A 57,671-nucleotide genomic window follows, 5' to 3' on the forward strand; every position below is an offset into this window, starting at 1 on the left:
CCCTCCACGCAACTTTCGTCACCCTTCAGCCTGCCCACGCATGAGATCACTGGGCTTCGGGTCTTATCCTGTCGACTACACGCACGATTAATACGTCGTCCCATGCACGAATGCTACGGACTTGTCGCTTTCGCTTCGGCTTCCCTTACCGGTTAACTCGCCAACAGAATAAACTCTCTGGCCCGTTCTTCAAACCGTAAGTTGTGGACACCGGCAATACATCCCATACTACCGCCTCGCGACGGGTTCTTTCAACGTAAAGATCCTTTCATGCCACAACCACACCTATCACCTATCAGTTTTCAGGCACTTTTTAACCACCTTTCCAGGGTTACTTTTCAAGCTTTCGCTCACGCTACTATTGCGCTATCGGTTTCGAGGAGTATTTAGTTTTGGAGGTTGATGACCCCCAGGTTCATGCGAGAATTCCAACCCGCACTACTCGAGACACTTCCTCACCAAAACATCGGTATGCGTACGGGGCTATCACCCTCTGTGGCAAACCGTTCCAGAATTATTTTCCGCTTCGGATGTTTGGCTAAACGGAAGGCTCACAACACCACATGTCCCCGAAGGGATTCGGTTTGAACTATGTCGTTTTCGATCGCCTTTACTAACGACATCTCGTTTGATTTCTCTTCCTCCCCCTACTGAGATGTTTCAATTCGGGGGGGTTCCCAATCCTTACGGAATCGCTTCCGAAGAAGCAGGAGGTCCCATTAGGGTATCTCCGGATCATAGGTTCCCATGCGCCTACCCGGAGCTTATCGCAGCTTGGCACGCCCTTCATCGGCACTCGAAACCGAGCCATCCACTGACAGGTTTGTATCAGCTATGTCTTTTTGATTGTGTCCGTTAAAACTCATTTAACGTCCAATGTGCACACCTTTACACAGCCTCTAAGAGTCTTGTGGACTCTCGGCCCTTCCCCGGAAACTCACGTCTCCGGGTGCATTGGTAGCCTGGTTCTCAGACAATAGATGTCACGAAGGACACATCTGATTACCAGGCAATGGACTTAAGGGGATTTGAACCCCTGGCCTCGGCGTTGCAAACGCCGCGCTCTTCCAGCTGAGCTATAAGCCCATATCCTGTTGACACCAGCAATTTTACGTTCTATTTAATAACCGCATACCCAGTTCTTTAGGAGGTGATCCAGCCGCAGATTCCCCTACGGCTACCTTGTTACGACTTAACCCTCCTTGCGAAACCTAGATTCGACTGCGGCAAAAACCACAGGCTCATCCAAACCTCACTCGGATGGTTTGACGGGCGGTGTGTGCAAGGAGCAGGGACGCATTCACCGCGCTATGTTGAAACGCGATTACTACGGATTCCAGCTTCATGTGGGCGAGTTACAGCCCACAATCCGAACTTGGGACAGGTTTAAGAGATTGCCTTCACCTTTCGGTGTCGATACCCATTGTCCTGCCCATTGTAGCCCGCGTGTAGCCCGGATAATTCGGGGCATGCTGACCTACCGTTGCCCATTCCTTCCTCCTCTTTAGCAGAGGCGGTCCCAACAGTGTCCTCATCGTTCCGGAGAACAAGCTAGCAACTGTTGGCGTGGGTCTCGCTCGTTGCCTGACTAAACAGGATGCTTCACAGTACGAACTGACGACGGCCATGCACCTCCTCTCAGATCATCAAGCAGAGTCTTCAGCCCGGCTATCATATGTCTGTCCTATCCGGTGAGATTTCCGGCGTTGAGTCCAATTAAACCGCAGGCTCCACCCGTTGTGGTGCTCCCCCGCCAATTCCTTTAAGTTTCAGCCTTGCGACCGTACTTCCCAGGCGGCACGTTTCACGGTTTCCCTTCGGCACCCCAGTGACTCGTGGTCACCAGTACACCTAACGCGCATAGTTTACGGCTGGGACTACCCGGGTATCTAATCCGGTTCGCTCCCCCAGCTTTCGTCCCTCACTGTCGGAGCCGTTCTGGTGAGATGCCTTCGCCATAGGTGGTCCCCCGGGGATTACAGGATTTCACTCCTACCCCCGGAGTACCTCTCACCTCTCCCGGTCCCTAGACCCCCAGTATCTCTTAGACGCCCGCCGGTTAAGCCGGCGGATTTCCCAAGAGACTTAAGGGTCCAGCTACGGACGCTTTAAGCCCAATAAAAGTGGCCACCACTCGAGCCGCCGGTATTACCGCGGCGGCTGGCACCGGTCTTGCCCGGCCCTTTCTTCAGATGCGTTTTAAACACCTGGACAGCCCGCGTATACGGGCACTCGGGGTTCCCTTATCACAGTTTCCTGCATTGTAAAGTTTTCGCGCCTGCTGCGCCCCGTAGGGCCTGGAATCGTGTCTCAGATTCCATCTCCGGGCTCTTGCTCCCACAACCCGTATCGATTACAGGCTTGTTGGGCCGTTACCCCAACAACAACCTAATCGACCGCAGATCCATCCTAAGGCGCCGGAGCTTTCGACTAGAGAACATTCCAGTATCTCTAATCTATGGAGTATTATCCCCAGTTTCCCGGGGTTATTCTCCACCTTAGGGCAGGTTATCCACGTGTTACTGAGCAGTCCGCTGAGGGTCTAAACCCTCTCAACTCGCATGGCTTAATCGAACCCCGATAGCAGTGACCTCTGGCAGGATCAACCAGAATTAATTTCTTGAAGTAGGCAAACTGATACCTCAGTTTTGCTTTTCAAAGCACACTTATGTTCGACTTATTTTTTAAAGGATATTAGCGGTTACTAAATAGATTTCCGCATTGCCAGTGCCAACGTCAGAACCGACACTCCCATCCGAGTGGTTTCGGTTCCCCATCAAAATCTTGGACTTCAATATTAGCGGCAAGAGGTGATAAACCCTCGCATTTCCCTCCGAAGTCCCGAAGACAGACCTCTGCACCGACCCGAAACGGTTCGGGCATGTACAAAGATCATATTTCTATGGTATCTGTATGCCTGCAGAGCAAACAAAGGCAGTATAGCCCCCGATTGTCACAGTCATTCGACCTAACTAAGTGGTAACTACCACACTATAATGATTGTTATTTGCATCTAAAATCATTTAGGAGAAAAAAAGAAAATTCACATTATCAACTATACAAATCTAAGAACAAATTGAATCTGTTTTATCCATTAGAATGAAATTATTGACCAGATATTCAGAATTGTACAGGATTATTTTTTGTCTACAGAAAAATCATTGTCACCAATACAAAATCAAATCAATCATTGAATTAAAGGGACAAATGAAATATTGTTAATAATTGCTTGAAATTTAAAAATACAGGACAATTATTCATCGAATGCCTCTGCGCGCCATGTATCAATGTAAATATCTCCAAAAAATTCCTCCTGCCATATCATCAGTTTGCCTTCAAGCATCAAAAATAATAACGGGAGATAGACCACGCGGTAATCCTTATTCATCTCAGAACTCAGAGAGGAAAGTGTGACAGTTTTATCCCGTTTTGCCATCCTCTCAAAACAGGAATGTACAGATACTGTCAAATCCTGAAGATCTTCCTCATGGGCCACAGAAACAATATCCCCGGCATCAAATACCACATCCGGAAACGCCCGCTTTTTGCGGGTACGCCGACGTTCCATTTTTTCAGCAGTCTTCAGTTCCTTGATGAGTTCATATAATGTGACAGGACTCTTTCGTTTCCCTTTTCTGCCAATTCTCCGCTTAATCTCTCGTTCAAGCTTTTCAATTGGTTCAGATATATCATCAAATGAAAAATCGATCCCGGCATCAAAATCATCAGTCAGATCAAACGATTCTTCAATGAAATCAGGTTCATCATCTTCAGTTTCTTCAAGATACTCTGATTTCATTCTCAGAAGAAGAGAGGCAAAAAAAAGAGTTCTTCCAGAAATCCTCAGATCCAGAGCCTTCATCCGTTCAAGCTCACCCAGAAACCGATCCGTCACCTCGACAATATCAATGTTCCAGGGATCAATTTCCCCGGACTCAGCCATAGATACCAGAATCTCAACCGGCTCCTCATGCATTGCTTTTGACACCGGTCACATACGTTGATTTGTCTGGCCTTGCAGTAACGCCGATAATACGATCTGCCCGTTCAATTGTTGGTTTACGAAGTGAGACACAGATAGACTGTGCACCAGTTGATAATTCCTGGATCATTGTTGAAACACGTTCCACATTAGAACCATCCAGCATCATGTCAATTTCGTCCAGTGCATAAAACGGAGCGGGCATGTACTGCTGAATGGAAAATATAAACGAAAGTGTTGTCAGCGATTTCTCCCCTCCGGAAAGTGAATTAAGAAGGTGCACCTTTTTCCCCTGCGGTTGCACAGCGAACGTCATCCCCCCTGCAAACGGGTCATCCTCATTATCAAGAACAAGCTGACCGGAACCCCGTGTCAACTCTGCAAAAATTCTCCTGAAATTGGTATCAATTGCCGTATACGCTTCCATGAACGCATCATACTTCATCTTCGCATAATGGTCAATACGCTCAATCAGGAGAGTGCGTTCATTTGAGAGGACCTCTTTTTTCTCTGTCCGCTCGTGGACGCGTTTATCAACGCGATCATACTCTTCAATTGCAAGCATATTTACAGCACCAATTCTCTTCATAGCCCTTTCAGCAGAATCAATACCCCTCTCAATCTCCTGAAGAGTCATATCCGTCTCACGATCCCCAACCTCCTGTTTAAGAGACGCAATTTCCTGAAGAACAGCAATCTTTCGTTCATTCAATGAAGATATCTGTAATCTGATCTTTTCTATCTCGGTATCAATTTCAAGAATCCGGCGTTCCACGGCATGAAGATCATCAGACAGGCGATCATGCTCTTTCTGAAGACCACTAATCTCATCAGAAAATGATTGCTTTCTCTGTTCAAGCATATCTATTTCGCCGTTTTTCTCGGAAATCTCGAGGTTTGCATTATTATTTTCATCATCGATGAAAGCATTCCTCTTTTCAATACCTTCACGCTGACCAGTAAATTCATCGAGACGATTTCTAAAGTGCTGACGCTCAAGTTGCTTGTCGTGAATATCCGCCTCCTTATTCTTGAGCCGTCGCTCAAGATCAGAACATTCACGTGAAAGACGTTCCCGTTCCTCCGACAGAGCAGGAATATTCGTTGCATTCAGCCGGGTTTTCAATTCCTCAATATCGCGTGCAACCTGAGTGATCTGAGCATTTTTCTCCTCGATTTCCTGCTCAATTTCTGCCAGTCCACGTCCGCCCTCTTTTGATTCATCCGATGGATCCTGCTGTGAATGAATAATTCCATCGAGTTCTTCACTCAATGATGCGATTCTGTTTTGATATTCATCATACAGCATATGATAGCGGGCAAGTTCATCGTCCGCAGCACTGCGCTCACGCCGTGCGGATTCGGCCTCATCAGAATATCTGGAAACAGCCGCTTCAATATCATTATATTCGGATCGCAGACCAAGAAGCTCCCCTTCTAATTTTTGAATTTCCTCACCAACTGCAACGCCAAACCCTCCGGACCGCTGTTTCCTCGATCCACCGGTCATGGCACCACCCTTCTCCAGGAGTTCTCCCTCCAGAGTGACCATCCGATACGAACCAATCATCCGTCGCGCATTTTCAAGATGGTCGACAAGCACTGTCCCGGAAAATACCTGTCTGAATACAGGTTCAAACAGAGGATCAAAATCAAGAAGATTCTCAGCATAATCGATAACAGCAGACGATGACCTCTTCAGTGGCGGCAGCGACTGCCGCTTCAGTTTATTGAGGGGCAGAAAAGTCATCCTGCCCAAACGGTTTTCCTTCAGGAACGAAATGGCAGACGATGCAACAGCATCCGTTTCCACAACAACATAGTTAAGGCGCCCGCCAGCAGCGATATCAAGTGCAGTGGCATACTCGGGAGGCGCTTTACCCAGTTGTGCAACAGTGCCATATACGCCATCCATCCCAAGAATGGCTTCAAGAGCGCGGCCACCTGCACCCCCCGCCGCCTGTTGTTGCGCCTCCATGCGCATAATTTCCCGTTCTTTTGACTGAATATCTCTGCGCAGCCTTTCCTGTGCAGACCGGTTCTTCATCAGAAGAGCTTCTGTCCGTGCGATCCGTTCCTGAACAGCTGATTTCTGAGAATCAATTTTTTTAATAAGAGATTCGTATTGACTGCACTGGTTCTCTTTATCATACTGTTCACTTTTTATCTGCTCGACCCTTCTGTTCAGGCGCTCATTTTCTGATGTCCGGAACCGGCTCCGCTCAATCATCCGATCCCGTTCCCCTATCAGATCAGAACGTGCCTCCTTTAATTCACCAACAGAAGTCTGGTACGCAAACAACTGGTCGCGGGCATCTGAGACTTCTCCACTCTCTGCAGAAAGAGACGCTTCTATTTTTTCACGTTCCCCTTGCAAACGGGAAAGGTCCATATTAAGATTCGAGCGATCTATTGAAAGATCACGAATTTCATCAGAGCGTTCTTTTATACTCGTTTCAGCCCGTTTTGAATTTGTATAAATCGACTGAAGCGTCTCCAGATTTTCTTTCTTCTCAATATTATTGCGCTCAATAGACTCGGTCAGTGAACGTATGTTTCCTTTGGCAGACTCAATACTTTCAAGGATTTCTAAATATTCACGACCCGTCTTTCGGTTAATCTCTTCAGATATTTCAGAGATTTTCTTTTGTATCTCTTCAGCATCACCTATCGCAAGACCCCTGCGTTCCCCCGTCTGCCCCAACTCATTCTCATGACTACAGACAATCTCATTTAAAGAAACCAATTCACGATTACGTTCATTGAGAAGAGCAGCAGAGCGACAACCCCTGAGTTCATCCAGTTTCTCCTGCAATTCCCGATAACGAATTGCCTGTTCCCGTTCTGTCTCAAGTTCGCTCAGTCTGCGAATTAATTCGGTGAGAACCAGTTCTTCACGCTCAATCCTCTCACGGACAACCTCAAGTTCACCAAGGGCCTGATCTTTTTTCTTATCAAACTCTGAAACACCAGCGATTTCGTCAATGATCTTTCTCCGCTCATTGTCGGTCATCTCAGTGATACGCGTGACATCCCCCTGCATAACAACGTTGTATCCTTCTGCTTTTATCCCATATTTCGCAAGGAATTCAACGATTTCTCCCTGTTTGCAGAGCCGATCGTTCAGATAATTATAACTGTAATATCCATGTGCCGTCTTTTTGATTCGTCTGCGGATTTTTGTATCATCTGAAAAAGTAATTGCTACTTCAGCAGTATTTTTTCCGGTATTAACGTTAAGAAGATCCGTCAGTTTCTCAGCCCGAAGCCCCCGTGCACTCGACAGTGCAAGACAGAAAAGGATACTGTCAATTATATTGCTTTTACCTGAACCATTCGGTCCGGATATGACAGTAAAACCCTCAAAAAAGGGAATTTTGGTTTTTCGCCCAAATGACTTGAAATTATCAATTTCAAGTTCAGTTATATACAATTAAGAGACTCCCAACTATTTCTTCTTTATTTCGACAGTGTCATCTTCATCTGCATAGATGAGCGGCTTCTTTTCTTCTTTGCCACGATATTCACGATTTGCCTTTGTCTGATACATCTTTGCGGGACGGTTTCCGGCAACGATCAGATCATCATGATTCATTCGCGGCTCTTCAGCCAGCGTACCATCGGGCTGCATAATGGTTGCAGTACCCGTTTCCGGTTCTGCAGGCGCACGGGCAGGCTGCTTGTTTGCAGGTTGTGGAGATGCTTCAGGGCGTTTCACCATCTTTTCAGGTGCAGGGCGCGCACGGCGAATCTCAGGTTTTGGTTTTAGCTCTTCCTTCCCCTCAAGGACTTTCCCAAATTTTCTCACCTCGGCCTTGAGATCAAGAAGTTCCTCTGTCAGTCCCTTCACCATCCCTTCCAGTTCATTAATCCGTGTGTCCCGGGGTGCGACCTGATTATTACTGGCTGCAAGCTTTTTAATCATCTCTTCCAGTTCATCGACCCGGCGGGCAAAATCTTCTCTGATTCCGGGATCCATCCTGCCAGAACCATCTTCATTTTCTCTGAGCATCTCAATCTCCCTGTCCTTCTCTTCAATAATATGCTTAAGCCGGTTTATTTCCCGCTGATTCTGTGCCATCGAACCTCTCCCAAGTGAATCATTTCACAGATAATCTAATAATTCTTATGTTATGTCATGTATGAAAGTGTTTCCGGGAAATACGGCGGAAACGTGATGAATTCCCGGTGGAAGGACATCATCGTAACAACATATATACTCTTTTCAGTTCAACATTTCTCCATATGTCTTACCTGGCTGAATCTGATCCAGAGGTCTATGATATTATTGAAATGGAGCGGTCGCGTCAGATCAATGGTCTTGAACTGATTGCTTCAGAAAATGTAGTTTCAAGGCCGGTTCTCGAAGCTGTAGGCTCCATTATGACCAACAAGTATGCCGAAGGCTATCCGGGCAAACGGTATTATGGCGGTTGTATGTATCACGACATGGTTGAAGACCTTGCGCGCGACCGGCTCTGCAAACTGTATGGCGCTGAACATGCAAATGTTCAGGCAGTTTCCGGAAGCCAGGCAAACCAGGCTGTCTACTTCGCATACATGGAACACAACGATCTGATGATGAGTCAGGACCTTGCACAGGGCGGCCATCTATCTCACGGATCGCCGGTCAATATCACCGGAAAATGGTATTCTGTTTCACACTATGGTGTTGACACCGAATCAGAAACACTGGATTATGCTGCTATCGCAGAACAGGCACGTAAACAGAAGCCAAAGATGATAGTCTGTGGCGCAAGCGCATATCCGCGCACCATCGACTTCAAGGCATTCAAAGAAATCGCAGAAGAAGTTGGCGCATACTGCATGGCAGATATTGCACACATTGCAGGACTGATTGCAGGAGGAGAACATCCCACATCCGTTGGAGTGACTGATTTCACAACCACAACGACCCACAAAACACTACGTGGGCCTCGTGGCGGTGCAATTATGTGCAACGAAGAGGATGCAAAGGCTATTGACAAATCTGTCTTCCCCGGTATGCAGGGCGGCCCTCTGATGCACGTCATCGCCGGAAAGGCAGTCTGTTTCGGAGAGGCGCTAAAACCGGAGTTCAAGGACTATGCAAAACAGATTGTGAAAAATTCACGGGCGATGGCAGGAACTCTGATTGAAGAAGGACTGGATCTTGTTTCCGGCGGAACCGACAATCATCTGATACTTCTTGATCTGACAAACCTGGGCATTACCGGTCTCGAAGCGGAAAACGCACTTGGAGACGCAGGAATCACTGTCAATAAGAATACCATCCCGCGCGAAACACGCAGTCCGTTTGTTACAAGCGGTCTCCGGATAGGGACACCTGCTGTTACCTCACGCGGAATGAAGGAAGATGAAATGAAACAGATTGCACACTTCATCGGCCGTGTCCTGAAAGACAAGGACAACACCCAGCTCAAAGCAGAAATCAAAGCTGAAGTGAAAACACTCTCTTCCGGTTACTCCCTCTACCCTGATGCAGTATGCTGATTGATGGAAAAAAAGTTTCACAGGATCGTCTTGAGATCCTAAAACGTGAAATACAGGAATCAGGACTCTCACCAGGGCTTGCAACGGTGATCGTTGGTGAGGATCCTGCTTCACAGATGTATGTCCGGATGAAACACAAGGCGTGTGATGCAGTAGGCATCCGTTCTGTTGGTGTTGTCCTTCAGGCAGACGTAACAACAGAAGAAGTGATTAAACACGTTCAGTCGCTCAACGAAGATACGTCTGTAGACGGCATTCTTGTCCAGCTTCCCCTCCCCGATCACATTGATACAGAAGCGGTCATCGAAGCAGTGTCTCCCGAAAAAGACGTGGACGGATTTCATCCTGAAAATATCGGAGCACTCTTCTCAGGACGCCCTACGTTTGTGCCATGCACACCCGGCGGTATCATGACACTGCTCGATGTCTATGACATTGACCCAAAAGGAATGAATGCAGTGGTCATCGGCAGAAGTGTTGATGTTGGACGGCCAATGGCCGCCCTGCTCTTAAACGCTGACGCAACGGTCACCATCTGTCACTCAAAGACGAAGGATCTCCCGGAAGTGATAAAGCGGGCAGACCTTATTGTCAGTGCAATCGGCAGGGCGCACTTCATCACAAAAGAGATGGTTTCCCCGGGAGCAATCGTCATTGACGTCGGTATCAACCAGGACGAAAATGGGAAGCTCTGCGGCGATGTCGACTTTGATACTGTCAGCACCATTGCATCGGCAATCACCCCGGTTCCCGGCGGTGTTGGCCCGATGACCATCGCAACGCTGATGGAAAACACCTTTGAATCAGCCAAAAAACATTCATGCTGACCTGCAGAATCGGAAATATACACATCGGAACGAACAGCCCAGTGCGGCTTATGGCTGTCATGAATGCCAGCCCCGAATCCTTTTTTTCCAAATCGTTCGTTCCGCCCGAATCAATCGTGACCACTGCCCAGAGATTTGTTGATGACGGCGCAGACATCATTGATATCGGTGCACGCAGCACCGCACCCAATTCGCCTGTAATTCCCCTGTCCACCGAGACAAAACGGGTAACAGAGACCCTTCGCCAGATTGAGGGAATGGGGATCCCCATCTCACTTGACACCATGTATCCCGAGGTGCTGGATGCAGCACTCCGGTACGATATTGCAGCAATAAATGACATCCACGGACTCAGCAGCCCGGAATATGCCAAAATTGCCGCTGATTCCGGACTACCGGTGATCGCCATGGCATCTGTTGACGCCCCTGGCGACGTGAAGGGTGTGGAAGAGACGGCATTCGCCCTCTCCTTAGTCGTTTCGCGGGCAGCGCACTACGGCATAGAAGACCTGATCCTTGATCCGGCCATCGGCAAATGGACGGCGGAATGGGAACCGGAAGACGACTGGGAACTCTGTCGCCATTTTTCAGAATTTCTGGACTTTGACCGGCCCCTTCTTGCAGCGGTATCACGAAAGACATTTATCGGCGATTTGACCGGAAGAACCCGTCCGGAAGACAGACTTGCAGGGACTCTTGCGGTAACCTGTTCCCTCATGGACAGGGGGGCGTCACTCATCCGTGCACATGATGTCCGCGAGACCGCAGATATTATCCGTGTGCACCAGAAACTCAAATAGACGGAATCTGATCCCATGAATATACAATTTACCGTGACAGGTCTCAAAACAGGCATCATTGTACCGGGCGACGACATCACAGAGATCCTCCTGAAATCACTCCGGGATACTGGTCTTACACTACAGGACGGCGATGTGATGGTCATCGCGGAGAATGCTGTTGCAACCGCTGAAGGAGCGCTTGTAACGCTCTCAGAGAACACACCGTCACCAAAAGCCCTGCAATACGCAGATACCTATGGGATGAACCCGCATCTCGCAGAAGCAGTCATTCAGGAGAGTGACACGGTAATCGGCGGCATCCCGGGATTCCTCCTCTGCATGAAGAACGGAACGCTTCTCCCGAATGCAGGAATTGACGGCTCAAATGCCCCCGAGGGCACCGTGGTATGCCTGCCCCGCGACCCCAATAAAAGTGCTGAATCAATTCGCGACAGAATCCACGAAATGACCGGGTGCACACCCATCATCATCATCGCGGATTCACGGACCCATGCGATGCGTCTGGGATGCAGCGGTGTTGCCATCGGATGTGCCGGGACGCAGGCGGTGGTCGATGAGGTAGGGAAAGAAGACCTCTTCGGACGCGAACTTGAGGTAACCAAAAAAGCAGTTGCAGACAACCTTGCATCTGCTGCAGAACTGGTCATGGGCGAAGCAGGCGAATCAGTACCTGCCGCCATTATTCAGGGCTTATCTCTTCCGATGGAGGAAATATCCGGAATACCGGATATTGCAGCAGAAGAGTGTCTATTCATGGGCGCTGCGCTGAATGCCAACCCTGCCATGTTCAAGTGAGAGCTGAATCCCGATTTCCTGTAGAAAACAACGGGATCGCCCCATACCGTGGATCAGAATTTCAACCAGATCCTCTTTTTCATCTATGTCTGTTGACATAAAAAACGAATCAATGACCTCATAACTCAATCCGGCATCCTCTGCAATCCGTACATGGTCACAGAACGATGCACCGTAATAATCCACCCGGAATTCCTGTGGCTTTCTGACGTATAGAACATTTGTTCCTCCACCACGCCCGGGCACAATACCAACATCCGCAGTGCATGACAAAAGGCGCTGTATAGCATCCGGCGTAACCAGAGGGAGATCTGACATGATTATGAGAACAGGCATCTTCTGCCGGGAAAGATATGCATTCAGTGCCTCATTAAGATCCCGTGTGTCAATCTGTGTCGTGACATCACCATACTCAAACGGAACCGTAGAAAGAATACATGGTGAACATCCTGCCGTGTGGAGAACAGAAATGACATCCCCAAGCATGGCACGGGCAAATGACTCCCGTTCCTCCTGATCCATTACTCCGGAAAGACGGGTTTTTGGATTTATGGGTCTGAATGGAATAATTGCATGAATCTTTGGGGATTCAGACATAAAAAAACCTAAAAAATTATTCCTCACTGTCAAAGTAGAGACGACAGTGACAATATCCTTCATTCGCTATTTCATCTTCATGGAATATACAGGGACAGATAATTTCCTTATCCTTTTCCACATCACCGGTTCTCATCCGGCAGGGACAATACTGTTCACCAAATCGGACGGTATTTCGTGCAAGCCCTTTAATGACTGCCCCTAACTGCTTGTCATTCGGATTTACCTTCCATCCGCGTGATGCAGCATATTCCCGTGCCCATGCAAGAATCGTTTCCTGGAGTCTGGATTCATCATCCGAATCAATTTTATCTGCCATCTCATTCTCTCCTTTCACAATATTCAATCATAGAATCAAAGAGTTTTTTACCATCATCCGAACCAAGAATGGATTCAGCCGCCCGTTCCGGATGCGGCATCATCAACAATACATTTTGATCTTCACTCAGGACACCGGTGATATTCAGTGCTGAACCATTTGGATTGCTTTCCGGAGTACAGTTACCCAACTCATCACAGAATCGGAATGCCACTCTCCCTTCATCCAGAAGTTGCTGTGCAACACCCTCTCCTGCAACATATCTACCCTCTTTATGAGCAATAGGAATCCGGATAACTTCCCCTTCGGTGTATCGTGATGTAAACGGTGATGTAGTGTTTTCAACTTTCAGATGGACCCACTCACAGATAAACTTCGGATATTCGTTCGTTGTAAAGACACCGGGAACAAGCCCGCTTTCTGCTCCGATCTGAGCACCATTACAGATACCCAGCACAAGGCCCCCGGCCGCGGCATGCTGACGTACGTCCTGCATCACTGGTGTTCGTGTCGCAATAGCACCTGCACGGAGATAATCGCCATAGGAAAAGCCTCCGGGAATCACAATCGCATCATAGGAACGGGTGAATCCTTCCTTGTACCATACCAGATCGCAGTCTACACCGCATACATCCCTGATGACGTGCTGTGCGTCATGGTCACAGTTGCTTCCACCAAACTGCAGAACAGCAAACCTCATTATATTACCTCAATCTCATACGAATGGATGACAGGATTTGCCAGGAGACGGTTGCACATCTCGGTGGCCATTCTTTCAGCCGTCTCTGCAGAATCTGCATCGAGACCCACGTTAAATACCCGCGCTGTTGAAAGTGTCTCTGTCGCATACCCCAAATTCGAGAGTGCATGCTGGATCGCCCGTGCCTCAGGGTCAAGCATGCCGTCCTTGAGTGAAATGGTAATTTTTACATTTATTGTCATTTTTGTCTTACCTCATAATGTCTGTAATATCTTGTCAACAACTTTGCCGTATGCGGAGAGCACGTCACCCTTGCCGAACCGGTATACATCCTTATCCAGTGATTCTCCGGTTTTTTCATCCCACAACCGCATGGAATCCATGCTTATTTCATCTCCCAGATAGATGGTGTCACCAGAGCGCCCAAACTCAATCTTGAAATCCACCAGCTGTATTCCTGCCTCTGCAAAAAAATCCTTCAGGAGTTTATTTATTTTAAGGGTCATCTCACGAACGTCCCGCAGACCATCTGCTGACAGAAAGCCAAGAGCAAGAATCAGGTCATCATTTATCGACGGATCGCCGTGTTCATCACTTTTATAATCAGTAACGATAACAGGCGGCTCAATGAGCTGACCCTCGGTAAACGGGAACTTTTTAACGATAGAACCCGCAGCCACATTACGGGCAATGACTTCAAGAGGAATCATGGTGAGTTCTTTGACAACCATTGTTCTTTCATCTTCCATTCGGATAAAATGTGTTGGAATCCCATTTTTTTCCAGATATTGAAAGAAAAATGCAGAAACACGTGCGTTATATTCTCCTTTTCCTGCGAGTGTATCTTTTTTCTCACCATTGAATGCGGTAATATCATCCCGGAATATTACTTTCAGCTCACCGGGTACAGATGTCCGGAATACCGATTTTGCCTTTCCTTCATAAAGAAGCTGGTCTTCATTCATGTTAATCATCATCTCCAAATTCCGTTGAATTCCTAATCTCAATCATTTTCCTGAGTGTCTGTATTATTTCATCCAGATGGTCATCATACCATCCCCTGTCGATAAACCGCTGGTATATACAAAGACGTTCTTTTAGAATATTATTCCCGACAACTGCTTTAAGTTCATCAATCTGTGGCCAGGGATGTTCCGGGTTAACATAATCAATGGTGACCGGTGAAACACCTCCCAGATCATCAACGCCACAGGTGACAAGATACGATGCGTCAGTGAGATTCGGAGGAACCTGAACCATCACATCTTCCGGAAGGATCTCCCGTGCGCTGCGAATTATCGCGCACATCTCTTCTACTCCCGGATACGTTGCAGCTTCCATGGGTGTGCCTTCCTTCGGGCAGAAATTCTGGATAATTACCTCCTGAATATGACCATATCGTTTATGGAGATCCCTGATCACTTCCAGTGATTCAATACGGTCCTCCACGCTTTCACCAATCCCGATCAATATTCCGGTGGTGAATGGAATTTTTAGCTTTCCTGCGTCCTCCATCATGCCAATACGAACTTCCGGAGCTTTTCCGGGCGAACCACGATGGGCCGGAATGACAGCAGTCGTCTCGAGCATGAGGCCCATACTTGCATTGACCGTACGCAGATGCCTCATTTCATCTTCGGTGAGAATACCTGCATTTGTGTGGGGGAGCATGCCCATCGCAAGGGCCTCTTTACACATATCATAACAGTATTCAAGAATATCGGCATATCCGATTTTAGAAATGTGATCAGCAAACCCTGGTACGTCATCCGGACGTTCTCCAAAAGTAAACAATGCTTCAGTGCACCCCATCCCCGCACTATGCTGCAGAACATCACGGACAGCAGCCGGAGACATGACACACCCCAACTGAGGTGGCTTTTTGAAACTGCAATATCCACATGAATTACAACAGACTGTAGTCAGGGGAAGAAACGCATTGCGTGAAAATGTTACCACACGCCGCTGCATGCATATATATCTGCATCCAACATATTCAACCTTCGGACATGGCAGAAAAAAAGGTCAGAACCAGTGGTCCAGAGTCTTCTGACCTGCTGTTGTGCGCATCTTTGTGAGGACAGCATCAACACGTTCCGCAGAAAATTCATACCGTGAACAGAGCAGATCCCGAAGGGCAGATTCATCGGGATTTTGCCAGGAAATATCATATTTTTCCGTCACTGGGGGGGAGCGGAAAAAATCAATTACCGGTTCCGGATCAAAATCAGGAGCTTTTTCGTCAAGAGTTTCCTGAAATGCATTGTTTCGCACAATTTTAAGTGCAGTTTTGGGCCCGATTCCCTTAATTCCTGCATTGAAATCAGTTCCAATGAGAATGCTCATTTCAATCAGGTTTTCGCGGGAAATACCAAGGCCTTCAAGAATCTTTGACAGATACAATTTTTCCGGTTCAACCGTTATCGTCCGTCCACGTATCCGCCGTTTCCCGCTGACAGCCAGATTTCTCACAAGTACCGGTACACCAAACAACAGTGAATCATAATCCTGCGATACGGAAAAATCCAGATCACCCTTCCGCACCATGAAGGCGGCCTGTGCCTCACCTTCACTGGGAGCATCCACAAATGGAATTCCCATGCACGTCAGAAGTTCCTTAGAACTTGACAGGATCCATTCATCAACCCGGGTTGACGCGCGCGCCTGCTTGTAGGATTCTGCAACATCCCCTTCTTCACGCGCCACTTTCCATGCGGTTCCTGCCTTGTCACGAATTTCGCGCCGTTTCGCAATAGTTGTTGATTTCAGGTCAGGCGGTTTTCCGTCAAATACATAAACCGGCTTGATTCCATACTCCAAAAACCGTGCAGTCCTGAAAAAGAGCCCCGACAGATGAGAGGTAACCTTTCCCTCACTGTTCATTAACGGAGTTCCATCCTGCTGTCTGATAATGGTCAGAAACTGATATAATGCATTGTTTCCATCAATCGCTGCGGTGCCGGAAAGCGAATCCCACCCAACCGGCACTTTATAATCCGTTAGAACTTCCCGTAATGCAACGCCCATAGGTATCAAAATAGTATGGGTTTTTTCTAACGGTATACTCTGCGGGAGAGTTCACCGACAATCTGATGAACTTCTGAGATCATGGTATCGCATTTATTGCTCACCATGACATTGAGTTCATCCAGATTCATGCGCATAGTTCGTTCCCTCGCGATGACGTTTTGATCAAGGTTTCTGATCTTTGCCCCAAGAGAGAGAAACAGTCCCCCCAACGATGCCATCATCAGCGTTGCCGCCACTGCAAGTATCAGATCCTGCCATACACGCATGATCAGAACCAACGTTGAAATGATAAGGACAATCGCCAGTATGATATCGACAATGGATTCCTGAATATCCATAATATCTGATATCTGCAGGGCACTAATTAAATTACCTATATCGTTTTTGATAGCAATCGATCATCAACACAGGATAATTTTTCAGGTAAATACTCTTTTTAACCAATCAGGGCAAATATTGACGTATCAATGAATATGAGACAAATCGCTCCGTTCATCGGAATGGGTGTTCTGATGATTGCCGTACAAATGATCTCCATCTTCCTTACACCCCTGATGCTTGGCGCGGGCTATGAAGCATTCGAAGATCCAGAATCCGCGGCAAATCCCCTCTATTTTATAATAATCCTCCTCATATTCACAGGAGTTCTTCTCTGGCTCATCAGACGCGGAAAGGAATTTGTCATAAAGGCCATTATTGCATTTTCCATTCTCTTTATTTTTGGATATATCTACAGCGCGCTCTTTCTCTTTGCTCTGGGAGGCACCGTTATTGCATGGACACTCACAATCGTTGCCACAGTTGTATCCGGAGTGCTCCTTTATGCATACCCCGAATGGTATATCATTGATATATTGGGCGTTCTGATATGCGGGGGCGCTGCAGCGATATTCGGGATATCGCTTACCATAATGCCGGTACTAATTCTTCTGGTCATTCTTGCAGTTTACGATGCGATATCTGTATACCGCACAAAGCACATGGTTGATCTGGCTGAAAGCGTAATCAACATGAAAACGCCAATCCTGGTTGTGGTTCCAAAATCGCGCAATTATTCATATATCAAAGAAGGAGTCGGGATAAAAAAGAATAAGGAAGACAGAGGGGCATACATCATGGGCATGGGAGATCTCATCATGCCAAATATCCTCGTTGTTTCTTCCCTTGCATTTTTAACAGACACACCTGCCATATTCGGTATCACGCTACCAACCATTGGCGCAATGGCAGGCACAATCTGTGGCCTTGCAGCTCTGTTATGGTTCGTATCAGGGGGAAAACCTCAGGCAGGTCTTCCCCTCCTGAATGGCGGAGCGATCGCCGGATTTCTTATTCTGTGCACTCTGACAGGAAGCTGGGCCTGGATTCCCGGTATGTGAGGAGGAGATTCACAACTTCTTCAATCCCCTCACCGGTTGCCGTTGACATATTCTGGTATCCATCCAGTGATTTCAAATCGGACTTATTTACCACAACTTCAATTGGCACTTCAGCAATAACTCTCTGTATCTCTTCCAGGAGATTCAGCTGCTCATTAATCGGGTATCCACATGCTTCACTCGCATCAATAATAAACAAAATAACATTTGCGACATTGGTTATCGCAGACAGTGCCTGATGCTCAATATAATTGCGTTCATGAGCAGGCCGATCAAGAATTCCCGGCGTATCAACAATCTGAATCCGCTCTCTCCCTATTTCACAATGTCCAACTACAATCTGTTTTGTGGTGAATGCATATTCTGCCACTTCCGGATCTGCTGACGAGACATGCCGGATGAACGAAGACTTTCCGACATTCGGAAATCCTGCGACAACAATGGTAAACTCATCTCTGATATCCGGAAGTTTTCGGAGAGTATTACGTGCTTCATTGAGAAAATGAAGTTCATCATCAATCTGGTGGATAACAGAAGCTATGCGTGCGGTCCCCTGTTTGCGAACATCAGCCGAATGATCCGATTTACGAATCTTCCATGCATAATCATTCCCGATTATCATTACCTGATTAGCAGCCCACGATAACGCGCCAAGAGATCGCCGCATTCTGTCAATTCCAAAGAGAAGATCTGTCATCTCCTGATAGAATACCGGAAGATTCTCAATTGTGGGAAACCGTTTGACGGTATCAATTAGTTTATCGCTCAGTGATTTGGATATGGAACGGATAAATTCTTCATCAGCGCGTTTCTTATTCCTTTTTTCACGTTTATCAAGAGCAGGCCTGCGAAAAGCCCGGTCAAGCATTTCATCCGCAGTTAATATTGTCGGTATATTTTCATATTCCATCTATTGCACAACCCATTATTATTAGCAATTAAGAAGCAATTAATCAGTATGGAACTTTCACCGATTCAGAAGGATATTCTGATTACGTTAATTACGCTGTATCATGAGAGTTCTTCAGCAATAAAAGGTGAGGGGATTGCTGAAGTGCTCAAACGTAACCCTGGGACTGTCCGAAATCAGATGCAGGCATTGCGGGCACTGGGTCTTGTAGACGGTGTACCGGGACCAAAGGGCGGCTATACACCAACATCTCAGGCATACAGGGAACTGAATATTGATGACTATGCGAATGAATCCCTTGTTCCCATAAGAAAGGATGAAGAATTAGTGCCAAGTGTCAATGTATCCGAGATTGATTTCACCACTCTATGCCACCCTGACATCTGTCAGGCTGTTGTAAAGCTCATTGGAAGTGCAAAAAACTTCGATATCGGGGATTCAATTACCATCGGACCGTCTCCTGTAACAAAACTGCTGGTGCGCGGTGAAATATACGGAAAAGACGAAGTTTCACAGTCGCTTTTGATTACCATTACCGAAATGATTTCTCTACCAAAGAAACGGATTAAACACTATATGTCCTCACCTGTAATCAGTATCGATACCGGGTCCACATTTGCAGATGCATTTCGGATATTCTCGGAGGCAAAAATACATGGCGCGCCAGTTACTGCAAATGGGAAAGTCATAGGAATTGTAACTCTTACCGATATTGCGGGGGGAATTGCAAGGGGGAAATCACTAACAGATTCCATTACCGATGTTATGACACGGAATGTTGTCACAGCCTCACCAAATATAAATCTGTATGAAGTGATTGGAAGATTTAAAGAAGAAAATATCGGGAGACTGGTCATTATCAGAGATAACAAACCAGTAGGAATTCTCACGCAGTCAGATATAATCCATGTATTCCCATCTCTCTGAAAATGCATGGGAATCAACCACCATTGTTGGTTTAAACCTAAAAAGAAGGACAATACCGACGATTTGGAAGACTATATATACTTGAATACCCACTCTTTTTGTACATGAAACTGACATTTTCCCGGACACTCTCCAAAAAAAAAGTAATGAGTACTGATGGTGTTGTTATCGGAACAATACGGAATATCATGGTGGACTATAAATCAGGAGAAGTGACAGATCTTATTTTAAAGCCGGAATCCGGATTTGACACTTCAAGTTACCGAACAGAGGACGATAAATTGTTCATTCCGTTTGAAGCGGTAAAAGATATTAGGGATTATATCGTCGTTGATCGCTTCATGTCAAAAAAGTGAAGGAAACACATTTTGTACTGCGTCAACAAATCCTTCACCATATTTTTTTCCGGAAACATAATCTGCGGCCTGACATATATCGTCACTGCAGTTTTGCACAACTGCACCATACCCTGCTGCCTGAATCATCTCGATATCATTATGAGAATCCCCAACCGCCAGAAATTCATCAGGTTTTCTCCCAATTGCATCACAAATTTGTAAAAACGCAGTGCCTTTTGTTATCCCTTCTGTCTGCAGATGGATAGCAAATCCGGTATCCAGCACACGAACAGGAGTGCCTGACAACACCTCCCGGACAATATCCGGATCAACTGTGCGCGCAAACGCAACATCAGCGAAACGATATTCCGGACTATACAATTGCAGAACCTCCCCTCTTTCTTTGAAATACCCCTGCAGTACTGAAAATGCGTTTCTGCATGCCGTGATATCACCGATAATACATTCGTCACCGTCAAATCCAATCCGATATGTTCCGCCGTTTTCACAGATGACCGTTCCATCCGTCCCAATCATCTTTGCGAGAATGGTCATTGAACACAGGGTGTTGCCACTTGCAAGGATGACAGGAATCCCGGAATCCGTCAGTGTTCTGATACATTCAACTGCGACAGTGCTTATGCGCCTGCGTTTATCGGTCAGAGTTCCGTCAAGATCGGTAATAACTGCCGATATGGTATGAGAAAAAGAGGTATTCATATATTTAGTCAACTCTAGAGCGGTTTTAGCCCGGTTTCATCCACAAGGAATGCGGCTTCCCCATCAGGAAGACTCGGACTGTCAACTAATTTTGCAACACGTTTGCCGCCCTTGCTCTTCCGAAGGTATATTCTGAACTTTGATGCATGCCCAACGATATTCCCGCCTACCGGTTTTGTTGGATCTCCGAAAAATACAGCAGGGTTTGACTGTACCTGATTCGTAACAAGAACAACCGCATTATGCTCTTCTGCGAGCTTTGCAAGATCATACATGTGCTTGTTGAGCTTCTGCTGCCGAACCGAAAGCGTTCCACGACCAGAATACTCCGCACGGAAATGTGCAGTGAGGGAATCGACAATAAAAAGCCTGACAGGATGTTCGGTCTCACGAAGTTCACCTGCAAGCTCCCGTGCACTGTCGACGAGGAGCATCTGGTGATCAGAGGTGTATCCTTTTGCTACATGAATGCGTTCCAGAAACGTCTCTACCGGAGGAATGTCTATTTCAAGTTCAAGACCGTTTACCATCTGTTCAATTCGTTCCGGACGGAATGTATTTTCCGTATCGATGTAAACACAGGAACCATCCAGACCGCCATATTCTTCCGGAAGCTGCGCATTAACTGCCATCTGATGTGAGATCTGACTCTTTCCGGAACCAAATTCACCGTAGAATTCAGTGATTGACTTGGTTTCAATACCGCCCCCCATCAGTTCATCAAAATCCGGAACAAGCATTTTGAGTTTGCGGACTTCTTTTCGTTCCTCAAGAACAGCAGTACCGGTCTTAAATCCGCCAATATCAGCCATTTTCCGCGCTTCGCGGATCATCTTTTTTGCTGTTGACTCACCAATTTCTGCGGCTTCCGCAAGATCGGCGTAGGATGCCGTTGCGATGCCTTCTACTGTTGTGTATCCGCCATCCCTGAGCTTATCAGCTGTTGTTGGTCCAACACCGGGAATATCTTCAATTTCTTGTTCTGCCATATTCAGTACCTCTCAATTGTATTTCTACAGATAAACAATTTTTCTGATATAATAAGAAGGCAAGCCGTGCGGAGGGTGAAAGTAATCCTCACCCCACAATTGATCGGATACGCTCTTCCACCAAATCTCTTGACCGGGTTAACACCGAATATGTGGATACGGAAAGTCTGTCTCCGGTCTGTACCCCTTCTACAACATATTCCATGCCGGGCGGCAGCTCCGCATCAATACAAAGACATTCGTGTCCATCATCAATACATCGCCCTTTCGAAGTCTGAATAACCATTCCGGAGATGCGAACGATTTCACTCACGGGTTCCGAATCACAGACAAGAAGACATCCCCAACTGGCATGAATTTCCACTCTGCCATTTCGGTCATACTTACAGGACGCATTATACAAGGAAATATGCTCTCCTTCGGGGGGGGAATTTCTCGCATTATCCCCCCAGAGTACCAGATGGATAGTTCCGCTGTCGTTCCTCAATTCAGCATTCCGTACCCATGATTGTGTTCCCTTTCGGGTTGTAAACTCGCGTACGCTCTTTATGGCATGAATTGTCCCGGAAACAGATACCACGGTATCCGGCTGTAGATCAGACACCGGTGAAAATAGCGGCGAATACCTGACATCCGATGTTTCAACCGATGCATGGAACCCGGCTGTGTACTCCCTTCCTGCACTACGGGTATTTCTGCGTAATCCGGATATGGATATGCCCTGTCCGGGAGCAAAGCCTTCCAGCAAATCAGGATTCCAGAACACGAGGACCGCAATTCCGGTATCATCGGCAATAGCAACATCAACCCGTTTCCCCTCACTTCCGTCACGGCGCGTAAATGTGCTGGTCTCCCCAATTGTCACAATTGTGCCCTCGAGAGTATCTCCATTGGGGGAATTTCCTGAAAATCCCTCGGAATCATTTCGGGTTGGAATATCGCAGACCGTTTTTTGCAGATCAATTACCCGTACATCACGTCCGGATTCACGTTTCCCAACAACCTCGATAACCTCGCCAATATCGATCTCATCAACGACAGAAACACGCTCATCCCAGAACAGAAGAGACACTTCACCACTGTCATCTCCAACCTCGACACGTCTTACGGCACCGGGTGACCCATCATCACGGGTGAACAGCCTGGCATCACCTTTGTGAAGAACTTTTGCAAAAAAATGAACAAACGTAGAATTTTCCGGCAGGCGCCCAATTTTCTGATGTTTCCTTCCGGCACGTCGCAGTACAATCATCGCGGAGGTGCGTTCATCAAAGACATTCCCTGAATCTTCACAAACCTCCTCGACCAGTGCCTGAAATGTTTCAAATGGAAACAGGTCGTCAACTAGGGAATAATATGCCCGCATATGTATCAAAAAATAGGTAGCCCGATGGCTTAATCACTTCTGCCACGGCAGATCTTTCATTGTCTGTTTTATATCGATGATTGATTCGCGACGGCGCATCAGCCCTTCCTGTGAACCATTCACCATTACCTCCGCACACCGGGGACGGCTGTTGTACTGTGATGACATCGAGAAACCATATGCTCCGGTATCGAGTACTGCAATCAGGTCTCCTGATTCAACCGCCGGAAGAAGTCTGTCATGTGCGAGAATGTCACCCGTTTCACAGATAGGGCCTGTGACAGTCATAACATCCCTCTTTGCATCATCTGCATAATCGGGGCCGGTCTTGTTTGCAACAACCACTTCATGGTATGAGTCATACATCGCAGGGCGTGCAAGCAGGTTAAACCCGGCATCGACATTCACAAACTTCTTGTGAGACTGCTTGACTGAATTCACCCGTGTCAGAAGAACAGTAGAATCCGCCATCAGGAATCTCCCGGGCTCAACCCAGAATTCAGGTTTGATTCCAATCGAATTGATGCCATCCAGAAACACCGGCATCACCGCATCCGCGTATTCTGCCGGAGTCGGCACAGGATCGGTATCATGATGATACGGGATACCCAGACCGCCGCCAACATCCATAAAACGTAACTTCACACCAATATCCGTTATTTCACTGGCTACCGAGATGAGAACTTCCGCTTCCTTAGCGAATGGTGCAACCTCGAGAATCTGTGACCCGATATGGCAGTGGATACCAACCGGCAGAATATTCTCGGCATCCATTGCCGCCTGGTACGCAGACACGATCTCCCCTGCGTGGATACCAAATTTACTCGTGGCAAGCCCTGTTGCAATCTTGGGGTGTGTAGGAACCTCCATTGCAGGGTTTACCCGGAAAGAAACCTCTGCTGTTACCCCGGCATCCTGGGCAATCGCACTGAGCTGCCGGAGTTCATCCACCGAATCCAGAGATACACGGATCTTCTTTTCAAGAGCAAGGGAAAGATCCTCCGTCGTTTTTGAACTTCCGTTGTAAAGCAGATAATCCGGATTCATCCCGGCGGCAAGGGCCAGATGGAGTTCCCCGGCAGAGAATATATCAGCACCGGCACCAAGAGAGGCAAATATTTTCATGACAGCGAGATTTCCGTTTGCCTTTGCCGCATACAGAACCTGCACTTTGTCGTAATAGCCTTTCAGCGCGTCATAATAGGACTGATAATTATCCCGGATACGCTGCTCATCGGTCACATATAATGGAGTCCCGTACTTCTCTGCAAGAACATTGGTGTCATGCTCGCCGATATAGAGATGGCCATCTTTTTCTGAAATGTGAGGGGGATAATTCATGCAAACACTCCCCGCATTCTCTCCAGTGCTTCCTCAATTCTTTCAACAGACCGGGTAATGGCAAATCTCACATATCCTTCGCCGGCATCTCCAAATCCGATGCCCGGAGTAACAACAATGCCTGCCTCGTTGAGCATTTTCGCTGCAAAGTCCATCGAATCATCAACCTTAAGCCAGACGTAGAATGTCGCCTTTGGTGATGTCACTTCAAACCCTAACTCGCGCAGACCCGAAACCAGAACATCCCGCCGTTCCTTATACACCGCACACGACTCCTCAACACATTCCTGTGAAGAAGTCAGTGCGGTTATTCCTGCCATCTGAATTGCATCAAATGCACCGGAATCAACGTTGGTCTTAACCCGCCCGAGTCCTGCGATGATATCTGCAGACCCTGCTGCCATACCAATGCGCCATCCGGTCATATTGTATGTTTTTGAGAGGGAATGCATCTCAACGCCGACATCCATTGCCCCGCGAACTTCAAGGAATGATGGTGCCCGGTAACCATCGAATGCAATTTCAGAGTATGCATTGTCATGCACAATAATGACATCATGCTCTTGTGCAAATTCAACGGCTTCCTCAAAGAATGAGAGGGGGGCAATCGCTCCGGTCGGATTGTTTGGATAATTCAAAAACATCAGTTTGCTTTTTGCACAGACATCTGAGGGAATTGCGCTGAAATCCGGAAGAAATCCATTCTCTTCCAAGAGAGGCATATTCCAGGTTTTTCCTTCTGCAAAAAGCGTTGAAGTCTGGTATACAGGATAGCCGGGGGAAGGCACCAATACATAATCACCAGGGTTTACAAATGCCTCGGGAATATGTGCGATACCTTCCTTTGAACCAATGAGCGCCAGCACTTCGGTTTTTGGATCCAGTTCAATGGCAAACCGATTCCTGTACCATTCTGCTACGGCCTCACGGAATGCAAGCATGCCGGTATAATCAGGGTAATGGTGAGTCGCGGGATTACGCGCTGCTTCCACAAGTGCATCTATAATATGGGACGGAGTCGCAAGATCAGGATCACCTACTCCCAGATCAATCACGTCAACACCCTGCGCCCTCTTTTCGGCCTTCATTGCATCGATCCGCGCAAAAAGATACGGCGGAAGATGCTCCAGACGCTGTGCATACATCATGCACTCATATAAGGAAACACAGCAATATAAGAGCACTCATAGCAACCAATAGAATCTATATAATTAATTGCAGGAGATAACTGATGTTCACCACAGGCAGGGTTTCAAATGTTCACTGACACATACCCCGGAATCCGGGTTGAGGATGGTATACCCCGGAAAATTACTGATGAGGTCATACGGGAAGACCGGTTTTCCCTCTACCTAAACAATGTCCACATCATGGATCAAATCGCGAGCAACGATATGGTGAGAGAACTCGGAGCAGGATTTTTTATCTGTGAAGGGCTTTGTGATACTGTCGAGTCGGTGAAAGTGGAAGGTACTGACATATGGGTGGAAGCCGATGCGAGAGAAGATGTAACCCTTGAGATGCGCACAGGAGGGGGACATGGAATTCATCAGAGCAAACCCGGAACCATCGCATCATCTCTCACGATTCCACCCGAAGAAGTGTATGCAGCCACAGCTCAAATCATGTCGGACACCTGGCAAAAAACAGGAGGAGTGCACTGTTCTGTTCTCCTAAAAGATGGAACTGTTGTCGCAAAAAGCTGTGATATCGGGCGTCATAATACCGTGGACAAGGTTGTCGGAGCAGCTGAATTGGAACGAACAGACCGTTCCCTCTGTTACATCGGCTGCACGGGAAGACAACCTTCAGGGATGGTAGGAAAAGTGGCAAATGCTGGAATACCAATACTCATCTCACGGGCAGCTCCGACAAATAAAGGAATTGACCTCGCAGAGAAAACAGGAATTACCCTTATTAATTTTTCACGCGAACGAAGGTTCACAATATTTGCACACCCGGAGCGAATTTCGGGGATCAATGATAAACTTACGGACAAACCGGACGGTAACACACATGAGTGAGAAGAACATTATTCAGAAAAAACCGGATTCAGCATTACTCCTGCTCGGATGCCCACAGGTTCCCATACAGACGAGTGCAGCACTGTACTTAAGCGGAATGCTTCGCAGAAACAATGTTGACGTAACAATTGCAGGAACAAAATCAGCACGGGCATTGGTCGAAATGGCAGATATCGATGCACAATACACCGGAAAACTGCAGGATATTGATCGCATCATTGACCATATGTCAGACGGTGACTTCGATGCAGACGTTTCGTTTGTTTTTGTCCATAATGAGGCAGGAGTGGCATATGCAGCTACTGTGCAGGCAATCTCATCCGGAAACGTGATCGCAGTCGTCTTCGGGAGTGAAACACAGGCACGGACAAGTGAACTGGATGAGATTGGATGTCCGGCAGTCACCGCCCAGGGAAGCCACAATCCCCTGCCGCTGAAAAGAAAAATTGATGGGGTATTATCATGGGATGCATAGAAAAACTGAATTATGAGGTCATAGATAAACACATCTCGTTTAAAGAGGGCGCCACGTATGTTTCCAAAAATTGTTCGGAAATCTATGAAGTCGAACCAGGATTCAAACTATTTGATAAAGTAATTATCGGAATACCTCCCATCCGAATAGGAATCGATGGCGATGTCATTACATTTCCATTCACAAAACCCTGCTATGGAACCTTCCTCCTCCGTGTCAGTGATGCCGAAGAAGCGGATATGCTGCGAAGAAAAGCAAAAATGATCAAACACTAAAGATCTTCTTCTCTTTTTCAATGACTCCTTTCAGGAAATGCCCGGTGGTAATACCTCCGGATGCAATCTGTTGGATCTCATCCTTCAGCGCCTGAATATCCTTATCATTCATACCGGTTCCGGCAGACAATAATTCAAACGCGGACATATATGCACGCACGACGGCATGTGCATACCTGCCGTTTCTGATACGACAATCAATGGCAACAGATCGGATACCTGCGTCCAGAAGTGAATGCAGATGGTCAATCATGCAGGTTTCACGGGAATTCCAGATATGAGTCCGGCATTCGCGATCTATAGTTGCCGGGAAAACATGCCCTTTGGCATCTTTCAGCCCAAACCAATTCCCCGTACCTGCAAGCCCCCTGCATCCGGGACACGTTCCCGCTGCTGTTGCAATAACACAGTCTTCACTCACGACAAGTTCAGCAGAGCCGTGAATGATACATTCAGGAATTGTTCCGGTTCTCTCATCCGAAAGCAGTTCGGATACCAGTACCTGTATTGACGAAAGAGAGAGTTCCGGAGAAAGAGTCACAGAGACACAGTCACGGCCACATATGGCGGCAGAATGGCTGTTGAATATATTCAGCCCGGTTCCCCCGTATATTGAGATGGCAGAATCGACTCCTCTGAGCGCAGCAAGAGCACCGATATTTTCAACCATTACTCCCCGTACACCTGATTTTTGCAGGGATGGAAGAATACAGCATGCAGCATCCAGAAAATGCTGCCGTGTGATGCGTGGCCATTTCCAGATGATATCAGCACCATATTCTGCACAAAGGGCTGATGCTGCGGAAATTTCTGACATCAGCCAGTCTTTGGTTTCGGCAGCATTCCATACCCTGCCATCCCCCGGTCTTCCCTGTGGTTCAAAGTAAATCTTCCTGCACCCACCTTCCAGCGCCCCCCGCACCGTATCACAGTCAGAAGCATACACTGAAATTTCGACATCATGGAGCGGAAGATGGGAGGGAGATGTGGTGCCCGATTCTCGTGCAGCATTGCAGACAGATCCATCTGGAATGGCATTAAATTCGATTTTTCCGGGTACAAACGAACGGACAATGGCCTCCTCAAGCGCACCAAAAAATTCACGTCTGAATCGGGTAATTTCACCTATCGGCGCAAATAATCCGCCGGAGTAGTCCGATGAAAAGGACTCGATGAAATAGGGCGTATCCCCTGTCCGGGAGAGCAGATCGGTAACCGTTTCTGCGGCAACAGGGCGATTCTTTGCCAATGAAAAGGCAAAATCTGCCTTAAATGTTACAGATATCTCTCCGGTTCTGAGAAATGCCGTTCCATTCATGACAGGCACGTTATCTTCCATTTTCAGACTGAGGTGAATCGGAACCATCCGGGACCCTTTGTTCCTGATGAGTTCATCTGCAGCTAAGGCATCCCTCCCGGATTTTGTGAGATAGACGGCGTCCCCGGAACGCACATGCATGGGAACATGCACCTGACATTTTCGGTTGCGGATATCAGGCGTCTTTCTGAGAACAGTTCCCCCCGAAAATCCGTCCCCGTTACCGGAAAACGAGAGTCCATCTCCCACAACAGGAGAATATACCCCGTTCAGAGATATTTCAGCCAGTTTCTTCCGGGGATTGTATGAGGAGACCGTCCCGATATGCACACCCCTGTTTCCCGGTGCTTCCGGCCCCATCACGGTCCCGCTCTTTTTGTCCAGCAGATACCCCCCGGTAAATTCACGGTTAAATGCTGCATTTAATGTCAGGATGTCAGCCTCTGTCGGAACAAACGCTCCTGACTTCGCTTCATCAAGTGCCTTCCGGTAGACAGAGACAACAGTCGCAACATATTCAGGAGATTTCATGCGCCCTTCGATTTTGAGGGATACCGCCGGGGATTTGATGATCTCAGAGATATGGGGGTATACGCAGAGATCCCGTGGAGAGAGAAGATACTGTTTCTTAACAGCAGTAAGAGTGTTCGGTGCCGGAAGTCCCCAAACATCTGCAGCACCGCAAAGTAAAGTATATTCCCTGCGGCATGGCTGGGCACAGGATCCTCGGTTCCCGCTTCTGCCTCCTATCAGCGATGAAAGAAGGCATTGTCCGGAATAGGCATAGCAGAGTGCACCGTGGACGAACACTTCCGGTGCAGGATACCGGTCGTCCGAACCGGCATAAAGTGCTGAAATTTCCTGAATGGTAAGTTCGCGGGGAAGGACTACACGGGAACAACCCAGTGCATGCACCCATCCAAGGCCCTCTTTTGAGAGTATGGTCATCTGCGTTGATGCATGCAGAACCAGAGCAGGAATATGGGTATGAAGAATATCTGCGAGCCCCACATCCTGCACAATCACTGCATCGACACCCTGTTCATACAGCCAGTATGCATACTGTACCGCGCCCTGCAGTTCAGCGTCTGAAAGCAGAATGTTCAGTGTTACATATACCCTGACACCACGCGTGTGGCAATATCGAAGCGCCCATTCCATCTCGGATTTGCCGAAATTGACTGCATTCCGTCGGGCCCCATACAGGTCCCCCCCCAGATAAACCGCATCGGCCCCCGCTGAAACCGCAGCGATCAACGCATCCGGGGAACCGGCTGGTGCAAGAAGTTCAGGTACCTCAGTAGAATGCATGACATGCCTCAGATATATCAATATCATTGACGCCGGAGGGGCATAAACCATTCATACATGCCACCCGATAGGCCACATGACGAACCCGGTGCCACCCCCCCCAGATGAGCGACCGAAGACCGATACAAAAAAAAGAATTTTGGAAATCAGACTGATGTGACACAGACCCATCTGTCGTAAATCGGGTCGCGTTTATTTTCGATTATGTCACATGACCGCCCTTCCGCGAGACACCAGTTCTCAACGCGGCGGATTTCCGGTTCTGTTGCTGTGGAAATAAGTGTTTTTTCAGATAAACAGAGGAGCTCTGCAACGATATTTTCCCACATGTCCGCATTAAATGCCGTGATATCCCCAAGCATGCACCCCACACCATACCCGACCGGAGAGATATAATCTCCTGCACGTGTGGCATCGATATGCATCACCTGATGCGCAGACAGACGTTCGCTTTGCAACCCAAGAGCAATAAGGGCCGGGTCGTTGTCATACGCACAAGGCCGTCCGCCACACTCAGCGATAGCTTCAGAGACCACACCAGACCCACAGCAGCAGTCAATGCATACTTCATCATTGAGTGAACCCCATATTTCCCCGATGAGGGAGGCAACCATCTCCTTTCTTTCCGGACGGGTATCTTCCGTTGCCGGTGGAACCTCAGACAGCAGTTTCAGGCTGAAGTATTCCCGGAGGCTGTCTACATACCGGGATGCGTCCTCCTGATATATATCCCCGCCAACCTCTTCAAATTTGGAGAGAACTGCACGTGATGGAGACCTGAATACAAAACTGCCTGCAACCCAGACGTCATCCGTTTTCAGCGCGAGTCCGATGGGATATTCATTCTCATCGATTAACAGGCGTGCTTCTTCTGCCGAAAGAGAAAGGAGTTCTTCCGTGTAATAATCTTCAGTTGTCTCCGCGAACACCGGTTCAATACACTGAATCCCGGTCACCTCAAAAATTTGATCAATCAGCATTTTTCTCTCACAATCCGAACACCCAATGGTGCCTTAATCGTTCCATCCAGACGTGCTTCTTCATTTAGTGTCAGATTCGAGCACTGGACATCTCCCAGGACATGCACTCCCTCACAGATGACAACATTTCCGGCTGAATAGATATTGCCATGAATGTCGTTGTTTGGAGCAAGCGTAATGTCCCCTTCTGCACGAAGACTTCCAAAGATCGTATTTCCGGTATCAACAGTCACCGAACCTGCCCTGATATTACCATGAAGACGGCAGTCTGCACCAATTGTCATCGACTTTGGAACAGCAAATGTCTCCATGTCGAGAACTGAATTTGAAGGGATCATCAGGGGCATTTCTGCTGCTTCATGCTCATCATATCCAAAAAGTTTCTGCATAATCTCGGATATTTCTTCTTCCTTTTCAATTCCAAGGAGAGTTACGAGATATAATACGATATACGTCAGAACAGGAAGCGGGTTTCTGATTGAGATCCATCCCTTTGCCTCAAAACCCTTCTCAATCTGGACATTATCCCCGATATCCAGATCGCCGTTTACTATCAGACGCCCCCTGATTTTGACCCCTTCACCAAGATATGCATCCTCTGTGGCATACACATCCCCCTGCACTTCACAGAAATTGTCAATTCGTACATCCCCTCCGGCACGGATGTCACCATTTATGGTACTGAATTCGCACACAACAATTTCGTTGCCTTCGAGACCATAGTCTATTTTGCACCGGTCCCCAATGACAATAATCCTGTCCGTTTTCAGTGTATGTTCCTGGAGTTCAGTATTATCCGGAAGGATACATTGTTCAAACCAATCCTGTCCACCTTTCTCCATCCTGTTCCCGCCTTCTGAAGAAACTTACTCATCGTATCCATATGAGTCTTCTTAATCATCTCTGTGAAAAGAGTCACAGATGAATCATCATTCCCACCGGCATGAAATCACGGTGATGATAAAAAGAGCATGTGGAAGCAACGAAAATTCTGGATATATATTCATAAATACCATCTACCGATTATCTCGCAGAATCAGGTATCAGGATTGATACGTGCATTCCATAGTTCAGCAGACACACACATAGTGTTCAGTACAATTATCTGTGTTTCACGTGCCGTGAAGGCGGCAATGACGTGAATAAAACGTGACCCCGGATCCCTCCGGAAAAAAAGGGAGACTTAGTTCTCTTCTTCCTGCACATCTTCTGCAGGAACTTCAGAATCAGCTGTGGTCTCCTCTTCGGTAACCTGCTCAGTTTCAGCTACCGGTTCAGCTTCTGCTACCGGTTCTTCCACCACTACACGGGCTTTACCGGTTGCCTTCTCTTCACCTTTTGATTTGATGATCTCAACACGGCGTGTCGGATAAATCTTCTTTACAATCTTGAATATCTCACGTGAGAGTTCTCCAAGGACCATGTCACGAACGAACTGTTCGTAGGTCATGGAAGATGACTTTGCAATGAGATACTGGGTGATTGTTGACCGGATTGCCTTTGCCTGGCTCATGTCTGCACGGGAAATGGTGAAACATGATGCGGTCACACGGATCTTCCGTCCTTCTTTCGTGGTCAGCATTACCAGTGAATCAATACGTGATGTCCGGCGCTTGACCATTGCACGAAGGTAGTCCTTTGTCACTTCGTGTCCGACGAATTCTGTGTATGCAGAGTCGCCGCCGACATTGGTGACCTTGAAATTCATCTTAACGTTCTGCTTGGAATAGTCAGAGGTCATCTCACCGAGTGTGGTTCTCATAACTCTGCCGACAACCTTCTGTGCGTCACCTGCAATGGTTTCACCAAGATATGCACGGTCGAAATACTCGGGTGCGTATACCTTGTACCAGCTCTTTGCTTTCCAGCCTTCTACTCTTCGTCCAACTTGTTTTTTTCGTCTTGCCATGTAATTCTCTCCTCAATTTTATATTATTAAGAGGAACGCAGATGCTCCCTCTCTGTTCATGCAGATACGTCTAATGTGAGACGTACGTGCACATCTCCTCCGCTATTGCAAGATTCATAAGATAATCATCTACCGATGCAACGAGCGAGCGTAACCGGTCTGTCCGGATATCAGTTCTGACCATACCATCCGTTGCAGTTGTCTTCATATTCGTTAGATTGTCAGATGACAGGGCCTCCGCCACACATTCAGCGTCTGCATGTGGTGTGCACACACTGCCTTCAATACGCATCGTCATGCACACGCCTCCTGAAACCCGGATATGAAGCATTCCATCTTATCACGGGGAATCTTTGCGCCCCCGCGGGAATGATGTCCACCTCCGCTGCCGCCACATTCTCCTGCCAGCACCGACAGAATCGCGGCAAGGTCTTTTTCAACACCCTGGGGACAGCGTGCAGAAACAGAATACCATTCATCGAAGGGTGCCATCACGGCAACAGGGTGATTCATCAGTCCGTCAAATGAAAATGCATCCGCAACGCCGCTAACCGCATCTGCATCAGCAATTTCATAGACAAACGGATTTTCATTCACTGGATGTGCATTCCGTGCCGCATCAATTACTCTGAGGCGATACGCACGTGCCATCTCCCAGGCATCATCAAGATGTTCATGGGAGCGAAGACACAAGGCTGCGCCAAGAATACCCCGTCCGGATTTTCCACATCCGTCGAGAATACCTGCCATTGAGTGTGCGTCCTTCACGGATCCACGCTCAAGATGCCAGGTATCACCCCAGAGTGAGGTCATCGAACGGGCATTGTGATATGGAGATATCTTCAGAATAACGTCTGACAGGAGGCGACCCATGTCAACTTCATTGCGGACAGTGCATGAATCAATCAGGGACCGGACAGTCTCATCCTCGCCTGCGATACCATACGACATGGGATGCAGGGCAGTGTACAGTTTTTCGTGAAGATCACGCCCGAAAAGAGGTATCCCCTTTCCGGGAGTGATGAAACTATTTGCCATCCCTTCATTCACAATATCCTGATTATGTCCCTGAATCGTCTGATGGTCTCCAATCATTCCGATGAGTGCCAGACCCGCCAGATCACGATTATCCCCGATGTGTTGTGCCACAGTATATGCAGCACCCGAGGCAGAGAGTTCAGATTCCCCATCTATGCCTTCCAGACGGGGGTTTACATGAAATTCTCCCTCAAACCGGGGTACATGATGGTCGATGACCATGACATCATCAGAAAGATCAGAGATGCCGGAACCAAAATCACACAGAACAGTGGCGTTTCCGCTGCTGATATCATCGGGACAGATGCGTGGGAGGATACGCAGCCGTACCTGGATCTCCTCACGGATGAGGGCATGAACCATTATGGATGCGGCTGCAATCCCGTCAGCATCATGGTGCCCGTAAATCTCGACATATTCCTTCTCACGAAGGTTTTCTGCGAGATGAGCAGCAGCGGATTCGATAGACATATTCCTTAAATTATCTTGAAAGCAGGAATTCTGCGGTATCGGGTTTGTATGTCCATCCTGCCGGCATTTTTCCGTTCTTCACGTAGTATTTGCCAAGTCTGCGTACTTTTGCTTCAGTGAGCTGAAGCTGACGCTTGTTGTGGACATCTTTTTTATTCTCACTCAGATGCTTGCGCATCCCAAGCGCTTTGATAATAAGATTGCGAAGATCTTCAGGGATCTCAGATGCAACACCGTTTTCTGCAAGAATCTCTTCGACTCTCTTGCCGGTTGCAAGTTTTACGGATGGAACGCCATGTTTATCACGAAGGATAAGGCCAATTTCCGCAGAAGACTTTCCGGTCTTCCTGAGTTCCACAATAATTTTCACAATCTCTGCGCTGTCTGTATTTGACCACTCCGGTGCTTCGGAGCGGTACGGACGTACTGAGCCAGATGTGCCCCGCCGCCGTGCATGCATTCGTGCCACTTGTTCACCACCTTGGTTAATTTCATTTCGGAAAGACAATGATTGCCAAACCGAAACAGATACGATATATTTGATAGGTAAAGTCCTCAAAAAAGTCAAAACTGACTTCTCTGTAATCCCAAAGCCGCATATGCGGCCATGCCAAAGGGCACGTCGGACTTACCGTAGTCAGCACAACCATAACGGTTCTGTGCTCCATTAATATTAGCCGTACAGATATTAAGGGTATCGCACGAGAGACAGACTCCAGAGAAAACCATACCTGCGGAAATTCATCCAAAGAAAACGAAGATTTATCTGGGAAGGAAATCTAACAAAACCCTGCACAGAACGAAACTGAGCGACTGTAGTCTAGTGGTATGACAGTGGCTTCCCAAGCCTCTATCTCGGGTTCGAATCCCGGCAGTCGCACTCCGGGACATAAAGTCCGATTTTTTTGTATCACACTCAGAGAGAAACACCATTGTTCATCTGGAATAATCGGGATATACACGGTCTGATTTATACACGTCTATCCCTTCACTTATGCGAATGCCTGTGATGGATGTCCGGCTTATGCGGATGTTCATGGATCAACTCTTCATGCTGGTGTGGATGACAGTGTTCACCTGATGATGACAGCGATGGCTCAAATCCCATATGAATATGATCGTGATGCAGGTCATCATGATCATGACGATGTTCATGAAATATCGCCGGATGAGTGTGCATATGAGAATGATGTTCCGTCATCAGGAGGTAGGCACCGACACCCATCACCGGCAGCGCAATATAGAATTCCGGGGAAAGGGGATCGGGGAAAACCAGCAACGATATCAACACGCCAAAGAACGGTGAAACAGCCAAAATCGCACCTGCACGTGCCGTACCAATTCCCCTGAGTGCCCAGAAGAAGAACACACTGGTAATCCCTCCGTAACTAAAGAACCCAACAACCATTGTAATGATTGCAAGAGAGGGGGAGGGCATTGTTTCACCGAGAATAAACGCAATCAATGCCATTACAATGCCTGCAATGGCCCCTTTTATGGCAACAATCGGAACCGGGTCCTTTGCCGCAACATTACGTGAGATATTGTTGTCAAGCGCCCAGCATGTACATGCCAGAAGGATACCCAGTGCGGCTATGGAAATACCCCATGCGGCCGATGGGTCATAGGACAAAATAACACATGATGCCGTAATCAGCCCGAGTGCAGTATAGATCCGTCTGCCGACTGCTTCATGAAAAAACAGTACTGCAATAATGGTCGTTGCCACCGGTTCAAAGTTCAACAGGAGAGAGGCCGTCGCTGACGGGGTGTACTGCAGTGACACCATGAGTATCATCGGTGCGAGTATCCCACCAAAAAGAACAATTCCTATAACAGAAGGAATGTCAGAACGCGTCACAGCTGCTTCTATAGAATGGCGGTCTCCCCCCAACAGCCGATCAAGCCACAGGTAGGCTACGAGCCCAAACCCACTCCCTAGATAAAACAGTGCACCAAGAGTGACAGGAGATATTTCTGTAAGAAGTATCTTTGCAGCAGGTGCTGACGAGCCAAAAAGCGCCGCTGCAAGCAGGGCATATATCACCGGAAGCCTGTTTTTCGCAATCATTTAACAGTTCATACAGGTATGTTCCTGCCTGCCAAAAATGCTTCATTTCCGATCAGGAGAAACCGTGGCGAAATTCACACAGGAAAAATAGGTGGTTTCGATGATATCGAAACCAAAACACCGGATGGTTATACAACCATGTCGTACTGAACCTTCAGCTCTTCCCAGTAGGGATCAGCCATCAGGTTTGTAAGACCGGCGTTCAGTTTATTGAGCAGTTCAGTGTCATCTTTCCGGACGGCAATACCAAACTCTTCATTGGTCTCAATAGAACCAATATTTTCTACATCACGGCCTCCAATAATGTCTTTCAGTGAGAGATCATCATACATGACAGCGTCGATTCTTCCGGTCGTCAGATCGTCAACCGCTTTTGTCGTGTCAGGATAAACTTTCAGGTTTTCCTTTGCCATAATGCCGGTATCAATCAGGTTCTCTTCCATCCAGATTGCTGCAGTACATCCGCTCTGGGTACCGATGATGGCGTTTCCTTCCTTTATGTCATCAATGGTGACACCGGACCCGGGCACAACAACAACCATCTGGTTTACTGTCCAGTATGGGATACTGAAATTGACTTTTTCAAGGCGCTCATCGGTAATGGTCATACCTGAGTATACCATATCAATCTGACCGGCCTGAAGTGCAGGAATGATACCATCCCATGCAACGACCTCGAACTTTACCTCAAAACCCTGATTTTCTGCAATCCACCGAATGGAATCAACATCGAATCCGGTTGGGTTGCCGTCGGTGTCCATCTTGGAGAACGGAGGATATGGTACATCTATTCCCACAGAGTATACGCTCTTTTCTCCTACTCCACCCTGTCCATCACCCGTAGCCGCTTCTGAACTTGTACATCCTGCAAATGCCACACACAACAATGCCATGCAGATTACAAACACGGAAAGTAATCTTTTGTTCATATGTGGGTTTTTGTGTACACATCCAATAATTGTTTTTACTTGAACATGCAACATACCACTTAACATACTATAAAAATATACGCATATCCATTATCAGAACACAGGGTTAATTTTTTTAAAAAACAGATCCATGACAATATCTCTAATGGTTCCACTCACGTTAATTGATATCAATATACCATCCGCTATATCCGATCGAAAACCCCGATACCAAAATAATTCCGTTTGTCGTTTTGTTGTACAAATCGTTTGAAATACAGAACACAGACTACCTAAACGAATGCCTGCACGAAATCATTTATTTACAAAGCACCAAACTTGTACAGCCACAATTCCGTTTTTCGGTTTGCTGCGGTGATCCATCAATGAATAAAACTGGCATCCCATATGCTCTGAGCATCCTGTCCGAAAATCGCCATGGGGTATTGCGCGACGTTTCCCGTGTTATGGCACATCACGGTGCAAATATCCTGACAACCCAGCAGTCGATCATATCGTCAGGAGAAAAGAAAGGCCTCTCGACACTCTATTTTGAATTTGAGGAAGTTGAAGATATCGAGTCTTTGATAACAGAACTAACAGAGATACCAGAGATCCTCTTTGTTGAAAGACACCAGCCATTTTCTGAAATATATGGAAAACGGGTCATCATACTGGGTGGCGGCGCACAGGTTGCACAGGTTGCGCTTGGTGCGGTAAATGAAGCCGACCGGCATAATATCAGAGGAGAACGGATATCTGTGGATACTATTCCCCTTGTCGGCGAAAACGATCTTGCTGCAGCGGCTGAAGCCGTCTCCCGACTCCCCCGCGCCTCAGTGCTTGTGCTCGCGGGGAGTCTCATGGGGGGAAAGATCAGCGAATCTGTCATCACCATTCAAAAATTAGGCGTTCCGGTTATTTCTCTTTCCATGGCCGGAAGCGTCCCCGACTACGCGGATCTTGTGGTAACCGATCCAATCCAGGCAGGAGTATTTGCCGTTATGCATATTAGTTCAAAAGCAGTGTTTGATATCTATCGTGTACGGGGGAGGAAATTCTAGATGAGTATCGTATCCGACGCCGTGCAGGTGCTGAGGCGTGATGGACTCATCGTTTATCCGACGGAAACCGTATATGGCCTTGGTGCGGATGCACTTTCAGAATATGCCGTTCACCGGGTATATGAAATAAAGAACAGACCAATGGGAAAACCAATCTCGGTTGCGGTCTCCGATGAGGACATGATGGCCGCAATCGCGGATGTATCCGACGAGGCATGGGAGTTTATCAGGACGTTTCTTCCGGGGCCGGTAACCGTCGTTCTTCCGGTGAAAAGTTGTCTGCCGTCAGTTCTCTCCGGGGGAACGGGCAAGATCGGGATACGGATGCCGAATAATACGGTAACACGTGAGATCATCGATGAACTGGACGCGCCTATTACTGCAACCAGTGCCAACCTTTCGGGGACCCCTGCGCCGGTAACAAAAGAACAGGTTAATGTGCCGTACGACCTCTTCATTGAAGGAGGAGAACTCTCCGGAACGCCCTCTACGGTTGTGGACTTTGAATCACGCCAGATTTTGCGCCCCGGGGATGATATAGAACGAATTGCCGCATTTTTCAGAACTCTGGAGTAAATACGAATGAAACCAATACGTCTACGCGATTTTATTGAAGATAAAGATGGAAGAATATACGCCGTATCAGCATACGACAACGAGGAAAAGGTAGGCTGTGTGCTGCGGTATGTGCCGGATGTTGACGGGGATCGGACTGCCCCTGACGGAAGAAAATTCAAAAAGCTTGATTTTGAAGATGCATTTGAATATATTGCGGAACATAAGCCGGAATACCTTGATACGGTCCATCGCATCCCACATGCAGATATTGCACGGGTAATCAAACCGGAAGAGGAGATCATCCATGTGGCTGCCAGAAATGAGCGGGTAATGCAGCTCCTTCCGGTTTTTAACGTATCTATTGATAATGTCGGATGCACCGGATCTCTTCTGTGCGGTCTTGAAAACGAAGCATCAGACATCGATATGGTGGTATATGGTGCAGCCTGGTTTACGGCACAGAAAAATCTTATGAAGGCGGTGGAAAACGGCACGGTTTCCGGTCTCTCAGAAGAGATGTGGCAGAAAGTCTATACCAAACGTGTTCCGGAAATCGATTACGAGACGTTCATCGCCCACGAAAAGAGGAAGTGGAACAGGGGAGAGATTGACGGAACATATTTTGATCTGCTCTATACCCGCTCCTATGACCGCATCGCTTCCGGTGCTGTGCCAAAGGGGGAGGTCTGCGGGAAAGCGACAATTGAGGCGACGGTGACAGATGCATCACTTGCCTTTGACAGTCCTGCAGTCTACGATGTTGACCATGAAGAGATCAGTCGTGTGCTCTCCTTCACCCATACGTATAGTGGTCAAGCGCTTGCGGGGGAGGTTATTGAAGCAAAAGGTGTGGTTGAAGAGCATGGGGATACAAAATGGCTGATTGTCGGGACAACACGGGAAGCAAAGGGCGAGTATATTATTTCAAAGACACTCCTTGAAACCCTTTAATCACCTTTTTTAAAGAGATCACCCAGTTTTTTCGGCCCGGAGACGGTGCATACCTCAGCAAGGAAACATCCTTCGCAGGGTGCGTTGCGTGGTTTTCTGGGGACCATTCCTTTGTCAATGGTGTCAGCAGTTCGTATTGCCTGCAAGGCACGGCGTCGGTCACGCGGTTCGGGGGTACAGGCACGCGAAATTCCTGACGGGAGATACTCACAGATGATGGAGGACGGAGTGAAGCCCAGCGATTCCTCGATGCAGACAGACAGGCAGGCCGACCGGATGCGATCCGCCCCCCAGACACCTGCTTCCGGTGCTTCGGTGACCCGCATAATGGCACACCGGGGCGGGCTGCCGGGAAGGATGCGGTCAATCGTCCCTCCGATGCCAAGCTTTTCAGATGATACACGGACATCATATTCGTCTGCTGGTTCCCACTCGCTCTCGTTGCATGCAGTGACCCATGTGTCAAGCATCTCTCTCGCTTCATCACTGATTTCAGGAGAGACAAGTCTGATGTCCTCCCAGAGCACAGATGCATCCAGCCGGTGCCCCAGTGCATACGACAGTTGTTTTGCAATCGTATACCGCTCGGGTTCTGCCGCTTCCTGTGATTTCATCAGTTGATATCGTACCGGACAGGCATGGCACGCCACAATTGATGAGATGCTTTTTTCCCGCATATCGCAACATATCCTGAATAACTGAGATTGATAACTAAGAATTGCTGAACAGACACCACGTTCATGAAGAGCCAATGAATCCTGAACAACGCTGAGTTCCAAAACACCACTGAGTTTCAGAACAAACAAAGGATTATCAGGCAAGCCGCATAAAATATTGGTATGACAAAACGGGAAATAGCAGTAAATATTCCAAGTGATTTGGACCCCGTCTATGCAAACCGGATTCAGGTTGCGTATAAAGACGATGAGTTTACGTTCGTCTTTCTCCATGAAATTCCCGGAACAAACCAGGCCCGTGCCAAGTCGATAGTCTCTATAAGCCCGAAACACGCCAAGAATTTCAGTCAGGTACTCCAGAAGAGTGTGAAGGATTTCGAAGGGAAATTTGGCGAAATTAAAACAGAGGCCCCGGAAAAGCAGGAAGACCCGAATGTTACGATTCGCGGGTACTCCTGATCAGATTGTCTGCCTGATCTGATTGTCTGACGATCCGAAAATCCAAAATCTAAATACCCAAAAACCCAAAAATCATGCAATCTTTCAATCTCGCAATCTCACAATCTCACAATCTCACAATCTTAGAGATTTAACCAAAGAATATTCAGACGACGAATATTCAAACAAAGAATATCCATATCCAAACGCCACCTTTATTATTTTTCAGCGTCAAATGAAGTAGGCATCTGGCATTACCGGCAATGTGTTGCTGGTTTTGTTGGTTATTCTCAAACACACGTGCCGTTGTGGCTTAGAGGTATAGCGGCTGATTCGTAATCAGCAGGTCGGGGGTTCAAATCCCTCCAACGGCTTGGTTAGGGACAGTATTTAGTCCCAATTCAACTTTAAAGCTTTTTTTAAATTTATTGCATTTAAAGTATTAATTGTCAGATCGCCTATAAATAATGATCCGTTGACCAATGGATCCCCTTGTTCCAATCCAAAACCTGATGGGAAACCATGCGGCAAACCAAGATCATACCAATTAGTGACGGGAAAGAACATGAGATATCTGTCGAATGGGAATGCTCATTATGTGGGTGATTCAAAAAATGCTGCTCAAATATCCTCACTGCGCCGTTTTTATAGCGAAAACGTAGATTTACAAGCGAATTATAGGGATTCTATTGCACACTTATTTTCAGTGGATATATGCATCCAATGAATGGGAGAACGGGGACTCACGCGAAGATATGGGGATGATTTTTTTGCCTTCTTTCATTTCGATGGGTAACCACCCAATTATCCTGGTTTTGCATACCCATTCCGGCAATTTGCACTGGAAGATGTATAAGGGAAAACGGGACATCTTCACCATCGCCGTCATTCCCAAATCACTCAGGTATACGCATGCATCTGAATCCTGTATTCATATCACTGGTATACAAGGGAATGTCAATAAGATACGCATCCGATGGTATGCATCTCACGAATACTATTCTGCCCTCCCATTTGCTTGTCCGGTATGGGTGTGCATTCCTGAATTTGATACACAAAGGAATGGTTCGTGTCCAGTGTGTATGAAAATCAATTCTCCCTGAACAAGGTAGTATTCTGGATATAGCCCTGTGGTTACCGGAGATGGACACGTAACGCATGAATGTATAATAATCAAATGGAAGGCATTCGGGCCGCGTCCGGGCGCGCGCCAATCTTTACCGTAGATATTGTTAGACCGAAACTGAAGTCTGAGCTGGTGTACGAAATTTAAACCGATGTCGATTTGAGTTTTACGAGTTGAGTCGATGATATCAAATCCTTCTGGATCTTTTCAATTGATGGGTCATCCAGTCAGATGTATCTGAATTTTATTTTTATTCTGATCGATATTAGTAACGAATGAATATGCCTATGCGAAATGGGGATATAGGGGCGGGCGGTAACACAACACCCTAGCTTTTTCTAAAAAACGCATTTTGGGAAAGTATATTTAGTATTAATTCAATCGTATCCAATTATGGTAGAAGTTGTAAAAATGCCAAAATGCCTCTCGATGATAAATCCCTCTAATATTGAAGGGGAATTTACATGCATTTATTGTGGGAAAACTTTTAAAAAATTAAATGCTATGAGGATTCATTTAGCCACGTGCAAAAAACGAGCATTGCGTCGGGACTTTAAATTCGGGACAACCAGATTTTATGTTTACATGAATCCACGAAAGGACGTTTATGATCCTTTGGAAAGAGTTGCTGAAAAACATCGAGATAATCCAAAATGGTTCCTCGGGGCACTGGATTATTTGAAGGAGGCAGGGTGGGTCACTCAATACTACGCTTTGAAGGAGGGGGACTATATTATCGAAGATTGATTGGACTGAACAATTTTTCTTGCCCGAATCAGTTCCCAACGCCACATCCGAACCAACTGGGGCTACATCTGAGCCAGAAACGTTTAAAGAGACAAGCATCGATACCGGGACAATTAAGACGATTGTCATTGAAGGCAATGACACAGAACTTGCCATAACTCTTAACCGAATCACAAAAACAGCAACGGTGGCATATTCACCTATAGCTGTTCCCCCGGAGTCTATTGAGGTTTTTATCCCCCTTATGGTCGGTGGACTTCAGGAGATGTTGTTCGACGAGGAAGAATTTAACAAAATGGTTGCCGAGGAATCTATTGATGAGGATGAGTGGGTTCTTGATGGGTACACTGTTACAAAATTGACTATACCTTTCGTCGAAGAAGGCACCAATACCCCAATTAGCGACTATGTTATCACTTGGCCAACAGAGAATGAGATAGTGATTACAAAACACAGATGACAACCGTGCCAGGAGGCCAAGAAGGGCCGACCGTCACAAAGGAAGTTTACCTGCACATGTGGAAAACAGCATGAAGTGATGATCTTCATTTCTTGCCATATGTAATGTGAAATTGTTTAAATAGGATTGTTCCTCTTTCTTTTTTGGTATCGACAGCGGGCCGTCAGATTGTCGTATAGCGGCACGCTATGGTAATTCCCAGATATGCCACTTTTGGTTTCAAACGATGTTACAAAATGCAACACAAGCCCGCTGTGTGTGTTTGATGTGGATATATTGCGACACCAAAGTGCAAAACACACCCTAAATGTTGCAACACCTTTTATTGATACATCCCAACAAAGGAATTGAGAAAATGGGCGGGAAAAGTCACCGAACACAAAATACGAAAAAACTATTCTTACGCCACATTCCGGCTACCTGTCAATGAATCATTAGATATTGTCGAGGAAGGAGATCATCATTGAGGACGTACCCAGAGGTTATAACATTCGGTTTATTGGTTGTAACAATAGGGTAGAGGCGTTGCAACACGACAGCAGCGCCAATATTCTAAATGAACGGATGAATACGTTTGAAAATAAAATTGATAGATTAACAGATGCTATTTTAGAAAATGAAGGCAATATAACAGATAAAACAAAAATTCAGATTGACCGAGCGGAAATTGAACTCGCGGCCTCTAACATGCCATGGAATCTAAATTTAAGGCAGATATACCGTTCTTTTCAAAACGACTTTCATGAGTATTTGATCAATGTAAGAAATGTTGCCGAAAAGAAAGCAAGATGGTATCTTGGTTCTTTAAACAGAATGCCAGATATATACACCATTCAGGATTTCATATCAGCCAAATTCACCGAAAACGGCATAAAAGCGTTTAGAAATTTTATCCACTTCCTTGAAGACATCAAAGGATATTCCCAAATAAATGACATAACTCCTGAAAAATGGTTAAAGCCTGCCAAGGTCAAACAAAGCAGACCAAAAATTACCTTCATCAATGTTAGTGATATTGTCGAAGTGTTTCATTATTGCCCGGACAATCTCAAAACGTTCTATAAACTTCTGACATATACAGGCGGAAGAGGTGAACACATCAAAAATATGATTGATACCTTTGAGCCTGACAGAATAATCACATCATATGAATTCCCGGATGTATCATATTATCCAACATCTGAATTAAGGAAAGGCACTAAGAACACATATTTTGTATTCTTTCCCACTTCCTTCATTGACGAATTAAAAGAATACAAAATGCCATACAATCACATTGAAACCGTTTACAGCAAAGTAAGGCACAATAACGTAAACACAAAGAATATCAGAAAATGGCACGCCAATATGCTCTTTAAAGAGGGAACACAGGAAAGTGTAGTTGATTACCTGCAAGGAAGAACACCTCAAAGTGTTGTTGCAAAACATTACGCTAATCTGAATATGCAGGCGGAACGATGTTACCATTCAATATTGCCTAAATTCAATATTGCCTAAAGTAGACAGTTACAAAGACCGATTCGAAGAAATACCCCGTGGTATCAGAGTGATAGATTTCAAATACCGGTGGAGATCCTGTTCATCGAAGAATCACCTTAATTTTCACTGGAAGATCATCCTTGCACCAATGACTATTGTAGACTACATCGTAGTCCATGAGATGGCACATCTTATTGAAAAGAACCATACACCCGAATTCTGGGAAATTATTGGTACCGTCCTTCCTGACTATGAACAGAGGAAGGAATGGCTTCGTAGAAATGGCAAATATTTGGATATATAGTAACTTTAGGAAAGAGAGGCCAGATATGGATTACATAGTCTTTTCTGAATTCTATTTCGTAAATCCGTCAGATACTATTTCCGCAGCTTTAGAATAATGCTTTAACAATGTCAACTGGTTTCTTGTTCCCATGCGCATGAATATATTACAAATTCGATTTGACAAATATGGACTTGCAGATACCATTGCCTTTAATAATTCATTAGGAATCATCGGAGTATCCGGAACATTTGGTCCTGAATCAGCGACACAATGAGTTTTGCAATATCCACAAAAATGTTTCAGAAGAGGGTCTATTCTCTCTTTTTGTACTGGAGTTTTCGATATTACCTGATCAAATGAATTTAATTTTATAATATATTCAGCTGTGATATCCGGTACAAAATTATTATTTACCAAATAGCCATTAAGAGAGAAACATACAATTCCAATTGTATTCATTAGGCATCTGGCCATTTTAAGGGGGTCTTCAATTTTCACTACATATGGCCTAGTTTTATTATTGATACGAACATTTGATATTTTTTGATTTATGGATGCATATTCCCGTATGCATTCAAATTTCTTAGAATCGGTCATCAATTTATATGAAAATAAATTTCTGAACCAATCTGAGTCAATTACAATTTTTACTGACAAATAATCATTTTCATTATATTTATCCCGACTCGATTTTAGGCGCTCCTCAATCTCTGAATAAATTGGATCAATGGATGATTTGTATAGTATTTTTCCATTAACCTCACTTTCTGAGATTAAATTTATTCCAATCAGAGTAGCAATATTCTTTTCAAAGGGAGAGGCATTGGCATGATACCATTTTTTAACTCCATAGAAGCCTTTTTCCGCATCATTTGCTGTTTTCTCTTCGATAAATGCACCATATACATTATCTTCAGTGAGATAAGTTGAACCCCTTTTGTTTTCATATTTAAATGTATCCAACACAATATGCAATATCTGTCGGATACTTGTTTTAAAGTATCCATTGATGATAGTATTGGTGATTGGATGAGAGAACATGAAAAATCCCTCTGTTTCCAGATTTCGCCTCAGATTCACCAGAATTTCAAAATGGTGACGGTGAGAATCGGAAGAACACAGAAAGCTGTGTTGGTAGAGCTAATGGAACAATTCATCGATGAAAATGGATCAGGCAGATGAGGGGCAAACGTTACCAGCGAAATCCCCCTCTCATCTGCAACCCCCAACATCAATCAAGAAGGAGGGTCAGACAATGGTTAACGTAAAAGGTATTTATACTTCACGTAAAGTGAAAGCAAAAAAAGAGTGCATCGAATCTCTTGACCCAATTGAGAGGATAATTTGTGAGTGTCTGATATCAATTGGCGATATCACAATTGAAAGTTCGGAAAAAGAGTCTTTTGCTGGTGGTGATGGTCAATGACAGTACCACCATATACTACTACTGCAAATGGTGAAGTTGAAAAGAACCCCGGATCAGGAGAATCCTATGACAAACCACCTTCTTTTGGATATGAAAAATCTATTCTAAATGGTCTAAATCAAGATCCAGAATCATTAAGGTATGGTGATCACCCTTTTCAGACCTCATACGCGCCAGAATTTAATATAAAAGAGCAATGCAAGCTCTGTCCTTTCAAATACTCGAAATTTGAGCGTGACGCAATTCAATATGTCGTTATTGATCCCGTATTTCGCAATCTGCTTGAATTGTTAGCAACTCCAAATAAATGGAAAATCAAACGGAAAAAAAGAGATACATGGATATATCTGGATCATGTCACATTTCAACTCGGGAATGATTTTGTTGTTATCTATTCTGATGATCCGTATGATCTGAAGTGGATTGGTAACTGGGTCCGTGAGAATTTACAGGGTTATTATGTAGATATTGAAAAATTAGTTTCAAAAATTGTTCATCCACGGCTAATTTCACGAGATGAGCTTTCAATTGACATTACAGATCCGGAGATGATTCAAACTGTTGAAGGGTTAACTGAGAATTACAAAAACAAATCCGGCTATTTAAGATTCAATTCACCGAATGAAGTAATTCCTGCTCTTAAAATTTACAGGAAAGACAAGGTCTTAAGAATGGAATTTATCTGTCATAGTGGATTTCAGACAACTTCTGTAATTGCAATCCGCAACAGGCTGCTTTACTGTCTGCAAAACATCTGCAAACAACCAGGGTGCCTCTATGATTTTCTGCATTCATACTATCCGACAGATATTAATTCTGATATTAAATGTTCAATCCAGAAAATAGAAACAGGACTGGATGAGTTAAAGCAGATGGTTAAATTATGTTCTCCGGAACCGGTAATTGCTAAAGGAAAAATCGGCACTGAGGCAAAGAATAAGGAAAAAATCAACGCTGTTATTGATTCAATCGATAAAGAAAACGTATCAATGGATAGTATATCCTGCAGGATATCGGAAATATTTGGAGTAACGAGAGAAGCGGCTATAGTTTTTCTAGCTGGTTTTCAGATCTGGGCTACGAGTATATACAGAAAAAGAGTCATGTTTGAGGATATATCAAGTCTATTTCTAAAACAGAGCTTACATAATATTTCGAAATTAAGTTGCATCAGAAGTGCTGCTAGAGAGTTAATAGCTGCCGGGTTGTTAAATGATGACCCTGAGCTGGATATCAGCTTTTCTTCTCAGGGTACCACTCTGGGTAAAAAACTCATTGCAAAGAAGGAGGGGATAAAATGATTATAATGCCCCTATCTCTAATATATCCATTAATTCCACTGCATACAACTCCGAATGGGATTATTAAGGGAGTAAGACGATCTAGGAAAATTATCAGGATTGAAAAAGAATCCAGGAGTAATTTGTAACCTTGGTTCTGAATTTAGAAAGTTTCCGTTTTGTTATATAACGGTAACATATTCTGAATTATCGATGGTTCTGAAAGGCAAATACCCACTTTCAACAGGTTAGTTTGAGAGTATTTTTACCATTTTAACAAAAAGGAAACTATGACGCTCTTAAAAGCAGACACTCGTATTCTCACCCCCGTGGAATATACCAAAATTCGGAATGGATTAAAAAAACCGCACAAAATCTATTTTGATGGTCTAATGTTTACGGGAATGCGATATGAAGAATATTTACGCTTTCTGGACAAACAGCAGTGGTTTTACCTGGAACGTTCAGCTATCCATCTCCCCCGTGAGGCATCATTGAAACAGAAACGGACGCAGCCTGAACGATATGTTCAATTGTCAAACTATGCCCTCCTTATTACTGAACGTCTGTTTGACCAGGAACTCCCAAGGTTGACCCGACAAGGCTGGAGAAAGGCCCTCCTGAAGGCCGCTGAGATGGCTGATATTTCGACCGATGGTATTACCCCTAAAATGACACGAAAGACATGGGAGTCATGGCTGGTGTGCTGCTATCCGGCTCTTACGATGCAGATTGCACTGTCCCAGGGTCATACGAATATCACAGCAATGAATCATTATCTGAACCTTTCATTCAGCCCTTCGGAAAAAGAGGATATGAAGAAGTATGTTAATGGATTTGGCGGGGTTTCGATTTAGTCAATGCAGAACAGTTATATTAAATTTTTATTTTGTTCTGAGTGAATTCGCTGTGGTTTGAAGGGTTTCTCATCCATTGTATCCATTTGCTATGACAAACACCTTTCAGCATCAATCACTACTCCAGAACCATACTGGTTGGTCCGATAGTGTCAAACCAGGTAGGGAATGAAGAAGGGGTTAATATGAGATACATATCCGGCAGGCATTGCCGATTTTCCCCATTTACTCAATAAAATGCAAAATAATTGACTATATTCTCAACGCAAACCACGCATCCCGCAGCCCTACGTTATATTGGGCGATGAACATGGCGTCTCCCACATCGATCACACTGTTTGTGTGGACGTCGGTCTTGGTGAACTGGTCAGTCCCAGGTGAAGGTTTCGGGGTGAAACCGACCACCTCCTTGAGCACCCGCAGGGTGTCAGCCTGGTTTACCTCTCCATCGTTATTGGCATCACCAAGCAGGGGTGAAGTAACTATGATAAAGTCGGGCCGTGTGAAGGTGTCCTCACCTCCATTCACCGCGAGGGTGACCGTATAGGTGCCATCAGCAGTATAGACGTGTACCGGGTTTTGTTCGTCAGAAGTTGCGCCATCGCCGAAGGACCAGTGCCATTCCGTCGGCCCGCCGGAAGAGCGATCGGTGAACTGCACAGTGAGGGGGGCAGTTCCACTGGTGACGCCGGCGGTGAAGGCCGCCACCGGTGCAGCAACCGAACCACTGCCCTCCAGTTTCACCACCCAGTAATCACCGCTGCCATGGTTCCCGCTCACGTCGCCGTCGGTTGAAGTGGTATAACCAGCCACTGCGTATCCGCCGTCCACGGTCTGGACGATGCTGCGTGCATAATCCCAACTGCTCCCACTGAGACACTTCTGCCACACTATGGTACCTGTGGAACTGAGCTTGACCACCCAGTAATCATATCCGCCATGGTTCCCGCTCACGTCGCTGTCGTCTGAATAGGTATAACCAGCCACTGCGTATCCGCCGTCCGCGGTCTGGACGATGCTGCGTGCGCGATCATCATTGCTCCCACCGAGACACTTCTGCCACACTATGGTACCTGTGGAACTGAGCTTGACCACCCATGAATCATAGCCGTTATGTTTCCCGCTCACGTCGCCGTCGGCTGATAAGGTATAACCAGCCACTGCATACCCGCCGTCCGTGGTCTGGACGGTGCTGTATGCATAATCATCACTGCTCCCACCGAGACACTTCTGCCACTCAATACCGGGGACCCCTCCAGAGGCTGCTAGGCTGGCATCCACAGTACTCGTTGTTCCTGCAGTCACTGAGACTGGTGTCGTGTAGTTCACGTAACCGGCCTTCGTCAGGGTCACCACGTGGTTGCCGGCTGCAATATTGTTTGCGAGTAAGGCACAGCCGGGGTTGGTTGTACCATAGTAGATGCTGTCAACATAGACTGAGGCATACGACGGATTTGAGGAGATTGAGATAGAACCTGTGGTAGCCTGTGGGTCTGCAGTGAGTGTCGCTGTCACATAGCTAACCTGGTTTGCATGTATCTGGATAGTGTTTGCCCATTCCTGGTAGCCAGGCATGGTGATCTCAAGAGTGTGTACACCCTCGGAGATTCCGCTGATGGTCCGTGGGGCTGTACCCTTGTATGCACCATCCAGGTAGATGTTTGCATTGGATGGGGTGCTGGAAACAGAAAGCGTACCATATGTCACTTCTGCTGTCAGGGACGCATAGGTGGTCTGGGTCTGTCCAGCGACGATGTTGATCGTATCCTGGTAGTCCTTATATCCTGAATAGGTAAGCCTCAGGTTGTTATTTCCAGCAGGGAGGTTTGAGACCGTTTGTGGGGTTGTACCATAGTATACACTGTTCACATAGACTGCTGCACCGGATGGGGTGCTGGAAACAGAAAGCGTACCATATGTCACTTCTGCTGTCAGGGACGCATAGGTGGTCTGGGTCTGTCCGGCGACGATGTTGATCGTATCCTGGTAGTCCTTATATCCTGAATAGGTAAGCCTCAGGTCATTGTTCCCTGCAGGGAGGTTGGATACTGTGTGTGGGGTCGTACCATAGTAAACACTGTTCACATAGACTGCTGCACCGGATGGTGAGGAGCTTACCTGGATGTTTCAGGTTGTGGGTGTATTTGGGTTTAACGTCAGGTAGACAGACTGGTGTTCTCCCGGACTTGGTGTTGCTGGGAGAGACTGTGATGCAGACGAGTAGCCGGACTTTTCCGCCCTCACGGTGCTGTATGGAGCTGCGGTGGAATACACTCCGACACTCAGGACTCCACCTGTGGTTACTCCCTTGTATTCTCCGTCAAAGTAGATGGAACAGCCATCCACATTGGTGTAGACGTCATACCATCCCTGGTCACCGCCTATGGTGGTCGCAGCCAGTGCAGCAGGGACTGCAGCAGCGATGATGAGCATGCTTATGATAAGCACGTAAAATTTTCGTACCATAGTAGTAAGTGAGCGGTTATTTTGCCGGATATAAATAATCTGCTGTTTCCATTCCCGGATGAATGAGCAATTTCTCAATTTTATGGGAAAAATTGTCTAAATGGGTGGGATTTTCCCAAATAAATATGTGGTATCTGTATTTCCTGTGTTCATGTCTGCAGAAGAAGATACAAGGGGACAGTGCCACAAGCACACCGGCAGGCAGCATGAGTGAGGGGGATGACTGCCTGGGGACAGGTGAGAGGATGAGGTCGAGCCTGCTGTCACTTCAGTAACCTATGTCCATTCCGTGTAGCCTGAAAGCCGGACTGTCATGGTATATGATCCAGACATTACTTCATTTGAGATAACAGGGGTAATGCCTGCCTTTGCATTATTGAAATACACCTCTGCACCATTCGGGGATGAGGTGACAGAGAGCGTTCCGTATCCGGTGCCTGATGGGGAGATTTCGGCACTCACCGTTGTGGTCTGGCCAAAGTTGACGGTGACTGTCGAGACTGAATAATTATACCCGAAGAGGCAGACCATGACGGTATGGCTGCCTGCAGAAACTGCACTGATTATAAATGGTGTGCCTGGGGATGTATGGGGCCCTCATAGGTTCCGTCCAGATAGATGGCGGCATAGGACAGGTTTTATGTGATAGATAGAGCACCTGTTGTCGGTGACTGCACTGGTATCTGTGTCGGGGAGACAGAGGTGACCTGACTCGGATAAACCCGCACTGACCCGATCCAGTCCTGATATCCGAGTCTGGTGAGTTCGACAAAGTATGGCCCTGCGGTGAGGCTACCTATCGTCTGGGTTGTTGTGCCGCGGAAATTCCCATCCAGATATTGGCCTTGGACGGTGAACTGGAGACCGAGATGATCCCACATGAGGTGGATGGGACAAGGGATACACTTACCCTCGTTGTCTGGCCGCCGTAGACATAGACTTGTTGTGTATAGCTGTTATATCCGCTTGTGTTCCAGTCGGAGAGTGTACTGGCCGTGCGTGAGGCCACGATATACGTTATCGACACATAGACACCGAGGCCCCGGTGGGGGATGTGAGGTTACTGAGAGGGTGCCGTAGGGCGGTGCGATGGACGTCAGGGTGAGGGTGACAGAATATATTCCTCTTGGTGAGGGGCAGCGGGTAGGTTTGCATAGGCATTGTTATACCCTGCCTGGGATGCCATTGCCGGGGTGTATCAACCGTTACCTGAAGATACCCGCCTGATGTCCTGCCCATGTAGATTCCGTTAAAGTAGATCTCAACTGCATCCACATTGGTGTAGATATCTTAGTGGGCAATGACTGAAATTGTGATGTCGAGTTTTGGGGATAGCAGTGTCGATGATTTCTGCTATTCCAATGGAATCATAGGCATTGGCTACTATGCCGAGGTGACCAACAGAAAGGATTGATTTTTCATTTAATCTATCACTGAAGGGCATATCTTAGGATATTTGCCTACGCTTACATAGATCTTTAGGTGGGTTAATTGCGTTGAGGATGGATTTTACTGCGGATACTGGGATCATAGACAACAACCAGGCTGTTCATAGACAACATAAGAAGTGCCCGGTTGCTCATAGACATACTCGCTATCTTGTATCAATCCCCAGCACTACCACTTCAGTATCATTGGTTAGCAATTCAATTTAGAGCACAAAAAAATAGTATCTATGTATCCCCCTCTGTTGTTGGGATAGGGAATAAATATGTGAATACTGACAGATTAAAAATCCGTCATTATTCTGAACTGATCCACCTGCGATTTGTCTAGCCAATGGTTAATTTATCTCAATCAAATCATGTTATTTCGATGAAAGGAGAACATTTCACGTTTGTCTGCAGAATGGAGGAGACTGAGAATTGGTCTATATGCCTAGTGTTCCTCTTAGTAAGTTAGAGGGATGGTAATGAAGTGGTGAATATGATAACATATTCGGCAGGCATTGCCGATTCTCCCCATTTACTCTTAAAAAAGCAAAATAATTTACTATATTCTCAACGCAAACCACGCATTCCGCAGCCCTATGTTATATTGGGCGATGAAAATTGCATCTCCCACATCAATCACACCATTTGCATGGACGTCGGTCTTGGTGAACAAGTCGGTTCCAGGTGAAGGTTTCGGGGTGAAAACGACCACCTCCTTGAGCACCCGCAGGGTATCGGCTTGGTTTACCTCACCATTGTCGTTTGCATCGCCAAGCAGGAGTGAAGTAACTCTGATGAAGTCAGACTGTGTGAATGTGTCTTCACCCCCATTCACCGCAAGGGTGACTGTATAGATGCCATCGGAAGTATAGACATGTACCGGGTTTTGTTCGTTAGAGCAACATCGCCAAATGTCCAGTTCCAGGTGTCAGGAGCGCCCGTAGAGGTGTCAGTGAACTGCACGGTGAGAGGAGCTTTGCCACCAGTAATATTGACATTGAAATTTGCTTCAAGTGGAGGAACGGTGGCAATGACGTATCCCAACTTTGTTTCAGTGTCACTTCCCGCGTCATTGGTTGAGGTAAGTGAGACCGTGTAGGTGCTTTCATCAGTATAGGTGTGGATTGGGTTCTGATCCGTTGAGATTGCACTGTCGCCGAAGGACCAGTTCCAAGTGTTGGATCGTTGGTGGAAGTATCCGTGAACTGGACGACAAGTGGAGCAGTGCCAATAGTAGGTGTGCCAGTGAAGGCGGCAACTGGTTCATGTGTCAGGGCGAAGGTTACCTCTTTCGTTTCACCGTCTGTCAGGTTAACTGCCCTATATTCCGGTGCGGAGGTATAACCTGCACGCACAACGGTGATATTATACTCACCTGCAGGCTGATCACTGAAGATATGATTCGTAACTGCCGTGGTATTTACGCCATTCAGTGAGATTGCTGCACCCTCTGGATCTGAATTGATAGTAAGGGTCACATTTCCAGTAGACTGCCACTGAAAAATAGGATACTGACACTTATATGTGAATACCCTCCATGGTTTCGAAGAATCAGCATCATTACTGATGATACTTTCTGGCCAGTTAAGACCCTCTCCTTCTGTTCCGGTTATGAATGCATAGTCCCTGAATTTCGTTAAATCAGATATATGGGTGCCTAAACTGGTGCCGCTGTTAGTATAGCGATAAAAGTTCGTTATGATGCCAGCATCATTAACACCAACAAGACCGCCAGCAGAATAATCAGCAGTGGCACTGCCCATTGCATAACAATTTGTTATGGTGCCAGCATCATTAACACCAACAAGACCGCCAGCAGAATAATCAGCAGTGGCATTGCCCGTTGCATAATATTTCGTTTTTATTGCAGCCTATTCTACCAACATTTCAATTAAAAAAATGCACATATATTGCTTTTTATTTTATTATATGGCCATATCTGTCCGTAATGGAAAAATGACACCCTTGGCATTCGTGAGGTGGATGTTGCCTCTCATGACCTGGGTTGAATCCACTCAGAAAGGATTGGAACCATGCATTATAGGTCGTGTCTACGAACACGTTAATAGATATTCACGAGGTTGAATCCACTCAGAAGTCATATGAACTTCAATGCAATTTTCCTGATTGCAGTCACAGGAATATTTCAAAAAAAAGAGATGATGATATTACTCAAATTTCAGCTCTGGCAACCCATCCACAATATCAACCGTCTGCACACTGACATTGATAACACTGAGAAGCAAATCTAAGATATAACGGGGATTACCTACTTCTTTAGCCCAATCATTTGGGTCATTTGTAATTCCGCTGTCTTTATGAGTGCTTATCTGGTATCGTTCCATTATCCATTCAACGGCACTTTTTCCATTTACTATGTATTGATATGCCTTGTCTGGTATTTCTGTAATTGAGATGGTATTGTTGTAGATGATAGTGTCCTTTTGGCCTTTTTTCGGGAATTTCATCTTATTAACTATGAAATATTCACCTTCAGTGCCCGTGACCTTCACATCAGAGCATGGTGGAACAGTCTCATAATTCAGGTGAAGATTTGCTAATTTTCGCCCAGCTTTGCTAAAACTCCAAAAATCGGTAATATTTTCAACTAAAGGTATTCTGGGGAGCATCTTTTTTAGGTCGTTTGAAAAGGTCTTGCGGTAATTAGGACAATGAAGTATGCCGTAAACATAATAAAATATGTCTTCTTTGGTTAAGCTGGATTCTCCATACTGCTTTTTCGCCTTTTCAAAAATAAAATCACTTACCCCATCTCGCTTGATATATTTATTCAATGGTTCGGGTTCGTCTGCTTCAAAAATTGTTTTCTGAGACGGATTTATTTCTCTGTTTTTCTTATTTCCTAATTCTTCATAATAATACAGGGGAAAACATTGAGTGCCAGCGTCAAGGCAATTTAAATCTGGGATTGCATCAGTAATTAGAGCACTATTCTCTTTATTTCCTCCAATTCCCGATACGCAAATTACCTTATTTTCACTTTCCGAAGTAGGGTAAAGTTTAGGGATTTGATTAACCATATTATTTAACTGGCGATTAAAATAGAGAAATTGCTTAAAAAATGGTCTATAAATACTTGTTTGAACCGAATTACTATCAAAAGTATATTTTTTTAGTTGATTAATGTCCTTTTTATGTTCTCTTGTCCAGCCAAATTTTGTTGAATCGTAACAAATAAAATCTTCTGCAATTAATTTTTTATTTTGAGATTTCTTTAAGGAAAATACATCTACTTGAGAATTATAAAAATTAATAGTCTCCTTTATATTTTGAATTAATTCACTTTTTTTGGAATTATAACACCAAGCATCTTTAGATGTAGCCAAACCCCTCGAATAAAAAGGTACAAAATATGATTTATTAGTATCATTCCCTTTTTTGTCTCCAATGGAGAGATATTCATTAAAGGCATTATTTCGCTGATTAATCCAGTCACCTTCTTTATTTGGTGTTAGAATATCCCAATCCATTTCAGGATTCTCTACTGTCCCATATTTTTTAATGATTGTCAGCTTTTCTTCTCTATTTAGGTAATCTCCAATATCATGATAATAGATGGTAGTTTTTTTATTGTTTTTTTGTGGGTTTTTAACGAGTAACGTTATAGATACCGTGGTTCTTGATCCAGAACCAAATATTTTCCCTCCTTCTTTTCTACTTAACTCTCCAGAGGTTCGTTGGTTTCCTCGCAAATTAAAGACATAAATGCTGTTAAATTCTTTTTCCAAATTCTTTCTAAAGCCATCATGAGCATTACCATCAAGCCAACTACCATTGGAAACAAAACAGATTATACCACCATGATTTTCATCCAGCCTGTCAGATGACCAGCGAAAAGCCTTGATATAAGCATCGTATAATGACTGTTTTAAATTGGCAGATGAATCTTTGGCATAAGTGTCAGTAATGCGTTTTTCCAGAATTGGATATGACATATTCTGAGCATTATCATTAGCTGACTTCTGCCCAACTGAATAAGGAGGATTGCTCATTATCACCGTTATGGGTGTCTTTTGTTGGGCATTTACTCGTTCACTATTTTTAGGGAAGAATTCAGAAATAAGGTGCTCACCTTCTTTGAACTCGCCCAACTGGAAAGTATCTGTTAAGCAAATGCCGTCAAAACTCTGGTATTCCTTTGTCTCTGGTAATAAATCGTGATAGGTATTTTCGATGTTGATGGCAGCGATATAATATGCCAGCAAAACGAGTTCGTTGGCGTGTATTTCACTCAAATATTTGCGTTGTAAATCTTCAGGGTTTATCAGTCCACTTTGAAGCAATCTGGTGATGAATGTGCCAGTGCCGGTAAATGGATCAAGGATATGAACATTTTCGTCGGTAAGACTTCTATCAAATTCATTCCGCAAAACATCATCAACAGAATGCACAATAAAGTCCACCACTTCCACAGGGGTGTACACAATACCAAGCTGTTCGACCATCTTTGGGAAAGCGGATTTAAAGAATTTGTCGTAAAGCTCGACGATTACACGCTGTCTGCCCTCAGCATTATCGATATTAGATACCCTCATTTTCACGGATTCATAGAAACTATCCAAGCTTTGAGTATCTTTTTCAATCGCCTGGGTTTCTAACAAATCAATCATTCGTTGCATTGATTTTGATATCGGATTATGTTCTGCAAAGGAATAGTCTTGAAAAATAGCTTCAAAAACAGGTTTGGTTATCATATGTTGTGATAACATCTCAATAGCCTGTTCCCTGGTAATTGAGGGATTAATATTTTGCTGAAGTCCTGATAAAAACTCATCAAAAGTATCTTTGATATCCTCATTCTTTACCAGATTGTTTATGCGGCCTATTTGCTTTTCAGCAATATCTGCGACACTTTTAGCCCATTGTTCCCAATAAAGGCGGTCCCCAACTTTATTGACCATGCGGGCAAAAACCACACTTTGTAGCTCTTCAAACTGCAATTGTAATTGTGTTTGTATGGTTTTGTCTCTCTCTTCATCTTCGACAAAAACAGGATTCCCCTTATCATCAAAGCTGATTTCAGGTCTTCCAACTAAAATATTGGTAGGTTTTTTCTTATTAAGATCAATCTTGTTAACCGTGGCATTAAAACGGTCATCATGAGCC

At 45.9% G+C, this 57,671-nt stretch carries 57 protein-coding genes, 3 tRNA genes, 1 rRNA gene, 2 pseudogenes and 1 other annotated feature (1 of these 64 running past the window's edge); of the genes and pseudogenes, 23 read left to right on the forward strand and 40 right to left on the reverse strand.

Going from position 1 to position 57,671, the window contains the following annotated elements; genetic code table 11:
* Positions 1-839 (reverse strand) — a sequence feature (23S ribosomal RNA rRNA prediction is too short).
* A gap of 174 nt (positions 840-1,013) precedes the next feature.
* The 5 genes from OU421_RS00005 to OU421_RS00025 form a co-directional block, all read right to left on the reverse strand.
* Positions 1,014-1,086, reverse strand: a tRNA-Ala gene (locus tag OU421_RS00005).
* Positions 1,087-1,145: 59 nt separating this feature from the next.
* Positions 1,146-2,613, reverse strand: a 16S ribosomal RNA gene (locus tag OU421_RS00010).
* A gap of 640 nt (positions 2,614-3,253) precedes the next feature.
* Positions 3,254-3,976: a segregation/condensation protein A gene (locus OU421_RS00015; protein WP_268186525.1), complete on the reverse strand. Its 723-nt coding sequence runs from the start codon at positions 3,974-3,976 to the stop codon at positions 3,254-3,256.
* Positions 3,969-7,415, reverse strand: a complete 3,447-nt coding sequence (gene smc, locus OU421_RS00020) for a chromosome segregation protein SMC (protein ID WP_268186526.1) — start codon at positions 7,413-7,415, stop codon at positions 3,969-3,971. Before smc ends, OU421_RS00015 begins: the two co-directional genes overlap by 8 nt.
* Positions 7,416-7,430: 15 nt before the next feature.
* On the reverse strand, positions 7,431-8,063 hold the full coding sequence (locus OU421_RS00025) for a DUF7518 family protein (protein WP_268186527.1): 633 nt from the start codon (positions 8,061-8,063) through the stop codon (positions 7,431-7,433).
* A gap of 164 nt (positions 8,064-8,227) precedes the next feature.
* Between OU421_RS00025 and glyA the strand changes: the two genes are divergently transcribed.
* Genes glyA through cofE form a run of 4 tightly spaced genes read left to right on the forward strand, consistent with a single transcriptional unit; the run spans position 8,228 to position 11,900 of the window.
* Positions 8,228-9,475, forward strand: coding sequence for a serine hydroxymethyltransferase (glyA, locus tag OU421_RS00030; protein WP_268186528.1), 1,248 nt, complete (start codon positions 8,228-8,230; stop codon positions 9,473-9,475).
* Positions 9,469-10,302: a bifunctional methylenetetrahydrofolate dehydrogenase/methenyltetrahydrofolate cyclohydrolase FolD gene (gene folD, locus OU421_RS00035; protein ID WP_268186529.1), complete on the forward strand. Its 834-nt coding sequence runs from the start codon at positions 9,469-9,471 to the stop codon at positions 10,300-10,302. The genes glyA and folD overlap by 7 nt, the downstream gene beginning before the upstream one ends.
* 50 nt (positions 10,303-10,352) lie before the next feature.
* Positions 10,353-11,102: a dihydropteroate synthase gene (gene folP / locus OU421_RS00040; RefSeq protein ID WP_268186530.1), complete on the forward strand. Its 750-nt coding sequence runs from the start codon at positions 10,353-10,355 to the stop codon at positions 11,100-11,102.
* 15 nt (positions 11,103-11,117) lie between these two features.
* Positions 11,118-11,900 carry a coenzyme F420-0:L-glutamate ligase gene (gene cofE, locus OU421_RS00045; RefSeq protein WP_268186531.1) on the forward strand — a complete coding sequence of 261 codons (783 nt, stop codon included), beginning with the start codon at positions 11,118-11,120 and terminating at the stop codon, positions 11,898-11,900.
* Here the strand turns inward: cofE and cofC are convergent.
* From cofC to OU421_RS00085, 8 genes are read right to left on the reverse strand one after another with little or no spacing between them, the layout of a single operon-like run.
* Positions 11,853-12,497, reverse strand: a complete 645-nt coding sequence (gene cofC, locus OU421_RS00050; protein WP_268186532.1) for a 2-phospho-L-lactate guanylyltransferase — start codon at positions 12,495-12,497, stop codon at positions 11,853-11,855. The genes cofE and cofC overlap by 48 nt on opposite strands.
* Positions 12,498-12,513: 16 nt before the next feature.
* Entirely contained in the window at positions 12,514-12,816 is a 303-nt protein-coding gene (locus tag OU421_RS00055; protein WP_268186533.1) for a ferredoxin-thioredoxin reductase catalytic domain-containing protein, read from the reverse strand.
* 1 nt (position 12,817) lies between these two features.
* Positions 12,818-13,516, reverse strand: a complete 699-nt coding sequence (purQ, locus tag OU421_RS00060; protein WP_268186534.1) for a phosphoribosylformylglycinamidine synthase subunit PurQ — start codon at positions 13,514-13,516, stop codon at positions 12,818-12,820.
* Positions 13,516-13,758 carry a phosphoribosylformylglycinamidine synthase subunit PurS gene (purS, locus tag OU421_RS00065; protein WP_268186535.1) on the reverse strand — a complete coding sequence of 81 codons (243 nt, stop codon included), beginning with the start codon at positions 13,756-13,758 and terminating at the stop codon, positions 13,516-13,518. The genes purQ and purS overlap by 1 nt, the downstream gene beginning before the upstream one ends.
* Positions 13,759-13,770: 12 nt before the next feature.
* On the reverse strand, positions 13,771-14,481 hold the full coding sequence (gene purC, locus OU421_RS00070; protein ID WP_268186536.1) for a phosphoribosylaminoimidazolesuccinocarboxamide synthase: 711 nt from the start codon (positions 14,479-14,481) through the stop codon (positions 13,771-13,773).
* A gap of 1 nt (position 14,482) precedes the next feature.
* Positions 14,483-15,487, reverse strand: a complete 1,005-nt coding sequence (gene cofG / locus OU421_RS00075; protein ID WP_268186537.1) for a 7,8-didemethyl-8-hydroxy-5-deazariboflavin synthase subunit CofG — start codon at positions 15,485-15,487, stop codon at positions 14,483-14,485.
* A gap of 54 nt (positions 15,488-15,541) precedes the next feature.
* The gene (gene fen / locus OU421_RS00080; protein WP_268186538.1) at positions 15,542-16,543 is read right to left on the reverse strand and encodes a flap endonuclease-1; all 1,002 of its coding nucleotides are present in this window, start codon (positions 16,541-16,543) and stop codon (positions 15,542-15,544) included.
* Positions 16,544-16,569: 26 nt separating this feature from the next.
* The gene (locus OU421_RS00085) at positions 16,570-16,884 is read right to left on the reverse strand and encodes a hypothetical protein (protein ID WP_268186539.1); all 315 of its coding nucleotides are present in this window, start codon (positions 16,882-16,884) and stop codon (positions 16,570-16,572) included.
* 129 nt (positions 16,885-17,013) lie between these two features.
* On the opposite strand from OU421_RS00085, the gene OU421_RS00090 reads away from it, so the two are divergent.
* On the forward strand, positions 17,014-17,925 hold the full coding sequence (locus tag OU421_RS00090) for a presenilin family intramembrane aspartyl protease PSH (RefSeq protein ID WP_268186540.1): 912 nt from the start codon (positions 17,014-17,016) through the stop codon (positions 17,923-17,925).
* Here the strand turns inward: OU421_RS00090 and OU421_RS00095 are convergent.
* Positions 17,876-18,835, reverse strand: a complete 960-nt coding sequence (locus OU421_RS00095) for an NOG1 family protein (RefSeq protein ID WP_268186541.1) — start codon at positions 18,833-18,835, stop codon at positions 17,876-17,878. The two genes, OU421_RS00090 and OU421_RS00095, sit on opposite strands and share 50 nt — an antisense overlap.
* A 48-nt stretch (positions 18,836-18,883) precedes the next feature.
* Between OU421_RS00095 and OU421_RS00100 the strand changes: the two genes are divergently transcribed.
* Both OU421_RS00100 and OU421_RS00105 read left to right on the forward strand, forming a co-directional pair.
* Positions 18,884-19,762, forward strand: a complete 879-nt coding sequence (locus tag OU421_RS00100; protein WP_268186542.1) for a CBS domain-containing protein — start codon at positions 18,884-18,886, stop codon at positions 19,760-19,762.
* Positions 19,763-19,866: 104 nt separating this feature from the next.
* Positions 19,867-20,118 (forward strand): PRC-barrel domain-containing protein, encoded by a 252-nt coding sequence (locus OU421_RS00105; protein WP_268186543.1) that lies wholly within the window; start codon positions 19,867-19,869, stop codon positions 20,116-20,118.
* Here the strand turns inward: OU421_RS00105 and OU421_RS00110 are convergent.
* The 5 genes from OU421_RS00110 to OU421_RS00130 all read right to left on the reverse strand — a co-directional run bounded on the left by OU421_RS00110 (position 20,107) and on the right by OU421_RS00130 (position 25,661).
* The gene (locus OU421_RS00110; RefSeq protein ID WP_268186544.1) at positions 20,107-20,820 is read right to left on the reverse strand and encodes a phosphoglycolate phosphatase; all 714 of its coding nucleotides are present in this window, start codon (positions 20,818-20,820) and stop codon (positions 20,107-20,109) included. The two genes, OU421_RS00105 and OU421_RS00110, sit on opposite strands and share 12 nt — an antisense overlap.
* Positions 20,821-20,834: 14 nt before the next feature.
* Positions 20,835-21,809: a DNA repair and recombination protein RadA gene (gene radA, locus OU421_RS00115; protein ID WP_268186545.1), complete on the reverse strand. Its 975-nt coding sequence runs from the start codon at positions 21,807-21,809 to the stop codon at positions 20,835-20,837.
* Between the two features lie 88 nt (positions 21,810-21,897).
* Positions 21,898-23,175: a hypothetical protein gene (locus OU421_RS00120; RefSeq protein WP_268186546.1), complete on the reverse strand. Its 1,278-nt coding sequence runs from the start codon at positions 23,173-23,175 to the stop codon at positions 21,898-21,900.
* A 33-nt stretch (positions 23,176-23,208) separates the two neighbouring features.
* Positions 23,209-24,516 (reverse strand): diaminopimelate decarboxylase, encoded by a 1,308-nt coding sequence (gene lysA, locus OU421_RS00125; RefSeq protein WP_268186547.1) that lies wholly within the window; start codon positions 24,514-24,516, stop codon positions 23,209-23,211.
* Positions 24,513-25,661 carry an LL-diaminopimelate aminotransferase gene (locus OU421_RS00130; protein WP_326493528.1) on the reverse strand — a complete coding sequence of 383 codons (1,149 nt, stop codon included), beginning with the start codon at positions 25,659-25,661 and terminating at the stop codon, positions 24,513-24,515. Before OU421_RS00130 ends, lysA begins: the two co-directional genes overlap by 4 nt.
* Positions 25,662-25,772: 111 nt before the next feature.
* Here OU421_RS00130 and fdhD point away from each other — a divergent pair, with 111 nt between their 5' ends.
* The 3 genes from fdhD to OU421_RS00145 are packed head-to-tail and all read left to right on the forward strand — an operon-like array spanning position 25,773 to position 27,290.
* Positions 25,773-26,540 (forward strand): formate dehydrogenase accessory sulfurtransferase FdhD, encoded by a 768-nt coding sequence (gene fdhD, locus OU421_RS00135; RefSeq protein WP_268186549.1) that lies wholly within the window; start codon positions 25,773-25,775, stop codon positions 26,538-26,540.
* A complete protein-coding gene (locus tag OU421_RS00140) occupies positions 26,533-27,015 on the forward strand; it encodes a DUF1890 family protein (RefSeq protein ID WP_268186550.1) in 483 nt (160 codons plus the stop codon). The genes fdhD and OU421_RS00140 overlap by 8 nt, the downstream gene beginning before the upstream one ends.
* Positions 27,003-27,290 (forward strand): DUF1894 domain-containing protein, encoded by a 288-nt coding sequence (locus tag OU421_RS00145; RefSeq protein ID WP_268186551.1) that lies wholly within the window; start codon positions 27,003-27,005, stop codon positions 27,288-27,290. The genes OU421_RS00140 and OU421_RS00145 overlap by 13 nt, the downstream gene beginning before the upstream one ends.
* On the opposite strand, the gene OU421_RS00150 is transcribed toward OU421_RS00145, so the two are convergent.
* From OU421_RS00150 to OU421_RS00180, 7 genes are all read right to left on the reverse strand, one after another.
* On the reverse strand, positions 27,280-29,919 hold the full coding sequence (locus OU421_RS00150) for a U32 family peptidase (RefSeq protein ID WP_268186552.1): 2,640 nt from the start codon (positions 29,917-29,919) through the stop codon (positions 27,280-27,282). The genes OU421_RS00145 and OU421_RS00150 overlap by 11 nt on opposite strands.
* A gap of 146 nt (positions 29,920-30,065) precedes the next feature.
* Positions 30,066-30,899: a hypothetical protein gene (locus OU421_RS00155; RefSeq protein ID WP_268186553.1), complete on the reverse strand. Its 834-nt coding sequence runs from the start codon at positions 30,897-30,899 to the stop codon at positions 30,066-30,068.
* Complete coding sequence (locus OU421_RS00160) at positions 30,893-31,741, reverse strand: polymer-forming cytoskeletal protein (protein WP_268186554.1); 849 nt, start codon at positions 31,739-31,741, stop codon at positions 30,893-30,895. The genes OU421_RS00155 and OU421_RS00160 overlap by 7 nt, the downstream gene beginning before the upstream one ends.
* A 341-nt stretch (positions 31,742-32,082) precedes the next feature.
* The gene (locus tag OU421_RS00165) at positions 32,083-32,808 is read right to left on the reverse strand and encodes a 30S ribosomal protein S3ae (RefSeq protein WP_326493508.1); all 726 of its coding nucleotides are present in this window, start codon (positions 32,806-32,808) and stop codon (positions 32,083-32,085) included.
* A 70-nt stretch (positions 32,809-32,878) separates the two neighbouring features.
* Entirely contained in the window at positions 32,879-33,106 is a 228-nt protein-coding gene (locus tag OU421_RS00170; RefSeq protein ID WP_268186555.1) for a KEOPS complex subunit Pcc1, read from the reverse strand.
* Positions 33,103-34,317: a DHH family phosphoesterase gene (locus OU421_RS00175; protein WP_268186556.1), complete on the reverse strand. Its 1,215-nt coding sequence runs from the start codon at positions 34,315-34,317 to the stop codon at positions 33,103-33,105. Before OU421_RS00175 ends, OU421_RS00170 begins: the two co-directional genes overlap by 4 nt.
* Positions 34,318-34,327: 10 nt before the next feature.
* Positions 34,328-34,786, reverse strand: a complete 459-nt coding sequence (locus OU421_RS00180; protein ID WP_268186557.1) for a 30S ribosomal protein S15 — start codon at positions 34,784-34,786, stop codon at positions 34,328-34,330.
* 340 nt (positions 34,787-35,126) lie between these two features.
* Here OU421_RS00180 and OU421_RS00185 point away from each other — a divergent pair.
* A tRNA-Gly gene (locus tag OU421_RS00185) sits at positions 35,127-35,197 on the forward strand.
* 108 nt (positions 35,198-35,305) lie between these two features.
* On the opposite strand, the gene OU421_RS00190 is transcribed toward OU421_RS00185, so the two are convergent.
* Together OU421_RS00190 and OU421_RS00195 are read right to left on the reverse strand one after the other, a co-directional pair.
* Complete coding sequence (locus tag OU421_RS00190; RefSeq protein ID WP_268186558.1) at positions 35,306-36,388, reverse strand: DMT family transporter; 1,083 nt, start codon at positions 36,386-36,388, stop codon at positions 35,306-35,308.
* Positions 36,389-36,516: 128 nt separating this feature from the next.
* Positions 36,517-37,317, reverse strand: a complete 801-nt coding sequence (locus OU421_RS00195; protein ID WP_268186559.1) for an ABC transporter substrate-binding protein — start codon at positions 37,315-37,317, stop codon at positions 36,517-36,519.
* Positions 37,318-37,682: 365 nt separating this feature from the next.
* Here OU421_RS00195 and OU421_RS00200 point away from each other — a divergent pair, with 365 nt between their 5' ends.
* Genes OU421_RS00200 through OU421_RS00210 form a run of 3 tightly spaced genes read left to right on the forward strand, consistent with a single transcriptional unit; the run spans position 37,683 to position 39,869 of the window.
* Positions 37,683-38,360, forward strand: coding sequence for a DUF5612 domain-containing protein (locus OU421_RS00200; RefSeq protein WP_268186560.1), 678 nt, complete (start codon positions 37,683-37,685; stop codon positions 38,358-38,360).
* Positions 38,361-38,936 carry an L-threonylcarbamoyladenylate synthase gene (locus OU421_RS00205; RefSeq protein WP_268186561.1) on the forward strand — a complete coding sequence of 192 codons (576 nt, stop codon included), beginning with the start codon at positions 38,361-38,363 and terminating at the stop codon, positions 38,934-38,936. It abuts the gene before it with no gap.
* A 6-nt stretch (positions 38,937-38,942) separates the two neighbouring features.
* Positions 38,943-39,869 (forward strand): DNA polymerase subunit beta, encoded by a 927-nt coding sequence (locus OU421_RS00210; protein WP_268186562.1) that lies wholly within the window; start codon positions 38,943-38,945, stop codon positions 39,867-39,869.
* On the opposite strand, the gene OU421_RS00215 is transcribed toward OU421_RS00210, so the two are convergent.
* A complete protein-coding gene (locus OU421_RS00215) occupies positions 39,866-40,546 on the reverse strand; it encodes a Dna2/Cas4 domain-containing protein (protein WP_268186563.1) in 681 nt (226 codons plus the stop codon). The two genes, OU421_RS00210 and OU421_RS00215, sit on opposite strands and share 4 nt — an antisense overlap.
* 162 nt (positions 40,547-40,708) lie before the next feature.
* Between OU421_RS00215 and OU421_RS00220 the strand changes: the two genes are divergently transcribed.
* From OU421_RS00220 to OU421_RS00245, 6 genes are all read left to right on the forward strand, one after another.
* Positions 40,709-41,005 (forward strand): DUF3467 domain-containing protein, encoded by a 297-nt coding sequence (locus tag OU421_RS00220; RefSeq protein ID WP_268186564.1) that lies wholly within the window; start codon positions 40,709-40,711, stop codon positions 41,003-41,005.
* Between the two features lie 281 nt (positions 41,006-41,286).
* Positions 41,287-41,358, forward strand: a tRNA-Thr gene (locus OU421_RS00225).
* A gap of 1,145 nt (positions 41,359-42,503) precedes the next feature.
* A complete protein-coding gene (locus OU421_RS00230) occupies positions 42,504-42,857 on the forward strand; it encodes a hypothetical protein (RefSeq protein ID WP_268186565.1) in 354 nt (117 codons plus the stop codon).
* 19 nt (positions 42,858-42,876) lie between these two features.
* The gene (locus OU421_RS00235) at positions 42,877-43,317 is read left to right on the forward strand and encodes a hypothetical protein (RefSeq protein WP_268186566.1); all 441 of its coding nucleotides are present in this window, start codon (positions 42,877-42,879) and stop codon (positions 43,315-43,317) included.
* A gap of 564 nt (positions 43,318-43,881) precedes the next feature.
* Positions 43,882-44,814 carry an integrase gene (locus OU421_RS00240; protein ID WP_268186567.1) on the forward strand — a complete coding sequence of 311 codons (933 nt, stop codon included), beginning with the start codon at positions 43,882-43,884 and terminating at the stop codon, positions 44,812-44,814.
* On the forward strand, positions 44,807-45,100 hold the full coding sequence (locus OU421_RS00245; protein WP_268186568.1) for a M48 metallopeptidase family protein: 294 nt from the start codon (positions 44,807-44,809) through the stop codon (positions 45,098-45,100). Before OU421_RS00240 ends, OU421_RS00245 begins: the two co-directional genes overlap by 8 nt.
* A gap of 51 nt (positions 45,101-45,151) precedes the next feature.
* Here OU421_RS00245 and OU421_RS00250 read toward each other — a convergent pair whose 3' ends face one another.
* Positions 45,152-46,048, reverse strand: coding sequence for a hypothetical protein (locus tag OU421_RS00250; RefSeq protein WP_268186569.1), 897 nt, complete (start codon positions 46,046-46,048; stop codon positions 45,152-45,154).
* A gap of 199 nt (positions 46,049-46,247) precedes the next feature.
* Between OU421_RS00250 and OU421_RS00255 the strand changes: the two genes are divergently transcribed.
* The 3 genes from OU421_RS00255 to OU421_RS00265 all read left to right on the forward strand — a co-directional run bounded on the left by OU421_RS00255 (position 46,248) and on the right by OU421_RS00265 (position 48,645).
* Complete coding sequence (locus OU421_RS00255) at positions 46,248-46,508, forward strand: hypothetical protein (RefSeq protein ID WP_268186570.1); 261 nt, start codon at positions 46,248-46,250, stop codon at positions 46,506-46,508.
* Positions 46,505-47,809 carry a hypothetical protein gene (locus tag OU421_RS00260; protein ID WP_268186571.1) on the forward strand — a complete coding sequence of 435 codons (1,305 nt, stop codon included), beginning with the start codon at positions 46,505-46,507 and terminating at the stop codon, positions 47,807-47,809. The genes OU421_RS00255 and OU421_RS00260 overlap by 4 nt, the downstream gene beginning before the upstream one ends.
* Positions 47,810-48,180: 371 nt before the next feature.
* Positions 48,181-48,645: a site-specific integrase gene (locus OU421_RS00265; RefSeq protein WP_268186572.1), complete on the forward strand. Its 465-nt coding sequence runs from the start codon at positions 48,181-48,183 to the stop codon at positions 48,643-48,645.
* Between the two features lie 252 nt (positions 48,646-48,897).
* Here the strand turns inward: OU421_RS00265 and OU421_RS00270 are convergent, their stop codons facing one another.
* The 10 genes and pseudogenes from OU421_RS00270 to OU421_RS00300 all read right to left on the reverse strand — a co-directional run.
* Entirely contained in the window at positions 48,898-50,769 is a 1,872-nt protein-coding gene (locus OU421_RS00270; protein ID WP_268187841.1) for a PEGA domain-containing protein, read from the reverse strand.
* A gap of 3 nt (positions 50,770-50,772) precedes the next feature.
* Positions 50,773-51,111, reverse strand: coding sequence for a peptidase associated/transthyretin-like domain-containing protein (locus OU421_RS00275; RefSeq protein WP_268186573.1), 339 nt, complete (start codon positions 51,109-51,111; stop codon positions 50,773-50,775).
* Positions 51,112-51,387: 276 nt separating this feature from the next.
* Positions 51,388-51,678 (reverse strand): PEGA domain-containing protein, encoded by a 291-nt coding sequence (locus tag OU421_RS00280; protein ID WP_326493529.1) that lies wholly within the window; start codon positions 51,676-51,678, stop codon positions 51,388-51,390.
* Positions 51,679-51,749: 71 nt separating this feature from the next.
* Complete coding sequence (locus OU421_RS13020) at positions 51,750-51,992, reverse strand: PEGA domain-containing protein (protein WP_407659772.1); 243 nt, start codon at positions 51,990-51,992, stop codon at positions 51,750-51,752.
* Positions 51,908-52,138 carry a hypothetical protein gene (locus OU421_RS00285; protein WP_268186574.1) on the reverse strand — a complete coding sequence of 77 codons (231 nt, stop codon included), beginning with the start codon at positions 52,136-52,138 and terminating at the stop codon, positions 51,908-51,910. Before OU421_RS00285 ends, OU421_RS13020 begins: the two co-directional genes overlap by 85 nt.
* Before the next feature lie 273 nt (positions 52,139-52,411).
* Positions 52,412-52,555 (reverse strand): annotated as a pseudogene (locus OU421_RS12985) (DUF4277 domain-containing protein); the annotation flags it as partial.
* 548 nt (positions 52,556-53,103) lie between these two features.
* Positions 53,104-53,379: a dockerin type I domain-containing protein gene (locus tag OU421_RS00290; RefSeq protein WP_268186575.1), complete on the reverse strand. Its 276-nt coding sequence runs from the start codon at positions 53,377-53,379 to the stop codon at positions 53,104-53,106.
* Positions 53,376-53,690, reverse strand: coding sequence for a PKD domain-containing protein (locus OU421_RS13025; protein WP_407659793.1), 315 nt, complete (start codon positions 53,688-53,690; stop codon positions 53,376-53,378). Before OU421_RS13025 ends, OU421_RS00290 begins: the two co-directional genes overlap by 4 nt.
* Positions 53,691-53,821: 131 nt before the next feature.
* A pseudogene (locus OU421_RS13030) lies at positions 53,822-54,409 on the reverse strand (PEGA domain-containing protein); the annotation flags it as partial.
* Between the two features lie 303 nt (positions 54,410-54,712).
* Positions 54,713-57,671, reverse strand: the 3' portion of a protein-coding gene (locus OU421_RS00300) for a DEAD/DEAH box helicase (RefSeq protein WP_268186577.1). The gene runs 1,913 nt beyond the window's last position; only the last 2,959 of its 4,872 coding nucleotides appear in the window; its start codon lies beyond the right edge, outside the window; it ends in the stop codon at positions 54,713-54,715.

This window comes from Methanogenium organophilum, assembly GCF_026684035.1.
Taxonomy (GTDB): Archaea; Halobacteriota; Methanomicrobia; order Methanomicrobiales; family Methanomicrobiaceae; genus Methanogenium; species Methanogenium organophilum.

What these genes read in the sequence shown, in the direction of transcription:
- OU421_RS00015 (WP_268186525.1), bottom strand. Translation starts at nt 3,976, where the DNA reads ATGCATGAGGAGCCGGTTGAGATTCTGGTATCTATGGCTGAGTCCGGG.
- OU421_RS00025 (WP_268186527.1), bottom strand. Translation starts at nt 8,063, where the DNA reads ATGGCACAGAATCAGCGGGAAATAAACCGGCTTAAGCATATTATTGAA.
- glyA (WP_268186528.1), top strand. Translation starts at nt 8,228, where the DNA reads ATGTCTTACCTGGCTGAATCTGATCCAGAGGTCTATGATATTATTGAA.
- folD (WP_268186529.1), top strand. Translation starts at nt 9,469, where the DNA reads ATGCTGATTGATGGAAAAAAAGTTTCACAGGATCGTCTTGAGATCCTA.
- folP (WP_268186530.1), top strand. Translation starts at nt 10,353, where the DNA reads ATGGCTGTCATGAATGCCAGCCCCGAATCCTTTTTTTCCAAATCGTTC.
- cofE (WP_268186531.1), top strand. Translation starts at nt 11,118, where the DNA reads ATGAATATACAATTTACCGTGACAGGTCTCAAAACAGGCATCATTGTA.
- cofC (WP_268186532.1), bottom strand. Translation starts at nt 12,497, where the DNA reads ATGTCTGAATCCCCAAAGATTCATGCAATTATTCCATTCAGACCCATA.
- OU421_RS00055 (WP_268186533.1), bottom strand. Translation starts at nt 12,816, where the DNA reads ATGGCAGATAAAATTGATTCGGATGATGAATCCAGACTCCAGGAAACG.
- purQ (WP_268186534.1), bottom strand. Translation starts at nt 13,516, where the DNA reads ATGAGGTTTGCTGTTCTGCAGTTTGGTGGAAGCAACTGTGACCATGAC.
- purS (WP_268186535.1), bottom strand. Translation starts at nt 13,758, where the DNA reads ATGACAATAAATGTAAAAATTACCATTTCACTCAAGGACGGCATGCTT.
- purC (WP_268186536.1), bottom strand. Translation starts at nt 14,481, where the DNA reads ATGAATGAAGACCAGCTTCTTTATGAAGGAAAGGCAAAATCGGTATTC.
- cofG (WP_268186537.1), bottom strand. Translation starts at nt 15,487, where the DNA reads ATGCAGCGGCGTGTGGTAACATTTTCACGCAATGCGTTTCTTCCCCTG.
- fen (WP_268186538.1), bottom strand. Translation starts at nt 16,543, where the DNA reads ATGGGCGTTGCATTACGGGAAGTTCTAACGGATTATAAAGTGCCGGTT.
- OU421_RS00085 (WP_268186539.1), bottom strand. Translation starts at nt 16,884, where the DNA reads ATGGATATTCAGGAATCCATTGTCGATATCATACTGGCGATTGTCCTT.
- OU421_RS00090 (WP_268186540.1), top strand. Translation starts at nt 17,014, where the DNA reads ATGAATATGAGACAAATCGCTCCGTTCATCGGAATGGGTGTTCTGATG.
- OU421_RS00095 (WP_268186541.1), bottom strand. Translation starts at nt 18,835, where the DNA reads ATGGAATATGAAAATATACCGACAATATTAACTGCGGATGAAATGCTT.
- OU421_RS00100 (WP_268186542.1), top strand. Translation starts at nt 18,884, where the DNA reads ATGGAACTTTCACCGATTCAGAAGGATATTCTGATTACGTTAATTACG.
- OU421_RS00105 (WP_268186543.1), top strand. Translation starts at nt 19,867, where the DNA reads ATGAAACTGACATTTTCCCGGACACTCTCCAAAAAAAAAGTAATGAGT.
- OU421_RS00110 (WP_268186544.1), bottom strand. Translation starts at nt 20,820, where the DNA reads ATGAATACCTCTTTTTCTCATACCATATCGGCAGTTATTACCGATCTT.
- radA (WP_268186545.1), bottom strand. Translation starts at nt 21,809, where the DNA reads ATGGCAGAACAAGAAATTGAAGATATTCCCGGTGTTGGACCAACAACA.
- OU421_RS00120 (WP_268186546.1), bottom strand. Translation starts at nt 23,175, where the DNA reads ATGCGGGCATATTATTCCCTAGTTGACGACCTGTTTCCATTTGAAACA.
- lysA (WP_268186547.1), bottom strand. Translation starts at nt 24,516, where the DNA reads ATGAATTATCCCCCTCACATTTCAGAAAAAGATGGCCATCTCTATATC.
- OU421_RS00130 (WP_326493528.1), bottom strand. Translation starts at nt 25,661, where the DNA reads ATGTATGCACAGCGTCTGGAGCATCTTCCGCCGTATCTTTTTGCGCGG.
- fdhD (WP_268186549.1), top strand. Translation starts at nt 25,773, where the DNA reads ATGTTCACTGACACATACCCCGGAATCCGGGTTGAGGATGGTATACCC.
- OU421_RS00140 (WP_268186550.1), top strand. Translation starts at nt 26,533, where the DNA reads ATGAGTGAGAAGAACATTATTCAGAAAAAACCGGATTCAGCATTACTC.
- OU421_RS00145 (WP_268186551.1), top strand. Translation starts at nt 27,003, where the DNA reads ATGGGATGCATAGAAAAACTGAATTATGAGGTCATAGATAAACACATC.
- OU421_RS00150 (WP_268186552.1), bottom strand. Translation starts at nt 29,919, where the DNA reads ATGCATTCTACTGAGGTACCTGAACTTCTTGCACCAGCCGGTTCCCCG.
- OU421_RS00155 (WP_268186553.1), bottom strand. Translation starts at nt 30,899, where the DNA reads ATGCTGATTGATCAAATTTTTGAGGTGACCGGGATTCAGTGTATTGAA.
- OU421_RS00160 (WP_268186554.1), bottom strand. Translation starts at nt 31,741, where the DNA reads ATGGAGAAAGGTGGACAGGATTGGTTTGAACAATGTATCCTTCCGGAT.
- OU421_RS00165 (WP_326493508.1), bottom strand. Translation starts at nt 32,808, where the DNA reads ATGGCAAGACGAAAAAAACAAGTTGGACGAAGAGTAGAAGGCTGGAAA.
- OU421_RS00170 (WP_268186555.1), bottom strand. Translation starts at nt 33,106, where the DNA reads ATGACGATGCGTATTGAAGGCAGTGTGTGCACACCACATGCAGACGCT.
- OU421_RS00175 (WP_268186556.1), bottom strand. Translation starts at nt 34,317, where the DNA reads ATGTCTATCGAATCCGCTGCTGCTCATCTCGCAGAAAACCTTCGTGAG.
- OU421_RS00190 (WP_268186558.1), bottom strand. Translation starts at nt 36,388, where the DNA reads ATGATTGCGAAAAACAGGCTTCCGGTGATATATGCCCTGCTTGCAGCG.
- OU421_RS00195 (WP_268186559.1), bottom strand. Translation starts at nt 37,317, where the DNA reads ATGAACAAAAGATTACTTTCCGTGTTTGTAATCTGCATGGCATTGTTG.
- OU421_RS00200 (WP_268186560.1), top strand. Translation starts at nt 37,683, where the DNA reads ATGAATAAAACTGGCATCCCATATGCTCTGAGCATCCTGTCCGAAAAT.
- OU421_RS00205 (WP_268186561.1), top strand. Translation starts at nt 38,361, where the DNA reads ATGAGTATCGTATCCGACGCCGTGCAGGTGCTGAGGCGTGATGGACTC.
- OU421_RS00210 (WP_268186562.1), top strand. Translation starts at nt 38,943, where the DNA reads ATGAAACCAATACGTCTACGCGATTTTATTGAAGATAAAGATGGAAGA.
- OU421_RS00215 (WP_268186563.1), bottom strand. Translation starts at nt 40,546, where the DNA reads ATGCGGGAAAAAAGCATCTCATCAATTGTGGCGTGCCATGCCTGTCCG.
- OU421_RS00220 (WP_268186564.1), top strand. Translation starts at nt 40,709, where the DNA reads ATGACAAAACGGGAAATAGCAGTAAATATTCCAAGTGATTTGGACCCC.
- OU421_RS00230 (WP_268186565.1), top strand. Translation starts at nt 42,504, where the DNA reads ATGGTAGAAGTTGTAAAAATGCCAAAATGCCTCTCGATGATAAATCCC.
- OU421_RS00240 (WP_268186567.1), top strand. Translation starts at nt 43,882, where the DNA reads ATGAATACGTTTGAAAATAAAATTGATAGATTAACAGATGCTATTTTA.
- OU421_RS00255 (WP_268186570.1), top strand. Translation starts at nt 46,248, where the DNA reads ATGGATCAGGCAGATGAGGGGCAAACGTTACCAGCGAAATCCCCCTCT.
- OU421_RS00260 (WP_268186571.1), top strand. Translation starts at nt 46,505, where the DNA reads ATGACAGTACCACCATATACTACTACTGCAAATGGTGAAGTTGAAAAG.
- OU421_RS00265 (WP_268186572.1), top strand. Translation starts at nt 48,181, where the DNA reads ATGTTTACGGGAATGCGATATGAAGAATATTTACGCTTTCTGGACAAA.
- OU421_RS00275 (WP_268186573.1), bottom strand. Translation starts at nt 51,111, where the DNA reads ATGGTACGAAAATTTTACGTGCTTATCATAAGCATGCTCATCATCGCT.
- OU421_RS13020 (WP_407659772.1), bottom strand. Translation starts at nt 51,992, where the DNA reads ATGTGGGATCATCTCGGTCTCCAGTTCACCGTCCAAGGCCAATATCTG.